The 57,671-nt window shown below is 63.0% G+C and carries 49 protein-coding genes (1 of these 49 running past the window's edge); 26 read left to right on the forward strand and 23 right to left on the reverse strand.

The genetic code is table 11. The annotated features are described in order from the left end of the window. The 9 genes from P3T42_RS00505 to P3T42_RS00545 all read right to left on the reverse strand — a co-directional run. A protein-coding gene (locus P3T42_RS00505) for an HlyD family type I secretion periplasmic adaptor subunit (RefSeq protein WP_429304859.1) crosses the window boundary here: on the reverse strand, positions 1–499 show its 5' portion. Its footprint begins 926 nt before the window's first position; the window shows 499 of its 1,425 coding nt (coding positions 1–499); the start codon lies at positions 497–499; its stop codon lies beyond the left edge, outside the window. Positions 500–501: 2 nt separating this feature from the next. Next, complete coding sequence (locus P3T42_RS00510) at positions 502–2,679, reverse strand: type I secretion system permease/ATPase (protein ID WP_429304860.1); 2,178 nt, start codon at positions 2,677–2,679, stop codon at positions 502–504. Positions 2,680–2,749: 70 nt separating this feature from the next. Further along, positions 2,750–6,322 carry a calcium-binding protein gene (locus tag P3T42_RS00515; protein ID WP_429304861.1) on the reverse strand — a complete coding sequence of 1,191 codons (3,573 nt, stop codon included), beginning with the start codon at positions 6,320–6,322 and terminating at the stop codon, positions 2,750–2,752. Positions 6,323–6,414: 92 nt separating this feature from the next. Then, the gene (locus tag P3T42_RS00520; RefSeq protein ID WP_429304862.1) at positions 6,415–7,101 is read right to left on the reverse strand and encodes a hypothetical protein; all 687 of its coding nucleotides are present in this window, start codon (positions 7,099–7,101) and stop codon (positions 6,415–6,417) included. Positions 7,102–7,356: 255 nt separating this feature from the next. Beyond that, positions 7,357–8,106: a hypothetical protein gene (locus P3T42_RS00525; RefSeq protein ID WP_429304863.1), complete on the reverse strand. Its 750-nt coding sequence runs from the start codon at positions 8,104–8,106 to the stop codon at positions 7,357–7,359. An 85-nt stretch (positions 8,107–8,191) separates the two neighbouring features. Then, on the reverse strand, positions 8,192–8,923 hold the full coding sequence (locus P3T42_RS00530; protein WP_429304864.1) for a hypothetical protein: 732 nt from the start codon (positions 8,921–8,923) through the stop codon (positions 8,192–8,194). 481 nt (positions 8,924–9,404) lie between these two features. Then, positions 9,405–10,961, reverse strand: a complete 1,557-nt coding sequence (locus P3T42_RS00535) for an efflux transporter outer membrane subunit (protein WP_429304865.1) — start codon at positions 10,959–10,961, stop codon at positions 9,405–9,407. Between the two features lie 2 nt (positions 10,962–10,963). Then, positions 10,964–14,098 carry an efflux RND transporter permease subunit gene (locus P3T42_RS00540; RefSeq protein ID WP_074299448.1) on the reverse strand — a complete coding sequence of 1,045 codons (3,135 nt, stop codon included), beginning with the start codon at positions 14,096–14,098 and terminating at the stop codon, positions 10,964–10,966. Then, entirely contained in the window at positions 14,095–15,192 is a 1,098-nt protein-coding gene (locus P3T42_RS00545) for an efflux RND transporter periplasmic adaptor subunit (RefSeq protein WP_429304866.1), read from the reverse strand. Before P3T42_RS00545 ends, P3T42_RS00540 begins: the two co-directional genes overlap by 4 nt. A gap of 263 nt (positions 15,193–15,455) precedes the next feature. Here P3T42_RS00545 and P3T42_RS00550 point away from each other — a divergent pair, with 263 nt between their 5' ends. After that, positions 15,456–16,079: a TetR/AcrR family transcriptional regulator gene (locus P3T42_RS00550; protein WP_429304867.1), complete on the forward strand. Its 624-nt coding sequence runs from the start codon at positions 15,456–15,458 to the stop codon at positions 16,077–16,079. 107 nt (positions 16,080–16,186) lie between these two features. Here P3T42_RS00550 and P3T42_RS00555 read toward each other — a convergent pair whose 3' ends face one another. Next, the gene (locus P3T42_RS00555; RefSeq protein ID WP_074299442.1) at positions 16,187–16,399 is read right to left on the reverse strand and encodes a hypothetical protein; all 213 of its coding nucleotides are present in this window, start codon (positions 16,397–16,399) and stop codon (positions 16,187–16,189) included. A 411-nt stretch (positions 16,400–16,810) separates the two neighbouring features. On the opposite strand from P3T42_RS00555, the gene P3T42_RS00560 reads away from it, so the two are divergent. Both P3T42_RS00560 and P3T42_RS00565 read left to right on the forward strand, forming a co-directional pair. Continuing rightward, positions 16,811–17,917, forward strand: coding sequence for a LysR family transcriptional regulator (locus tag P3T42_RS00560; RefSeq protein ID WP_074299440.1), 1,107 nt, complete (start codon positions 16,811–16,813; stop codon positions 17,915–17,917). 180 nt (positions 17,918–18,097) lie between these two features. Then, entirely contained in the window at positions 18,098–18,547 is a 450-nt protein-coding gene (locus P3T42_RS00565; protein WP_074299438.1) for a GNAT family N-acetyltransferase, read from the forward strand. Between the two features lie 100 nt (positions 18,548–18,647). Here P3T42_RS00565 and P3T42_RS00570 read toward each other — a convergent pair whose 3' ends face one another. The 3 genes from P3T42_RS00570 to P3T42_RS00580 form a co-directional block, all read right to left on the reverse strand. Beyond that, complete coding sequence (locus tag P3T42_RS00570) at positions 18,648–19,418, reverse strand: SDR family oxidoreductase (protein ID WP_074299436.1); 771 nt, start codon at positions 19,416–19,418, stop codon at positions 18,648–18,650. Between the two features lie 85 nt (positions 19,419–19,503). Continuing rightward, a complete protein-coding gene (locus tag P3T42_RS00575) occupies positions 19,504–20,358 on the reverse strand; it encodes an alpha/beta fold hydrolase (RefSeq protein ID WP_429304868.1) in 855 nt (284 codons plus the stop codon). Between the two features lie 24 nt (positions 20,359–20,382). Beyond that, positions 20,383–21,072 carry an alpha/beta fold hydrolase gene (locus tag P3T42_RS00580; protein WP_074299432.1) on the reverse strand — a complete coding sequence of 230 codons (690 nt, stop codon included), beginning with the start codon at positions 21,070–21,072 and terminating at the stop codon, positions 20,383–20,385. A gap of 172 nt (positions 21,073–21,244) precedes the next feature. Here P3T42_RS00580 and P3T42_RS00585 point away from each other — a divergent pair, with 172 nt between their 5' ends. Continuing rightward, positions 21,245–21,877, forward strand: a complete 633-nt coding sequence (locus P3T42_RS00585; protein WP_074299430.1) for a CGNR zinc finger domain-containing protein — start codon at positions 21,245–21,247, stop codon at positions 21,875–21,877. Between the two features lie 31 nt (positions 21,878–21,908). On the opposite strand, the gene P3T42_RS00590 is transcribed toward P3T42_RS00585, so the two are convergent. The 6 genes from P3T42_RS00590 to P3T42_RS00615 all read right to left on the reverse strand — a co-directional run bounded on the left by P3T42_RS00590 (position 21,909) and on the right by P3T42_RS00615 (position 28,141). Further along, positions 21,909–22,139 (reverse strand): DUF2795 domain-containing protein, encoded by a 231-nt coding sequence (locus P3T42_RS00590; protein WP_074299428.1) that lies wholly within the window; start codon positions 22,137–22,139, stop codon positions 21,909–21,911. 112 nt (positions 22,140–22,251) lie between these two features. Then, a complete protein-coding gene (locus P3T42_RS00595; RefSeq protein WP_074299426.1) occupies positions 22,252–22,503 on the reverse strand; it encodes a hypothetical protein in 252 nt (83 codons plus the stop codon). 277 nt (positions 22,504–22,780) lie between these two features. Beyond that, positions 22,781–24,118 carry a C45 family autoproteolytic acyltransferase/hydolase gene (locus P3T42_RS00600; RefSeq protein ID WP_429304869.1) on the reverse strand — a complete coding sequence of 446 codons (1,338 nt, stop codon included), beginning with the start codon at positions 24,116–24,118 and terminating at the stop codon, positions 22,781–22,783. Between the two features lie 150 nt (positions 24,119–24,268). Beyond that, a complete protein-coding gene (locus tag P3T42_RS00605; RefSeq protein ID WP_074299422.1) occupies positions 24,269–26,002 on the reverse strand; it encodes a ClcB-like voltage-gated chloride channel protein in 1,734 nt (577 codons plus the stop codon). Positions 26,003–26,102: 100 nt separating this feature from the next. Next, on the reverse strand, positions 26,103–26,840 hold the full coding sequence (locus P3T42_RS00610) for a glutathione S-transferase (protein ID WP_429304870.1): 738 nt from the start codon (positions 26,838–26,840) through the stop codon (positions 26,103–26,105). 203 nt (positions 26,841–27,043) lie between these two features. After that, positions 27,044–28,141, reverse strand: a complete 1,098-nt coding sequence (locus P3T42_RS00615) for a YeiH family protein (RefSeq protein WP_074301648.1) — start codon at positions 28,139–28,141, stop codon at positions 27,044–27,046. 115 nt (positions 28,142–28,256) lie between these two features. Here P3T42_RS00615 and P3T42_RS00620 point away from each other — a divergent pair, with 115 nt between their 5' ends. The 8 genes from P3T42_RS00620 to P3T42_RS00655 all read left to right on the forward strand — a co-directional run bounded on the left by P3T42_RS00620 (position 28,257) and on the right by P3T42_RS00655 (position 36,137). Then, positions 28,257–29,159, forward strand: a complete 903-nt coding sequence (locus P3T42_RS00620; protein ID WP_074299419.1) for a LysR family transcriptional regulator — start codon at positions 28,257–28,259, stop codon at positions 29,157–29,159. A 160-nt stretch (positions 29,160–29,319) separates the two neighbouring features. After that, on the forward strand, positions 29,320–30,090 hold the full coding sequence (locus P3T42_RS00625) for a sugar phosphate isomerase/epimerase family protein (RefSeq protein ID WP_429304871.1): 771 nt from the start codon (positions 29,320–29,322) through the stop codon (positions 30,088–30,090). A gap of 163 nt (positions 30,091–30,253) precedes the next feature. Beyond that, entirely contained in the window at positions 30,254–31,258 is a 1,005-nt protein-coding gene (locus tag P3T42_RS00630) for a sugar kinase (protein ID WP_429304872.1), read from the forward strand. Between the two features lie 48 nt (positions 31,259–31,306). Further along, positions 31,307–32,590 carry an MFS transporter gene (locus P3T42_RS00635; RefSeq protein ID WP_074299412.1) on the forward strand — a complete coding sequence of 428 codons (1,284 nt, stop codon included), beginning with the start codon at positions 31,307–31,309 and terminating at the stop codon, positions 32,588–32,590. Between the two features lie 4 nt (positions 32,591–32,594). Beyond that, positions 32,595–33,560 carry a 2-hydroxyacid dehydrogenase gene (locus tag P3T42_RS00640; protein WP_429304873.1) on the forward strand — a complete coding sequence of 322 codons (966 nt, stop codon included), beginning with the start codon at positions 32,595–32,597 and terminating at the stop codon, positions 33,558–33,560. Between the two features lie 19 nt (positions 33,561–33,579). Continuing rightward, positions 33,580–34,758 carry a LacI family DNA-binding transcriptional regulator gene (locus P3T42_RS00645; RefSeq protein ID WP_429304874.1) on the forward strand — a complete coding sequence of 393 codons (1,179 nt, stop codon included), beginning with the start codon at positions 33,580–33,582 and terminating at the stop codon, positions 34,756–34,758. A gap of 60 nt (positions 34,759–34,818) precedes the next feature. After that, positions 34,819–35,712, forward strand: a complete 894-nt coding sequence (locus P3T42_RS00650) for a YhfC family intramembrane metalloprotease (protein ID WP_429304875.1) — start codon at positions 34,819–34,821, stop codon at positions 35,710–35,712. Between the two features lie 59 nt (positions 35,713–35,771). Then, the gene (locus P3T42_RS00655) at positions 35,772–36,137 is read left to right on the forward strand and encodes a DUF3022 domain-containing protein (protein WP_429304876.1); all 366 of its coding nucleotides are present in this window, start codon (positions 35,772–35,774) and stop codon (positions 36,135–36,137) included. A 67-nt stretch (positions 36,138–36,204) separates the two neighbouring features. Here P3T42_RS00655 and P3T42_RS00660 read toward each other — a convergent pair whose 3' ends face one another. Then, on the reverse strand, positions 36,205–36,642 hold the full coding sequence (locus P3T42_RS00660) for a PGDYG domain-containing protein (RefSeq protein WP_429304877.1): 438 nt from the start codon (positions 36,640–36,642) through the stop codon (positions 36,205–36,207). A gap of 136 nt (positions 36,643–36,778) precedes the next feature. Then, a complete protein-coding gene (locus P3T42_RS00665; RefSeq protein ID WP_074299399.1) occupies positions 36,779–37,237 on the reverse strand; it encodes a Spy/CpxP family protein refolding chaperone in 459 nt (152 codons plus the stop codon). Positions 37,238–37,434: 197 nt separating this feature from the next. Between P3T42_RS00665 and P3T42_RS00670 the strand changes: the two genes are divergently transcribed. The 3 genes from P3T42_RS00670 (at position 37,435) to P3T42_RS00680 (ending at position 40,190) form a co-directional block, all read left to right on the forward strand. Further along, the gene (locus tag P3T42_RS00670) at positions 37,435–38,319 is read left to right on the forward strand and encodes a LysR family transcriptional regulator (protein WP_074299397.1); all 885 of its coding nucleotides are present in this window, start codon (positions 37,435–37,437) and stop codon (positions 38,317–38,319) included. A 51-nt stretch (positions 38,320–38,370) separates the two neighbouring features. Continuing rightward, entirely contained in the window at positions 38,371–38,835 is a 465-nt protein-coding gene (locus tag P3T42_RS00675; protein ID WP_429304878.1) for an Lrp/AsnC family transcriptional regulator, read from the forward strand. Between the two features lie 257 nt (positions 38,836–39,092). Then, entirely contained in the window at positions 39,093–40,190 is a 1,098-nt protein-coding gene (locus P3T42_RS00680; RefSeq protein WP_074299393.1) for a saccharopine dehydrogenase family protein, read from the forward strand. A 176-nt stretch (positions 40,191–40,366) separates the two neighbouring features. Here the strand turns inward: P3T42_RS00680 and P3T42_RS00685 are convergent, their stop codons facing one another. Both P3T42_RS00685 and cydX read right to left on the reverse strand, forming a co-directional pair. Further along, the gene (locus P3T42_RS00685; protein WP_429304879.1) at positions 40,367–40,948 is read right to left on the reverse strand and encodes an AAA family ATPase; all 582 of its coding nucleotides are present in this window, start codon (positions 40,946–40,948) and stop codon (positions 40,367–40,369) included. Further along, complete coding sequence (gene cydX / locus P3T42_RS00690) at positions 40,945–41,103, reverse strand: cytochrome bd-I oxidase subunit CydX (protein WP_429304880.1); 159 nt, start codon at positions 41,101–41,103, stop codon at positions 40,945–40,947. The genes P3T42_RS00685 and cydX overlap by 4 nt, the downstream gene beginning before the upstream one ends. Before the next feature lie 273 nt (positions 41,104–41,376). Between cydX and P3T42_RS00695 the strand changes: the two genes are divergently transcribed. The 11 genes from P3T42_RS00695 (at position 41,377) to P3T42_RS00745 (ending at position 57,481) form a co-directional block, all read left to right on the forward strand. Then, positions 41,377–41,817, forward strand: a complete 441-nt coding sequence (locus tag P3T42_RS00695; RefSeq protein WP_429304881.1) for a hypothetical protein — start codon at positions 41,377–41,379, stop codon at positions 41,815–41,817. A 175-nt stretch (positions 41,818–41,992) separates the two neighbouring features. Beyond that, entirely contained in the window at positions 41,993–42,970 is a 978-nt protein-coding gene (gene corA / locus P3T42_RS00700) for a magnesium/cobalt transporter CorA (protein WP_074299385.1), read from the forward strand. Between the two features lie 273 nt (positions 42,971–43,243). Continuing rightward, positions 43,244–44,200 (forward strand): sugar ABC transporter substrate-binding protein, encoded by a 957-nt coding sequence (locus P3T42_RS00705; protein WP_429304882.1) that lies wholly within the window; start codon positions 43,244–43,246, stop codon positions 44,198–44,200. Positions 44,201–44,531: 331 nt separating this feature from the next. Next, on the forward strand, positions 44,532–46,127 hold the full coding sequence (locus tag P3T42_RS00710; protein ID WP_429304883.1) for a sugar ABC transporter ATP-binding protein: 1,596 nt from the start codon (positions 44,532–44,534) through the stop codon (positions 46,125–46,127). After that, positions 46,124–47,182, forward strand: coding sequence for an ABC transporter permease (locus tag P3T42_RS00715; protein WP_429304884.1), 1,059 nt, complete (start codon positions 46,124–46,126; stop codon positions 47,180–47,182). Before P3T42_RS00710 ends, P3T42_RS00715 begins: the two co-directional genes overlap by 4 nt. Positions 47,183–47,324: 142 nt before the next feature. Next, complete coding sequence (locus tag P3T42_RS00720) at positions 47,325–48,377, forward strand: LacI family DNA-binding transcriptional regulator (protein WP_074299378.1); 1,053 nt, start codon at positions 47,325–47,327, stop codon at positions 48,375–48,377. 374 nt (positions 48,378–48,751) lie between these two features. After that, entirely contained in the window at positions 48,752–50,554 is a 1,803-nt protein-coding gene (locus P3T42_RS00725) for a methyl-accepting chemotaxis protein (RefSeq protein ID WP_429304885.1), read from the forward strand. Between the two features lie 305 nt (positions 50,555–50,859). Continuing rightward, a complete protein-coding gene (locus tag P3T42_RS00730) occupies positions 50,860–51,621 on the forward strand; it encodes a 2-keto-4-pentenoate hydratase (RefSeq protein WP_074299374.1) in 762 nt (253 codons plus the stop codon). A 768-nt stretch (positions 51,622–52,389) separates the two neighbouring features. Beyond that, the gene (locus tag P3T42_RS00735; protein ID WP_074299372.1) at positions 52,390–54,312 is read left to right on the forward strand and encodes a PrkA family serine protein kinase; all 1,923 of its coding nucleotides are present in this window, start codon (positions 52,390–52,392) and stop codon (positions 54,310–54,312) included. Between the two features lie 179 nt (positions 54,313–54,491). Continuing rightward, entirely contained in the window at positions 54,492–55,763 is a 1,272-nt protein-coding gene (locus tag P3T42_RS00740) for a YeaH/YhbH family protein (protein ID WP_429304886.1), read from the forward strand. Continuing rightward, positions 55,760–57,481, forward strand: a complete 1,722-nt coding sequence (locus P3T42_RS00745) for a SpoVR family protein (protein ID WP_429304887.1) — start codon at positions 55,760–55,762, stop codon at positions 57,479–57,481. The genes P3T42_RS00740 and P3T42_RS00745 overlap by 4 nt, the downstream gene beginning before the upstream one ends. Positions 57,482–57,671 lie beyond the last annotated feature (190 nt).

The following is a 57,671-nucleotide window of genomic DNA, read 5'->3' on the forward strand; positions in this document are numbered from 1 at the left end:
CCGAAACGTGCCCGGTTTTGACCGCATCAAGCAGTGCGGTTGCCCTGGCGGACGCGAGTGCTGCATCGATCCGCGATGAACGGGCCTTGTCCGCGTCAGCTGCTGCCTGCGTCGCGTCCAGAACCAGTAGTGCCTGTCCTGCGCTCACGCGTTGACCGTCATGGACCAGAATCCGGCGCACGACTCCGGTGATTGCCGGCTGGATGATCTTCACGCGCTCATTGGGAACTAGCTTGCCCTTTGCTGTCACGACGATATCAAGGCGGCCAATTGCGCAGATCAGCAGGATCAGCACGGACAGGAGCATCAGAATGCGCATTGTCCAACGAGGCGCAGGGTGAACCGGTGTTTCGACCAGTTCAAGCTGAGCGGGTTGGAAAGCCAATTCGTATCTGAGCTTATCCGGTGCTTCAAGCTGGTCACGCATCGACCACCCGGCTCGCCATATGGTCGCGTATCGACGCATCAGATCGGAGAGTGCGTGTAGACGGTGGCGCATGATCAACTGTTCTGCAGCGAAATGAGGTGTGCGTAATAGCCGCCATGCGCGAGCAGTGCGTCGTGCGTACCGCGCTCTACAATCCGCCCCTTGTCCATTGCGATGATCTGCGTCGCATGCCGCACGGCACTCAGGCGGTGGGCGATGATGATGACAGTTCGTCCGGCGCAGATGGCGCGCATGTTGGTCTGGATCACGCGCTCGGTTTCGAAGTCGAGCGCGCTGGTCGCCTCGTCGAAAATCAGAATACGTGGGTTGGTGAGTAGCGCCCGTGCAATCGCCAGCCGCTGACGCTGGCCGCCGGACAGATTGCCGCCGTGCTCTTCGACCGGCGTGTCATAGGCTTGAGGCAGTTCGCAGATGAAGTCATGCGCGCCGGCCAGTTTTGCGGCCCGCATCACGAGTTCAAGTGGCGTGCCCGGATCCGTCAGCGCAATGTTTTCGCGGATCGAACGGTTAAAGAGGGCGTTCTCCTGCAGCACGACGCCTACCTGCCGGCGCAGCCAGGCCGGATCGGCGAGGGCAAGGTCGATGTCGTCGATGCGCACGGTGCCGTGTTCGGGCAAGTAAAGCCGCTGCAACAGCTTGGTGAGTGTGCTCTTGCCCGAGCCTGAGCGGCCCACGATGCCGATCACCTCACCGGCGCGCACGTCGAGAGATATGTCATCGAGAATCGGTGGACCGTCTGACCGGTAACGGAAACGGATGTGCTCAAACCGGATGTTGCCATTTAGAGCCGGCAGCGCTTGCCGGCTTTGCGGTAGTTCGTTGCGCGTGTTGAGAATGTCGCCCAGTCGCCCCATTGAGATGCCGATTTGCTGGAAATCCTGCCATAGCTGGGCGAGACGCAGGATCGGCGAGGCGACGTGCTGCGACATCATGTTGAACGCCACCAGTTGACCGACGGTCAACCGACCGTCAATGACCAGCTTCGCGCCCAGCAGCAGCGTCGCGAGCGTGACCAGCTTGCCGACAAACTGGATGAGCTGCTGCCCCACATTGCCGAGTGCCGTCACCCGGAAGCCCGATGCGACGTAGGCCGCAAGTTGCGCTTCCCATCGTTTGATGAAGTGCGGCTCAACCGCCATTGCCTTGACCGTTTCGATGCTGGAAACGGTTTCGACCAGAAACGACTGGTTGTCCGCGCCACGTGCGAATTTCTCGTTCAGACGCCGGCGCAGGGCGGGCACAAGCATGGCCGAGATGAGGGCGTAGAGCGGCAACGATGCCACGACGATGAGCGTGAGCCACACGCTGTAGAGGCACATCACCGAGATGAAGACAAACGAGAACACGAGATCGATGACAGCGGTTAGCGCCTGACCCGTCAGGAAGTTACGGATGTTTTCCAGTTCTCGCACGCGCGCGACGGTATCGCCTACGCGTCGCGCCGCGAAATAGGGCAACGGCAGCGCCACCAGATGGCGGAACAGACGTGCGCCCAGTTCCACGTCGATCCGGTTGGTGGTGTGCGAGAACGTGAAATTGCGCAGACCCGTGAGTAGCACTTCGAAGGTAGAACTAACGAAAAGCGCAATGCCTACAACAACGAGCGTGTTATAGGCGCGGTTCACGAGCACCTTGTCCATCACCACCTGAAACATCAGCGGCGAAATCAACCCGAAAATCTGCAGGACCAGCGACACGCCCAGCACTTCGAGCAGTAGTCGCCGGTATTTGATGATCGCAGGAATGAACCACGAAAAATCGAACTTCGCGAGTTCGCCTGCCAGTGAAGCTCGCGACGTGAATAGCAGCATGCGGCCGGTAGTGCGGACGGCCAGCGCGTCGAGCGGCATCACAATAGGAGAGGCGGCCTCCGCTTCGAGAACGAAGACTGTCTCACCGTCGCAGCGAGCGATAATGAAATGTTTGCCATCCCTGTCAAATGCAAGCGCGGGTAAAGGCGTGCGATCAAGCCGGTCGATTCGCAGCGGTACGGACGACGCCTTCAAACCGATCGATCGAGCGCTCAGAACGAGCGCATCACTGTCGAAGCGCTTGTTGCCGCGCGCAGCGGTATGACGTAACTGCGCCGCGTCGATGGCAATGCCATGAAACCGCGCGATCACGACAAGGCACGCTAACGCCGGATCGTGCCCAGGGTTGTCTTGCGAAGTTGGATCAGAAGCGTGGCCCAGTGCGGGTGGCGCCGGTTGGTTGAGTTCAGGAGTGTTCAAGGGATTCTGGGTTTTTGGCATCCGCGACTTTAAAAGTCCGCGGATGCCTGAACAGAGGATGAAGGGCGCGTCAGTACTGGCTGGCCGAGAGCGTTACTTTCGGCTGCTGCTGGATCGTATCCAACGTCTGCGAACTGGCCGCCGGTTGCGCGCCGTAAGATGCCATGCCAGCAATCAGATTGTTGACTTGCCGATCAGCAAGGCCTGCGGTGCCGGTCGCCATCTGAAGCATTTGCTGCCTGTTCCATGCCGTGCCATCTGCGAACTGCACGGTCTGCACGCCGAAGCCGCTGCCGTTCATGAAGGAATCGAGCGTGATCTGGTCGCCCGCGATGCCGTCTGTTAGCACAAGACCGGAATTGCTTGTGCTCTTCACCGTGACCGATGACGCGCTGATTCCCGCGCCCAGTTGCAGCAGGTTATGAGCCGCACTGCTGGAATCGTACTCAGCAATCTCGAGTTTCCCGTAGCCCGCATTGAAGATGAACGTATCGCCGCCACCGCCACCCTGGACGTAATCGTTGCCACCCTTGCCGTCGAATACGTCCGCGCCCGGTGTTCCATACAATTTGTCGTCGCCCGCAGTGCCGGTGGTTGCCATCTGGAGCAGTTGCTGCCTGTTCCAGATGGTGCCGTCGGCAAACTGCACCGCTTGCACGCCCCAGTTGCTGCCGCTCATAAACGAGTCCAGCGTAATCTGGTCGCCGGCGATGCCATCCGTCAGCACCAGGCCGGAATTGCTGGTACTCCTTACCATGACTGATGATGTGCTGATTTCCGCGCCTAGTTGCAGCACGTTGTGGGGTGTCGTGCCTGAATCTGTTTCTGCAATTTCCAGTTTGCCGTAGCCCGCATTGAAGATGAACGTATCGCCACCGCCGCCGCCCGAGACATAATCGTTACCGCCTTTGCCATCGAATACTTCAGCCGCCGAAGTGCCATAGAGCGTGTCGTTGCCCGTGGTGCCCGTAGTGGCCATCTGGATCAGTTGCTGACGCGTCCAGACCGTGTTGTCGGAAAACCGGACGGCTTGCACACCCATTGAGCCAAAGAGCATGGCCGAGTCCAGGGTGATCTGATCGCCCGCGATACCGTCCGTCAGTATCAGGTTGCCGCTGCTCGTCCCCCGCACTGTGACCGATGCCTTCTTGATTCCAGGGGCAAGCTGAAGCACGTTGTAGGGGCTGCTGGTCTTGTCCGACTCGTAAATTTCCAGTTTGCCGTAGCCCGCATTGAAGATGAAGGTGTCGCCACCACCCCCACCCTGGACATAGTCGTTGCCGCCTTTGCCATCGAATACTTCCGCGCCGGCAGTCCCATAGAGCGTGTCATTACCCACTGTTCCACATAGCGCGGCGACCTGGATTAATTGCTGCCTGGTCCATGTCGTGCCATCGGCAAATTGCGCCAACTGAACGCCACCGCCGCTGTCACGCAATTCACCCGTCAGCGTAATCTGGTCGCCAGTGACGCCATCAGTCAGCACCATGTCGCCGTTGCTGAGCACCTTTGCTTTGATCGATGACGGGGCGATCCCGAGACCGAAGCTCAGTGTGTTCTCAGGAGCGCTGGAGTTCGGATCGCTTTCACGAATCTCTACAACACCGTCGCCGGCAGAGAAATGGAAGACATCGTTACCCGGCAATTGCACGCTTGGGTCGTTGCCAGCGTGGCTGCCGATCAGCACACTGACTCCCGGGCCGGCATAGAGGTCGTGATATATGGTGGTGCCGGTTTCCTGGATGTGCCCGAATCCGTCCATGTTGATCTGCAGTCCTGAGACGATGGCGTTCGCAATCGACGCGACCGTGTCGTTCGTTGCAGCCGCAACGAATTTCTCAAACAGCGAGTCGGACATGCCCATGTCGAATCGCGCTGCGTCCGCGACGCGTAACAGCAGATCCCACGAAGCAAGGTTTGTGGCGCTGATTGTGCCGAGGCGCTGGAAGGCTGCGGCCAGCGCTGGTGCGAATGTCGCGGGCGCCTGGACGGTATCCGTGGAGGCGTCGTACCTGAATTCGGGGGCGACGCTAGCGGCAAGAGGGGACTGCAGGACGAGGCGCGCCAACGCCGCGTCGTAGAGATCGTTCCAGCATTGTTGCAGGTAGGCCGCAGCCCTGATTCCAGGGTTCAAGCCATCGCCAGTCGAATTGAATGGCCGACCTAGATACTGTTCTACGAAGCTGAGTTGCCGTGCGTCAATCGAGCCGCCGCGTGAGGTGGGGGCCGCTGAACTCACCTCTGCCCACTGGAAGAGAATGGCCTGTGCAGCCGATTCGATAGCGGAGGGACTTGTGCCGGCCGGTTGCACAACGAAGGCCTGCACCAGACTCTGCAGACTTTGATCGAGCGACATGGCCGAACGCAGGTCACGCAGTTTCCCTGCACCTGCCAGTTGAGGGAGCGTCGCTGCAGTTGCCGTCACGTCGACAGGCGTCAGCGGTTTGGTGTTCATCGTGCTATTGGCGAACCATGCGTCGACGATTTCGCGGGTCGTGCCGTCCGCCAGCGTATAACTGCTGATCGAACTGATCTTGTTGCCCGCGATGGTCTCAGTCACCGCAGTGGCGTTCAGGTTGATCGAGACAATGCCAAGCTGATTAAGGGTGTGGAGTTCGCCCGAATCGGAGGCGCCGTTTCCGTTGGCATCGACCCAGACCCGCAGGCTTGCAAAGGCAGGATCTGATGCGTTGATCACGTTGTCGTGGTTGGCGTCGAGCTTACGCAGGATATCGAAGCCATCGGTCGTTTCATTGCCGAATAGCTGGGTAATGTTTGTGATGTTCTGATCGTTCGGATCGAAACAGAGCAAGCCCATGCCGGCACCGACCCAGCCTGTTTGACGGGCGAAGCCGTCGTTGGCGAGGTCGAAGTAGGGGGCGCTTGTGTTCAGCGGTGTCAGGTTGATTCCCGAACCGGTCAAGTCGAGGACGAGCGGGCTGGTGAAGTCCAATCCGTCATCTGGGTATTTGCCCATCGCGGCGCCGCCTGCGCCTGATTCGGGGCTTTTCCCGCCGGAGCCGGGTGCTCCGGTTTGGGCGGAAGGGGGGGAGATGGTGCCCGGCGATCCAGTGCCCGACTGGGAAGCGATGTCGTTAAGTAGATCGCTGATACTGTTCGCGGCGCTCCTTACTGCATCCACGACCGCATTGGTGCCGGCTAGAGCGAGCAGTCCCGCCGCAGTTGAAAGCGCGATGCCAAGACTTACGACAGGGGCCGCTGCTGCCGATGTGATCGCACCGGACATGGCCAAGGCATCTGCGACCCCGGAGATTACTGATCCAATGGTATTTAGCGCGGTAGCGACACTCTCCGCCACTTTCAGCCCGGCATAGCTTATTGACCCCTGGTCGCCGGACCGCGTCGCGTTTTCGTATTCGGCTAGCGTACCGGACACTGCACGTATCTGTTCGGGAAGATTATTGGCGGCGCTCACTACCGCGCTACTGGTACCAAGGACTGTGCCCAGCGCTCCCAGAGTTTTACTGCCGGTGATGGTTGCCGCACCGCTAACCATTACCGACCCAGCATTAACAACCGTCCCTCTTATATCCCCACTTGCCGCGGTCCCCATCACGCCAATAACCGATGCGCTAGTATCAAACAACGGTGCGAGAAGTTCGGTGATGAAATCGGATTTCATTGTATCGTTATCTTATTTAAAAATGATGGCTGCGTTCAAATATCGTGAGGAAGATCTGCATTTATTGGCATGAAACCAGGACTAAAGGTTGTTCAGATTTTCTGATGTCCGTTGTCCATGGTAAGAAGCAATCTTGCTATGTATCCACGATAAGGTTCGGGCAGAGAGCTGCCTTTTACATAGAGAGTGCGAGCCGTCGCGCATGCAACTTCGTCACTCTCCGTGTTCAAATTGGATAAGCCGGAAACAAATTCCCGGGATTGCGGCTGATCGATCGATTGTGCAATTTTTTTGATACCTTGCAGCATTTCTTCAGTTGAAAGCACGATCGGTGCTGATTTTTCTAGCTCTGCTTCGAGAGCAGATTTGTTGACGAAAAACCACGCCTTCGCTTCCGTGGAGTCGAACGATTCCATTACTGGGTAGGCGTAGCTTTGGAATTCCGAATCTGGCATTTCTCCTTTTATGTACTTGCCGCACATATGTGGATCCAGCGATGCCAGTATTTTATTGACAGAAACCAGTCGTTGCTCCAGCAGGACAGTGGGTAACCGGGCCATCCCTTTGTTTATCATTTGACCAGATAAGCGCAATTTATCACCTGGTGCGATCGCACCAAGTTCGTTGGCCAATTTTTGGTTATCCAATAACCAAAAATGAAATAGCTCCGCTTCGTGGTATATAGGGGAAGATTTTGAAAATGGATTTAGCCAAACTGTAGCATCATTGACCGTAATATCCACGGCTGCGGTCTTGTTGACCTTGGCGGTGCCGGTCATATTATTTTCTATATTATTATTCGATATAAAATGGAAGCCACGGGAGCATATGAATATGGAAGTGGCAAATAAAGTCGATATGCATAGAAAATTGAAATATTTATTCATTTTAGCTATTTCGATAATCTCGTAACCACGTATCATGTCAGAGATTTTTGCTTGTCTAATCGGTGAATTGGTTAATTGTTTCGATTGTCGAACTGGTCGTGCCGTTCATGTCGCCTACTCTTGTTCCCCGATTCGAAATGTTCCTCGTTAAATTTTTTCATTCCCTTCGTCTCCTGTAAGGAGCATCCGCGCCACATAGCCTCGATAAGGCTCAGGCAGGGAATTCCCTCTGGAATAGAGAATCTGTACCGTTTCGCACGCATCTTCATCGCTCGCCGTTTTTAAGTTGGCCATCACGGAAAGGAAAGATTTGGATTGCGGTTCGTACATTGATCTGGAAATTTTCAGTACACCTCGTACTGCGTCTTCCGTTGATAGCACAATAATCGGTGCCCCATTCAGTTGTGCCTCGATAGCCGCTTTGCCGACAGAGAACCAAGCTTTAGCTTCATCGGCATCGAATGAATTCATCCTCGGAGCAGATTGCGCTGTAAATTCCGTAGCGCTAAATCCTCCTTTTATAAGCGTGCTACACGTGTGGATGTTCAGCGACGGCAATATCCTATTTACAGAAGAAAAACGCTGTTCCAGCAGGTCGGTCGATAGACGGGGCATTCCTTTTGCCGCCAGTTGGCCTGATAACATCAGTAGATCTGATGGACGTGCGGTATCGCTGGCAGCAGCCAGTTTCTTGTTATTCAATATCCATTGGCGGTATTGATTAAACTCTCGGTATATCGGCGATGATGCCGAGTATGGATTCATCGATAATACGGGATCATTTGCAATTTCGTCTTGGATGGCGTTCTTCGGATTCGGATGGCGTCCAGGAAAAAATATTATTATGAAAAATAAAATAGAAATTGAACCGAGTAAAAATTTTATCGCTAACTTCATTTAGTACGATTCCTACGTCGTGCGCTCACGTTTCATAGCGGAGCGGTGGTACAGATGCGGCAGATCTTTGCCATTCGGGCATGATTTATATTTTTAGTGAAAATAGCGATCTTGCCAAATAACCTTGATAAGGTTCAGGCAATAAAAGTGTTTGAGAAAAAACCGTTCGCACTGTTGCGCATCTGTTCTCGTCGTTTGCGGTTCGGATATTCTCCAGATTGGAGAGAAAAATTTTTGATCGATAATCGGGAAGCGATGCCGCAAGTTTTAAAATAGCCAGTTGCACATCTTCCTTCGCGACAGAAATAATGGGTAGATTGCGGAGTTGAGCATCGATGGCGGATTGACTTGTCGTAAACCATGTTTTTGCTTCGGTAGCACTCATTGTCTCGATGATCCGAGCGGTATGCGTCGCCAACTGCGAGCCGGAAATCTCCCCCTTCGCTACGTCACTGCAAGTCTTGTTATCCAGAGACCACAAAACTTTATTGATGAGCGGGAGATATCTTTCCAACATCTCAGTGGGCAATCGATCTAGACCCTTTGCTTCGAGTTGACTAGCCAGTTCGAGCTTGGCGAGTTCGTCAGCCCCGTTGGAAAGCTGATCCAGCTCGCTATTCGATTGAATCCACTCATTAAATTCTCTTGCTTCTTTATGAGCAGGCGATGACACGGGATATGGATTTGTCCATACCTTGACATCACTGGCCGTGGCCTTCTCAACATCACGCTTTGGCAGATGCCATCCGTGAAAAAATACGTACGACGAACAAAAGATCAAAGCAGCGCTGAGTAGATATCTCGCTGTGTAACTCATTTATGTCATTCCGATGCTGTACTGGCCGCGTCTCAGAACGGTGAACACGTGCCGGAGCAGCGTATTTCACTCATTCAGGCTATTTTTAACTCAATACGCAATCATCGAGGAAAAATGGGAGGCCGCGCTATCGGAAATTTCTGCACTGACACCGAGAACGGTCAGAAGCGCTGAATAAAGCGGCTGTCAATTGGTACCAGCGCTTGTTAGGCAGGCAAGGGAGGAGGGGGCGTCGATGAGCGGACTGCGACACAGCGCCAATCATGGTGATTGCGTGTGATCAACAAGCTGTACGCGAGGATGAACTACGGACGTGTGCCTGGTCGAGGCACGACTTTTCCTGCGGGGATGGGACTGGTGGGAGGGGCGTTCGAAATTCGGGGTGGCGTTTTCGTCGCGATTCGCGGGACAGTCGTTAGAGGGGACGCCGGGTGATCCATCACGTAGAGGTCGCGCGGCGCCCATGAACCACTCGGAGCCTTCAGCCCGCCGATCCCCCTTGGGACTGCGAACTCGAAACCGGCGGCTGCGCACCTTCCCCAGCCGGAGCCCCCGCCCCCTTGCCACCCGCCGTGCCTGCCTCCTCAACCGGCGGCGTCCCCATCGCCTGAAACAACGCCGCCGTATCGGTCAACCGCGCACCGGTATACCGTATCTCATCGAGCTTCGCATTCCGAAACTGTTGCTCGCTCGAGCGCGCCGCCGATACCGGCACCGCCCCCAGCCGATAACGCGCCGCCGTCTCATCCGAAATACCCTGCGCAGCACGCGCGGCGACATTCGCAGCATCGAGCGCCTGCGCATCGTGTTCGAGCGCCGCCAGCGTATCGGCGACGTTCTGGAACGCGGCGAGCACCGTCTGCTTGTACTGCTCGGTCGTGGCGTCGTACGTCGCCTGCGCCGCGCGCCGTTGCGCGAGCAGCGCGCCGCCATGAAAGATCGGCTGTGACAGCGAACCTGCCACCGCCCAGATCGCGCCCGCACCGGAGAGCGCCACCGGCCAGCTAAAACCGCCTTGTCCCATCGACGCCGTCAGCGACAGGCTCGGGTACATCTGCGCCGTGGCCACGCCCACATCCGCCGCGGCCGCCTTGAGCGCCGCGTCGGCGGCCTGAACATCCGGACGCGCCCGCAGCAACTCCGACGGCACGAGCACCGGCACCTGCTGCGGCACCTGCACCTGCGCCAGGTCGATATCCGGCGGCGCGGCGTCAGGCGTGCGCCCGATCAGGACCGCAAGCGCATGCCGCGTCGTCGCCCACTGTTGCTTCAGACCCGGCAAACTCGCCGACACCGACGCCGCACTTTGTTGCGCGTTCAACAAATCCGCATGCGAGATCGCGCCGAGTGCGTAACGCCGGGCCGCATCGCGCGCGTCTTCGTTCGCCAGCGTCACGAGCCGCTCGGTGGTGTCGATCTGCGCATGCATCGAGGCCGCGGTGATCGCCGCGGTGACGATGTTCGCCGCCAGCGCGCGCCGCGCCGACTCCAGCTGATAAACCTGCACATTGACGCGCGAAGCGAGCGCGGCATTGGCGAGCCGCGAGGCGCCGAACAGGTCGATCGTGTAGTGCGCCTGCAACTGGCCGACGAACGTGTTGTACAGGAACGTATTCGGCCCGAGTTCTGGAACCGCCAGCGCGCGCTGCCGGGCCGGTTGGGCTACGGCATCGACGGTGGGTAGCATCGAACTGCCAATCTGTCCGCGCAACTGCTCGCGCGCGGCGGTGAGACTCTTGTCGGTTGCCGCCAGCGTCGGACTGTTGCGCAGGCCTTCGTCGACGAGCGCATTCAGATCGTCGGACTGGTAAAGACGCCACCATGCCGGCACCGGTTTGGCGCCCGCCACGAACTGCTGGGTGACGCCTTGCGCGGGCACCGTTTCGGTGGGCTGCGGCTCGGCGCCGTAGTGCGCCGGCTGGGGCATCGCCGGCGCATTGCCGTTCGGGCCGAACGAGCAGGCCGCGAGCGCGAGCGCGCCGCTGCCCACGACGAGGGCTCGGGCCTGTCCGATACGTTTGAAGACAGAAGTAGCCATGATCAATTTCCCGAATGCGACGCTTGCGTCGATGAAGCCGGCGGCTCGCGTTCGTCGCCGCGCACCCTGAACGAGGCCGCGTACAGCGCGGGCAGATAGAACAGCGTGAGCACCGTGGCGCTTGTGATGCCGCCCATCAGCGCGGTGGCCATCGGCCCGAAGAAGTTCGAGCGCAACAGCGGAATCAGCGCCAGCACGGCCGCCGCCGCGGTCAGCGTAATCGGCCGGAAACGCCGGACCGTGGCGCCGACGATGGCATCGAAGCGTTTGTGTCCCGCGGCGATGTCCTGCTCGATCTGATCGACCAGAATCACCGAGTTGCGCATGATGATGCCGAACATCGCAATCACGCCGAGCATCGCCACGAAGCCGAACGGCTGGCCGAACAGGAGCAGCGTGGCCACCACCCCGATCAGGCCGAGCGGGGCGGTCAGCACCACCATCAGCACGCGTGCGAAGCTCTGCAACTGGACCATCAGCAGTACCAGCACGGCAATGACCATGATCGGCATCTGCGCGTTGATCGACGTCTGACCTTTGCCGCTTTCCTCCACCGAACCGCCCACTTCGATGCGGTAGCCCACCGGCAGCGTCGCGCGAATCTGGGCAAGCGCCTTGTCGACGCTATTCGTGACGTCGATGCCTTGCGCGTTGCCGATCACGTCCGATTGCACCGTGATGGTCGGTTGGCGGTCGCGTTCCCAGATCACGCCGTATTCGAGGTCGTAGTGCATATGGCCGAGCGTGCCGAGCGGCACCGGACCATTCGGCGTGGGCATGGCCAGCGTGAGGAGTTGGCCGGGATCGACGCGTTCCGTCTTCGGCGCGCGCAGGTCGACGCTGATCAGCTTGTCGCGTTCGCGGTATTGCGTGACCGTGTAGCCGGACAGCGTCATGGCGAGGAAGCTCGACACGTCGTCCGAGGTGACGCCCAACTCGCGCGCCTTCTTCTGGTCGATCTCGAAGCGCACCGAGCGCTCGGCCGGCTCGTCCCAGTCGAACTGGACATTGTCCGTACGATGGTCGGCACGCATCGTCGCCGCGACGCGTTCGGCGATCGAACGCACCGTGGCGATGTCGTCGCCGCTCACGCGGAACTGCACCGGAAAGCCGACCGGCGGCCCGTTTTCGAGGCGCGACAGGCGCGTGCGGATCGCCGGGAACTGGTTGCGCAATTCCGGTTCGAGCCATTGCGCGAGCTTCTCGCGGTCCTTGACCGATTTCGCGGTGATCACGAACTGCGCGAAATTCGGCTGCTGCAATTGCTGGTCCAGCGGCAGATAGAAACGGGGCGCACCCTGGCCCACGAAGTCCACCGTATGATCGATTTCCGGGCGGCCCACCAGCGCTTTTTCGAGCCGCTGGGACTCGCGCAGCGTGGCTTCGAACGAGGCGCCTTCCGGCAACCTGACGTCGACCAGCAACTCCGGACGGTCCGAACTCGGGAAGAACTGCTGCGGGACCAGCGTGAAGCCCATCAGCGCGACCACGAACAGCACGACGGTGATCGTCAGTACGACGAAGCGCCGCTCGATGCACCAGGTGATCCAGCCGCGCAGCCGCTTGTAGAAGCGGGTGTCGTAGATGTCGTGTTCGTAGTCGTGCGCTTCATGATCCTGGCGCTTGCGCTCCGGCAACAGGTGATAGCCGAGCAGCGGAATCAGCACCACGGCGGCGAGCCACGATGCGATCAACGCGATGGCCGACACCTCGAAGATGGAGCGGGTGTATTCGCCGGTACTCGACTTCGCCAGCGCGATCGGCAGGAAGCCCGATACGGTGACGAGTGTGCCGGTCAGCATCGGAAACGCGGTGCTGGTGTACGCGAACGCGGCGGCGCGGGTGCGGTTCCAGCCCTGTTCGAGCTTCACCGACATCATCTCGACGGCGATAATCGCATCGTCCACCAGCAGCCCGAGCGCGAGCACGAGCGTGCCGAGCGAGACCTTGTGCAAGCCGATATCGAACAGGTACATGCACAGCGCCGTGACCGCGAGCACGATCGGAATGGAGATCACGACCACCATCCCGGTGCGCACACCCAGCGACACGAGACTCACCACCAGTACGATCGCAATCGCTTCGGCCACCGCCTCCAGAAAGTCGTCGACCGACTTCGCGACGGCATCCGGCATGCTCGAGACTTCGACGAGCTTGAGGCCGGCCGGCAGATACGAGCGCAGCACGGCCGACTGCTTGTCGAGCGCCTTGCCGAGCTGGATCACGTCGCCGCCGGGCTGCATGGTCACGCCGATGCCGAGCACGGCCTTGCCGCCGTAGCGCATCTGCGTGGAGACCGGATCGTCATAGCCGCGTTTGATGGTGGCGATGTCGCCGAGGCGAAACGAGCGGTTGTTGATGCGGATCAGCGTATCGGCGAGCGCGTTGACGTCCTTGAACTGGCCGGTCGGGCGCACGAACACGCGGTCGTCCAGCGTAGTCAGGGTGCCGGCCGGCGAGACGTCGTTCTGCGAATTGATGGCCTGCGCAATCTGTTGCGGCGACACGTTCAGACGCGTGAGCTGCGTATTGGCGATCTCGATGTAGATGTGCTGGTCGGGGTCGCCGAAGTAATCGACCTTGGCGACGCCCGGCACGCGCAGCAGCACAGTGCGCAATTCGTCCGCGTAGTCGTGCAGTTGCGCGGCGGAAAAGCCGTCGCCTTCGAGCGTGTAGATATTGGTGTAGACGTCGCCGAACTCGTCGTTGAAGAACGGTCCCTGGATGCCTTGCGGCAGGGAGGTGGCGATGTCGCCCACCTTCTTGCGCACCTGGTACCAGGTTTCCGGCACGTCCTTGACGGGCGCGGAGTCCTTCATCGAGAAGAACATCAGCGATTCGCCGGGGCGCGAATAGCTGCGCACGAAGTCGATATACGGCGTTTCCTGCAGCTTGCGGCCGATGCGGTCGGTGACCTGTTCCTGCACCTGGCGGGCGGTGGCGCCGGGCCAGAAGGTGCGGATCACCATCACGCGGAACGTGAACGGCGGATCTTCCGATTGGGCGAGCTTCGTGTAAGCGAGGATCCCGAAGGCCGTGGCCAGCGCAATCAGGAACACCACCAGCGCCTGGTGACGCAGCGCCCACGCGGACAGGTTGAAGCGTCCCTCTTCATGTTCATGCGTAGTTGTACTCATGAAGCGAAGTCCTCGGGATGCAGGGGGGCGATCGGGTGGACTTTCTCGCCGGCGGTCACCGTGTGCACGCCTTGCAGCACGACGCGCTCGCCGTCCTTCAGGCCGTCGGAGATGGCGACGGTGCGTTCGTCATACCGTGCGACCTGCACGCGGCGCAGTTCCAGTACGTCGTCGCCGTCGTGTACGACCCATACGGCCGGGTTGGTGCCGTCGTGGAACAGCGCGGTGGCGGGCAGCGTGAACGACGCGGCGGGCTGCGCAGCGCTGTTGCCTGCGGTGAGCGCCACGTCCGCCGTCATGCCGAGCCGCACATCCGGGCCGGGCTCGAGCAGCGTGAGGTTCGCGCGATAGGTGCGGCTTTGCGGATCGGCGGCGGGCGAGAGCTCGCGCACGCGGGCGTTGAAGGTGCGGCCGGGCAGCGCCGACATCGTGACCTTGGCGGTCTGGCCGACAGCGAGCGCGGCGAGCGTGCTTTCCGGCACATCCACCACGACGTCGACGTCACCGCTCCACGCGAGGTTGTAGACCGCTTGTCCGGCCGAGACGTTTTGCCCGGTCTGCGCCTGTTCGGCCGTGATCACGCCGGCGTGATCCGCGGGCAGGTCGGTGTACTGCAGCTGGTTCTTCTGCAGTGCGGCTTGTTGTGCCGCCTGATCGCGCTGGGCCAGTGCCGAGGCATACGCATTGGTGGTCTGTTCGAGCTGCGCCGCCGAAATCAGGTTTTCATGCGCCTGCGCCTGGTCGCGATCCAGCTGCTGCCTGGCATACACGAGGCTGTGCTGCGCGGCGTCGAGTTGCGCCTGCGCGCTGGCGGCGCTCTTCTGCGCATCCGCCGGGTCGAGGCGGGCCACGACTTCGCCGAGCTTCACCGTGTCGCCGAGCCGGACGTGCCGCTCGATGATCTTGCCGGCAATCCGGAACGACAGCGGCGTCGAGTAACGCGCTTCTACTTCGCCCGGCAACGAGGCCGACAGCGGGCTGCCGTCGGCATGCGCGGCGGCGACAACCACCGGACGTGGCGCAGGCGCTGACGCCTGCTGCTGATGGCATGCGCCCAGCATGACGAGGCCGGCCAGCGCGAGGGCGTAGGCCATGCGGCGTGTGGGGGTGGAACGGCGATGCGGATGAGAGTGCGTGCGCATCGCAGGTGATGCGCTACAACCGGGACGATTCACAATTACCCCAATCAGGAGACAGCGAACGAACACGGCAAGCCACAGCGGCTAGCCAGCGAAGGCACGTTTGAAACGACGCGAGCAATACCCTGTTGCTTCAAATGATGCTGTGCATTCTAATACACACCTGTATCTGAGTGTATAGTCGTATTTGAATTCTTTCCGGTGGTAAACTCGCCTGCATGAAACGCCAACGACTCACACGCGAACAGAGCAAAGACCAGACGCGCCTGCGCCTGCTCGACGCCGCGCAAGCTATTTTTATGAAGAAAGGGTTCGTCGCCACGAGTGTCGAAGACATCGCCGAGGCGGCCGGTTATACGCGCGGGGCGTTCTATTCGAACTTCCGCAGCAAGCCCGAGCTGTTCCTCGAACTGCTCAGGCGCGACCATGAGGAAATGCAGGCGGATCTGGATAGCATCTTCGAAGAAGGTGCGACGCGCGAATCCATGGAGGCGCGCGTGCTGACGTACTACAGCAATATGCACCGCGAGAACAAGTGCTTCCTGCTATGGGCGGAGGCGAAGCTGCTGGCCGCGCGCGACGGCCGTTTCAGGCTGAAATTCAACGCGTTCATGCACGAGAAGCTGCAGCAACTGAGCGAATATATTCGCGAGTTTTCAGCGCGCGCAGGCACGCCGTTGCCGCTGCCGGCCGAAACGCTGGCGTTGGGGCTGATGGGACTGTGCGACGGCGTGCAGTACTTCTACACGGTCGACCCGCAAAACGTCTCGAGCGATACCGCGGAGGCGGTGCTGGCGGGATTCTTCGCGCGGGTGGTGTTCGGGCGCGACGCGGGGCTGTGAGGCGGGTTGTGCAGCGGAGCAGTGCGGTGGCGCAGTGAAGCAGCGCAGTGAAGCAGAGCAATGAGGCGGGCGATTCAGCCCGCGCTCAACCCCGGCTCAACTCGCGCTCAATCAACCGGCAGATTCGCACAGGCGTCCGTCACGGGCGACGCGCAGATGAGCGAATACTCGCCGCTCCATTGCAGGGCGGTCTTGCCGGCGTGCAGGACCTGGCGGACGTCGGGGCTGGTTTCGTAGGCGATGAAGGCGGAGCAGGCGACTGCAGACAACACGACCAGTGAAAACGCGATTCTTTCAATAACCTGAAAACGATGTGGCATGGCGATATCTTCCTTTCGCCCTCCATGATACCGGAGATTAGGGTTTTCACCTAGTCGCCCGGGCATCGAATCGCACCCGCCGGGCGCGTATTTTTTGTCCTGCACGAACAATCCGGCATGTTGGCTTCGCGCCCCGAACAGCGCGCAACTCCGTTTAATTCCACCTGCATCGCCTACCTGACCGTTTTGCCATCTTCAGGTCAGGGTTGGGCCATGAGTGATCGATACAATCGAACGCGTTGGGCAAGCCTTGGTGCGAGCGACTCGCAGCGTGGTTCTCACGCACATGGTCCGTCGTCGAGGTGCGATGTCACCCGCTTGTAGTCATCGGCTTGCGTAGTCGCCGACGCTCCGTTTACGCGCTGCGTCGGCGTTCGTTGGCTTGGCTTTAATAGCGGCAGGAGTGGCCTCATGAATCATTTGCAGTCGATGCGAGTTTTCGTCAAAGTGGCCGAACTCGGGAGCTTCGCCCGTACTGCCGGCACGATGGGTATCTCTACCGCCGTCGTGACCCGTCACGTGGCCGACCTCGAAGAGCGTCTCGGCACCCGTCTGCTCAACCGGACGACCCGCAGCCAGTCGCTGACCGAGTCGGGCCGGGTTTATCTCGAACGCGTGCGGCCGATCCTCGACGATCTCGAAGGGGTCGAGCAGATGGTGGTGGCGCGCAATCACGAACCCGTCGGCACCTTGCGCATCGTCGCGCCTGTGGTGTTCGGCCTGCATAATTTCGCGCCGGTGCTGCAGTCGTACGCCGAGCGTTATCCGAACGTCATCCCCGATGTCACGCTGGTGGATCGCCATGTCGATCTGGTCGAAGAAGGCTTCGATGTGGGCGTGCTGATCGCGCGGCAGATGCGCAGCGCGAGCATCGTCACGCGGCGCCTGACCACCGGTCACATGACCGTGTGCGCGACGCCCGCCTATTTGCAGAAGCACGGCGTGCCGACCCGGCCCGAACAGTTGCAGGATCACCCGAGCCTGTCGCTGCCGTCCGAATACGGCGGCGACGAACGCGTCTTCACGAGCCTCGACGGCAGCGGCGACGTGCGGATGCGGCCCACCAACGCGATCGTGGCGAACAACACCGAAATGCTGCGCCAGTTCGCGCTGCTCGGCATGGGCGTTGCCATCCTGCCGAGCTACCTGATTGGCCGCGACCTCGAGCGTGGCCGGCTGGTGCGTCTGTTGGGCGGTTATCGCCTGCCGCAGGTCGAGGTGACCATTGCGTATCCGAGCCGTCATCATCTGCCGGCCAAGGTGCGGACCTTTATCGATCATCTGGTCGAGCATTTCAGCCAGATGTCGAGCAACGTGCCGGACGAGTTCGCAGGCTCGCAGGATGCGGTGTCGCTCACGGCGCAAGCAAGGCGCGCCGTGGCGGACGCCCAGGCAGCGGCGCTGGACTTCGACGAGCGCGAAGAAGAAGCCTCGCTGCCGCGCGGCACGACGGCTGCGGCGGCCTCGCGCAAGCCGTCCCGGCCGACGCGCATGACCGAGCAGGCGTCGCCGGTTTAAGCCCGGCGGTGGCGAAACGCGATCACGGCGTCAGGGAGAGATGAAGGCTCGCGGGGTCGACTCAACGACCTTGAGCGTGTGGCAGCAGTCAGGCGATACTGGCGGATCGGCGGGGTGCGTACAGGCGCATCCCGCCTCTCCGCGGCACGCCCGCACACGCTATCCGGGGAGCATGACGAGTTGAACGTGACCTTTGCCCACACCACCGGCGACGACGTCGAAACGCTGGTGCAGATTCGTATTGAAGCGATGCGCGAGAGCCTCGAACGGATTGGCCGCTTCGATCCGACGCGTGCCCGCGAGCGTTTCCTCGCGTCGTTCGACGCAGCGTATTGCCGCTTCATCCTCGTCGACGGCGCAAAGGCCGGTTTTGTGCTGATCAGGCCCGAGACGGATCATCTGCAGCTCGATCATCTGTATATCGTTCCGGCTTACCAGGGAAAGGGCGTAGGCGCCGCGGTGCTCGACGCCGTGCTCGCCGATGCCGACGCGCAGGCATTGCCGGTCCGATTGGGGGCGCTGCGCGATAGCGACTCGAATCGCTTTTATCAGCGCCATGGCTTCGTGAAAACCGGCGAGGGCGAGTGGGACATTTACTACACGCGTGAGCCTCGGGCGCGGGCTGCCTGAGCGTTGTTGCCACCCGCGCGCGCGCTCGCGCAAAACCCGCTGCCATCAACGCGGCGACACGCCAGCGCCGTGATTTGCGCACCGCGCAACCGCTCGCCACTCAAACCGATTTCACTTCGCCGCCATCCATTCGCAACGTCGAGCCCGTCATCCAGCGCGCTACAGGCGACACCACGAACGCCATCAACTCGGCAATCTCTTCAGGCGTGCCGTAACGCGCGATTCCCGCTTCAACCGGAAACTTTGCCGTCGCCTCTTCAACGCTCATGTTGTGCAGCGGCGCCCAATGTTCCAGGTAGGAGCGTCGCCGGCCGGTCATCACGGGGCCTGGCAGCACGCTGTTGACCTGCACGCCGTCGGCGATGCCGCGATCCGAGAAGGCTTTGGCGAGTGCCACGATCGCTGCGTTGATCGTGCCCACGGCCGCGTACGGCGCCTTTGGAAACAGTGCGGAATTGCCGGACATCAGCACCACCGATCCCGAACTTTCCTTCAGCGACGGCCATGCCGCGATCGTCAGCCGGCGCGCGCCATGCAGCTTGAGCGCGAGACCGCGATCCCATTGCTCGTCGGTCATCTCGAGCACGTCGATCTGCGGCACGGCGCCTGCAATGTTGAGCAACGCGTCGATACGCCCGAACGTTGCAAGCGTCTCGTCCACCACTTGCTGCGCGGCCTCGGGTTCGGAGAGATCGAGGTCGAGAACAAGCGTCTGTGCGCCGGCCTTTTTCACTTCGACGGCCGTCTCTTCGAGATTCGCGCGGTTACGTGCGACGAGCACGATCGAGTCAAAATCCCGCGCCAGCCGGATAGCGGTCGACCGACCGATACCCTGGCTCGCGCCCGTGACGATTGCGACTTTGCTGGACATGTTGCTGCTCCTGGATGAGTGAATCAAGCGTGGTTCGATAAACCATGACGGTCGTTCCGCCAGTCGATGCCGACCGGCAGAAACCTCAGCGAACAAGAAACTCCGAAATCGCCGCCGCGATCTCCGTAGCGTGCGTCTCCAGCGCGAAGTGACCGGTATCGAAGAAGCGCACGACGGCGCCCGGGATGTCGCGCTTGAACGCTTCGGCGCCCGCGGGCAGAAAGAACGGATCGTGCTGCCCCCATACGGCAAGCAACGGCGGCTGATGAGTGCGGAAGTACTGCTGGAACGCGGGGTATAGCGCGACGTTGTTTCGATAGTCGCGGAACAGGTCGAGCTGTACCTCGTCCGCACCCGGGCGGCTCAGATAGAAGTCGTCGAGCGAGTAGCCGTCCGGCGAAACCGACGCCGCGTCAGGCACACCATACGTGTACTGCCACACGGTCGTCTCATGCGTGAGCAGCGCGCGCAGCGCCTCGCGATTGGCGGGCGACGCGTCTTGCCAGTACGCGCGGATCGGATTCCAGCCGTCGCTCAGGCCTTCTTCATAGGCGTTGCCGTTCTGCGAAACGATCGCCGTGATCCGCTCGGGATGGCTGACGGCAAGCCGGAAACCGGTTGGCGCACCGTAGTCGAAGACGTAGACCGCAAAGCGGTCGAAGCCGATCACCTCGGTGAAACGCTCGATGACATGAGCGATGTTGTCGAACGTGTACGCAAAACTGTCGCGGCTCGGCATGTCGGACTGGCCGAAGCCGGGCAGATCCGGTGCGACGATGTGGAAACGCTCGGCCAGCTCTGGAATCAGGTCCCGAAACATATGGCTCGAACTCGGGAAGCCGTGCAGAAGCAGCAGCTTGGGGGCACCCGGGCGGCCGGCTTCGCGATAGAACACCTTGAAGCCGTCGACGTCGGCATGGCGATACGTAATCGAAGTCATGATTTTCTCCACAGAGGAATAGGGTCAGGCAACCGACTGCAGCGCTTCGACAATGACCTGCGTCACCACGTCAGGCGCCGTCACGAGCGGTGTGTGGTCGACCGGGTGCGAGCGCACGTGCGCCTTCATGCGATCCGCCATGAAATGCTGGGTGACGGGGTTGATCATGCGGTCCTGCTCCGCGACGAGGTACCAGCTCGGACGGTCCTTCCACAGCGGACGCCCGACCGCCTCGCCGATGCACGCCACCGCAATCGGACGCTGCACCGCGGCGAGCACGGCCAGCTCCTGCGACGTCGCCTCCTGCGCAAACGCCCGGCCGAACGCTTCTTGCGGCAGCCAGATGAAGCCATGTCCATCCGGCGCGAGTTGCGGCGCCTGCGGATGCGCTTCGCCGCGGTAGAACACCTCGCCCACCGTTTCACCCTCGTCGGGAGCGAGCGCGGCGACGTACACCAATGCCGCGACCTGTTCCGACCGGGTCGCGCCGATCACGCCGCCGGCATAGGCATGACCGGCCAGCACCACCGGACCTTCGATCCGCTCGAGTACGCGGTCGAGCGCGGCCACGTCGTCGCTCAACGAGGTGAGCGGCAACGGAGCCGCAACCGCATTGATCCCTTGTTCCTGCAGACGCTCGATCACCTTGCTCCAGCTCGATCCGTCCGCCCATGCACCGTGGACCAGCACGGCGCTCACCTTGCCAAACGACATGTCCCGCTCCTTTCAAGATAGTGGCTGCTGCCTGTCATGTGCCATCTACTGCATCGCACTAAGTAACCTCTTTGTTGATGTTTTAAAGGTTACTAACTCCATGTGTAACTTGTCAAGAGCATTTTTAGTGGTTACGATGTCTTCATCGATATGGCAGATTGATCACAAGAAAATGGACTACCGTCAGATTCCCGCGATATTCGTGGCCGATGCGCCGGGCCTCGATTTCCTCAACTCGATTGCGACACCGGTGGACGAAGAAGTCGACTGGATCGGCGATGGAGAAGGCCTGCTGTCCTGGCTGGAGCAGGCCGGCATGGTGCCGCCGGCGGCGCTTGCAGCACTGCGCGCGCAGTCCACGCCGGCTGAGCTCGACGCCGTAGCGCAACAGGCGCGCGCGCTGCGCGAGTGGTTCAGGGGATTTGTGCGGACGAGGAAGGGACGGCCGCTGGCCGCCGTGGATGTGGGTGAGCTCGCGCCCTTGAATGAACTCCTTGCGCGCGACGATCGCTATGAAGAAATCGTCGCCGATGTCACGGCTGGGGTGTCGCGATTCGAATTGCGCGCGCAGCGGCGCTGGAAGTCGGCGGAGTCATTGCTGTTGCCCATCGCCGAGGCGCTGGCGAGACTGGTCTGCGACGAAGATTTCACCCAGGTGAAGGCCTGTGAAGGTCCCCGCTGCACCTTGCTGTTTGCCGATCACACGCGGGGCCACGCGCGCCGCTGGTGCAGCATGGCGATTTGCGGCAACCGCGCGAAGGTCGCGGCGCACCGCAAACGGCTCAAGGAACAGGAAGCGCACTGAGGCGACGTGGGCGGGAGCCCGGCATCGACGCTCAGATACCGAGGCCGGGTCCGAAATTGCCGGCGAGCAGCGGCGTGATGGCGGCGATGTCCGCGTAATCCTGCTCGGGCAAGCCGTCGAACATCGCCAGGACTTCATTGCTGGCGCCGGCCTCGCGGGCGAGGTCGACGAGGCCGTCCTTGTTGATCGGAAACTTCACTTCCTGCAGTAGATCGGCGATCTGCAGATTGATTGCTTCGCCAGGGATAGCCGAGCCGGCCATGCACGCGCTCCTTGATGGGGGGAAGATGATGCGGTTGCGTGGCCGGATGCGCTCATGCGGGGGTGAGGCGGGAGTAAAACTGCGGGAGTCAAGCCGCAGGAGTCAACCGGGATCAGGTTTGCAGGTGTTCGTTTTGCGCTGTGAGTCCGCGTTCCAGATGCCGCGATTTGGGCAGCGCGATATGTTCCCACTGCTGCGGACGGTTCTCGTCCGTGACATCGACGCCGGGCGCCGCCGGTGCAACCGGCGCGGCGTTGGCGCGTTCGGCGACGGGATTGGCGGTGCTGTCGAGTGCGGTATGAACCGGCGCTGCGAAGCACGAAGCCGACAGCGTCACCATGGCCAACAGTGTCGAGGTTTTCATCGCCCGACCTCCTTTCCTGATGCAGCGCAGAGGCTGCAGCAAGCGCCGTGCCATTCCTGCGGCCGCAGGGGAGGCGCGCGCTTCGCGCAGCCGCGCTCGCGGCGCGCTGCACTTCTTCCATCTTAGACGGCAAATCTTGCAACCGCTGTACAAAACCGAGCGGGGCCGCGAGAGGGAATCCGTCTGCGGTCCATCATGGCAGAAAAAAAGTTTTCGCGTTGCGAACCACTACACGGACGACCACGTGGACGGCGGGGCCGGGCGAACCGCGCGGACTTCAACGCAGCGCCGCAAAGCGCGTCCATGGCCACGACGGCCGGTCGCGCATGTAGCCGTTGAGCCAGTTCCACTGTGGATGACGTTTCATGAACGCCTGCGCATCGAACGGCCGGCCGCACGGATGGCCCCAGCGCGCGCTGAAGGCCATCTCGCGCGCCATCTCGCTGTCCGCCACCTTGCCGTCGTTGGCGCCCCACGGGTTGAACGGCCCCTGATCCGAGCCGCCGAAGCGCGCATCGTCCAGTTCCAGGTGGCCGCAGATTGTGCGCGAACAGGGATTGTCGCGGCGGTTCAGATAGACGTCGTGATGGTCGGCAATCATCTCTTTCGCCAGCTCGACGTCGATCTTGCCGCGATGCAGCTCCGCGAGCTGCATGAAGCGCAGCCGTCGTGCGCCGTTCTTGCGCACGTCCGTGTAATCCTCGCCTTCGCCGACGCACTCCTGGTTGCGGATCTTCAGATCGGTCGCGGTGTTGTAGCCGCTGTAGAAACCGTCTTTCGTGCTCTCGAAGCCGGAATAGTGCAGCCCGAGTTCGTAGCGGGCAATCTCGCCGGTTTTCGCGTCGCCGAGCAGCCAGCTATTCGCATAGCCGCCGTTGTTGGCCATCGCAAACATCTCGCACCATTCGCCGATGCTGTTCGCGTACTGCGTCGCGCGCCGGGAGCGGTAGAACTCCGGCGCGCCGGCCGGGTTGTAGCCGGCGAAGTTCGAAATGGTGGTTTCGGTCACCATCAGGCCGGCGGCGGTGAGCCAGAAATCGGTGAGGCTGGAGATGCAGCCGGGCAGACCCTGCATCAGGATGCGATGACCGGATTCCGGCACGATGTCGAACACGACGTTGAACGCATCGCCCGCCGCATAGCGGTCCCATGAGTTGTGTGCCATGACGATGCGGCCGTCGCAGGTCGCGTGGCCCGTGGCGATGAAGGCGCTGCAATGGTGGCCGCGCCGGCCGCGCCACGGTTTGACGCCAAGCCGCGGCTGCTGGGCGGCCACGTGGCTCGGCCACCAGCTTTGCAGCAGATCCATGTAACCGTTCCATGCCAGCACCTCGGCAAACGGCAGCTTGGCGCCGTCGGCGATACCCTGGATTTCGTCGGCGAATTCACTGTCGAGCTGCGGCGCGAACTGGCTGACGGCGGCGTTGACGAAGGTGTCGAAGTCTTCGCCGGTGTCCCATTTGGCGAGGTAGCGCGCGGTGTGGATGGCGTTCTGGATTTCGCTCGCGAGCAACTGGCCGTGCTGTTCTCCGCGATCGTACGGCTCGCCCTCGATATGCACGAAAATCCAGCCCGCCTGATCGCGGCGCATCGCATCGAAGGAGGGGTCGCTCATCGTCGCTCCCGGTCGAAGGCGCGGGCGTCGGGGGCGCCCGTCGCGGCGTTTCAACCGCGCCGCGCAAGGCGGCGTGCTGCCTGATTCATTGTAGAAGGTGTGCCGCGCTTTGCCACGGCGCACCCAGCGCGCCCAGCGCGCCCAGCCCGCTCAGCGCGTGGGGTTCATGCGGAAATAGGCGTCGAGCAGCGAGGTCTTGTAGACGACCCCGGCGAGGGTGGGATGCGCGACGCTCTCGATCACCGGCAGCCGCTCGCCCTGGAAAGCCATGAAGTGCTGCAGCGCCACGCCGAGCGACATGTCGGGCGTCAGCACGTCGAAGTGCGGCTGCAGGTAATCGGCGGCGGTTTTGCTGGCGGTGTCGCGCTTTTCCAGCAGGTCGGAGGTGATGTCCTTCAGCGCGACGACGCCGAGGAACGCGCCGGCTTCGTCTGCGACATAGAGGTACTTCACCGGATACTCGAGGAACACCCGCGTCATCTCCTGGACGGTGGCGTGCGGCTGCACCACGGTCTCGGCAGGGCGAATCAGCTCGCGCATCTGGGTGGCGCGCAGACGCACGCGTTCCTGTTCCTCGCGATTGCGGTGCAGGGTGATCTCGTACATCGAGGTCTTGCCGATGGCGCGCGCCACGAAATACGCCACCACGCACGACAGCATCAGCGGCAACACGACCTGATAGCTGAGCGTCATTTCGAAGATCATCAGGATCGCCATCAACGGCGCCTGGGTGGCGCCGGCGAGGAAGGCGCCCATGCCGACCATCGCGTACGCGTAGGGCGCCGAGGTGGCATGCGGCCACAGCGCATGCATGCCCTGGCCGAACAGCGAGCCGACCACCGCGCCGACGAATAGCGTCGGCGTGAAAATCCCGCCCACGGCGCCCGAGCCGGCAGTGGCGGCGGTCGCGACCAGCTTGAACACCAGCACGAAGACGAGCGCGGTCCACGTCCACGGCGAGTGAAGGATGGAGTTGACGACGCTATAGCCGTTGCCCCACACCTCGGGCGACCACACCGACAGAATGCCGACTACGAGCCCACCCAGCGCGAGCCTCACCGGCAGCGGCAAGGGCAGCTTGCGAAAGCCCGCCTTCGATACATCCAGCATGCGCAGAAACTGCGGAGCCGCCGCGCCGCACAGCACGCCCAGCGCGACGAACAGCAGCACTTCGAGACCCGCCACCGGTGGAAACGCCGGCATCTCGTAAGGCGGCCGGTAACTGGTGAATTCGCGCATGGTGATGTTGGCGACCACCGCGGCGACCACGACGGGACCGAAGCTTTCCATCGCAATCGAGCCGAGCACGATCTCGGTCACGAAGAACGCGCCGGCGATCGGCGCGCTATACGCCGAGGTGATCCCGGCGGCCGCGCCGCACGCCACCAGCAGACGCAGGCGCGCCGGGTCGAAGTGGACCCAGCGGCCGATCAGCGATGCGGCGAGCGCCGCCAGTTGCACCATCGGACCTTCGCGGCCGATCGAGCCGCCGCTCGCAATCGTGAACAGCGACGACACGCTGCGCCAGAAACTCAGCCGCACCGGCACGACGCCGTCGCCGATCGCGACGGCTTCCATGTAGTCGGTGTGGGTGTTCTTGTCGGCATGGCGCCGCGCGATCAGCAACAGGAAGCCGGCGATCAGCCCGCCGGCCGCCGGCAGCCAGATGCGCTCCATCCACGGCATGCGCCGCGCCATTTCGACGAAGCTGCCCGAGTCGCCGGAGATCGCCAGTTGCAGCAGCGAGATGGCCGCGCGGAAGGCGATGGTCGCGAGCGCGCCCGCGACCCCGACCACCACCGACCAGACCAGCATCGTATGGGCTTCCGACAGTCGAAACAGTTTTTGCGCACGGGTGCGCAGCTTCAGCAGGAATGAAAGCACGACGGCAGCAGGGTAGGTAAGGAATGGAGAGCAACCGCGCGCAAGAATAGCATTGCGCCGCGCCCGTGGGACAGACAAGCAAGGCGCAGCGCGGGCGTTTTCACCGGGCAGTCTTGTCGAGTTCCGGGTAGTGTCGGAAGATCCCTGATTCGTTGTAGGCCAGGCGCCGCTCTGAAGTCAGATACGCGGCGATGTTCGGACGTGCGGCCACGGCGTCGTGCAACGCGGCAAGCAGCGGGTAGTGCTCGCCGAAGTGCCTGGTTGCACGCGGAAACGCATAGTGCAGGCCGTCGATCAACTGGAACATCGACAGGTCGACGTAGGTCAGCTTGTCGCCGACCAGATGCGCGTCGCTCTGGTAGTTCTGCGTGATCACGCGCTCGAAGTAGTGCATGAATTTGGGGATCCGGTTGTCGATGAAATCGTGGGCGCGGACCTTCGCGGCGTCCTTCTGGTCCTCGTAGTAGAGGCCCGAGGCGAGCGGGTGATGGGTGTCGTGAACCTCGGTGACGACGTCGGCGATCGTCAGTTGCAGACCGTTGGCGACGTAGCGCAGGCCTTCGTCGGCGGGTGCGAGGCCGAGCTTCGGGCCGAGGTAGAACAGGATGTTGGCGGTCTGCGAGATCAGCAGATTGCCGTCGCGCAGGAACGGTGGCGCGAACGGCGGGCAGGCTTCGCGCTTGCTGTTCAGCAGGGCCAGCATGGCGCCGGTGCCGAGGCCCTGGGCTTCATTGCCGCGCGCCACTTCGATGTAGTCGGCGCGCGCTTCCTCGAGGGCGAGCCGCACGAATTCGCCGCGGCCCTGCAAACTGTCCCAATAGTAGAGTTCATAGCTCATCGATCGATCCTTTTTCGGTTGATTTCGCTGCTTCCGGCTGACCCATCCCGACTGCCTGCACGGTCAGTATGCCGTGCGGGCGCGTCGCGTTGTGCACAGACATGCGCAAAGCCCCGCACACGGCGGGGCTCGCAGCAAGGGGCGGTCCCTGGCTGGGCGGGTGAGCCCGGGCAGATCAACCGGCATGCATCAACCCGGACGCATCAACCCAGCAAGCGCTGCACCGCCCAGGTGATGCCCAAACCGCCGCCGATCAGCCACACATACAGGATCAGCCCGGTGGTCAGCGCCCGCGGACCGGCCTCGCGAATCTGCGAAATGCGGGTTTCGATACCGAGCGCGGTCATGGCCATGGTCAGTGCGAAGGTGTCGAGTGTGTTGAGCGTTTGCGTGGCCGCTTCGGGCAACACGTGCAGCGAATTCACCACCACGAAACCGAGGAAGCCGAGCGCGAACCAGGGAATCGCCAGCTTGCGCGGCGTATGCGGGGCGGCGCCTGGCGTGCCGTTTTGCGAGCCCGCGGCACCGCCGCGCGCCGGCCGGTTGATCCACACGCCGATCACGAGCAGCACCGGCACCAGCAGCATCACGCGCGTCATCTTGACGATGGTGGCGATGTGCTCCGCCTCCGGGCTGACGTTGCTGGCCGCGCCGACCACCTGAGCCACTTCGTGGATCGTGCCGCCGAAAAACAGGCCCGCGCCGATCGTATCCAGATGCAGCCAGCCGGCCTTGAACAGAATCGGGTAGAGGAACATCGACAGGGTGCCGAACAGCACCACGCTGCCGACCGCCATGGCGCTCTTGTGCGGCTTCGATTGCAGCGTCGATTCGAAGGCGAGGACGGCCGCCGCGCCGCAGATCGCACTGCCGGCGGCGGTGAGCAAGGCCGTATCGCGATCGAGCTTCATCAGCTTCATGCCGGCCCAGGTGCCGATGACGAGCGTGCTGACCACCACCAGCACCGATTCGGCCAGTCCCGGCAAGCCGACCTGGGCGATTTCCTGCAGGCTGACGCGCAGGCCGAAGAACGCCACGGCGATGCGCAACAGCTTGCGCGCCGAGAAGTTGACGCCGGCCGCCCAGCTCGCGGGCATGCCGTCGCGCAGCGCGTTGCCATACAGCGCACCGGCGACGATGCCGACGATCAAAGGGCTGAGGCCGAGGCCGGCGATAGCGGGCACGGCCGCGATGCGGGTCACGGCGGCGGCGAACAGGGCGACGAACAGGATGCCGTTGAGCTGTCCGCGGGTGGTGGAGACGGCGTGCTGGGGCGCGGCGTGAAGTTGGGCGGTGGACATGATCTTCGCCTGCAAGGCGGTTCTGATGGGATGGGCTAATCCTAATTTAGATATATCGATATGAAAAATCGTCATTTATGACCTAAACTATCTGCTGAACCGATATTTGTGCCCCATGACCCCTGATCAGCTTATAACCTTCGCCGCCGTCGCCGAGCATCGCAACATCAGCCGGGCCGCGGTCGCCTTGCACCTGTCGCAACCGGCGGTGTCGGGGCAATTGCGCCAGTTGCAGGACGAGTTCGGCGAGCCGCTGTATCAGCGCGACGGCCGCGGCGTGCGGCTGACCCCCGCGGGCGAGCAGCTCGCCAGTTATGCGACGCGACTGCGCGACACCTGGCGGCAGGCCCACGCCTACCGCGATGCGCTGCGCGGACTCGAGAGCGGCACGCTGCGGGTCGGCGCGAGCACCACGCCCGCCAGCTATCTGCTGCCGTACCTGATTGCGGGGTTTCACCGCCGCTATCCGGACGTGACGCTGCATACGACGGACGGCAATACGGCCGATATCGTCGGCGCGCTGGCTTCGCTCGATATCGCGATGGTCGAAGGGCCGGTGGGCGTGGATCTGCCACCGGATACGGCCGTGCAGCCGTGGCGGGAGGATGAGATCGTGGCGATCATGCCGCGCAGCCATCCGCTTGCGCAGACGGTGGAGGCGGGCGCGGCGGCTGGCCGGGTCGAACTGGCGGCGCTCGGCGATCATCCTTTGGTGCTGCGCGAGGCCGGGTCGGGCGTGCGTCAGATGGTCGAGCGGGCGTTCGCGCGCGCCGGCGTGCCAATGCGCGTCGCGCTCGAGATTGCCGGGGTCGAAGGGGTGAAGGAGGCGGTGCGCGCGGGCATGGGGATCGGCTTCGTGTCGGCGATGTCGATGCGCCACGAGAGCGGCGCGCTGTGCCTGTTCTCGCTCAGTCCGGAGCCGTTGACGCGGCGTTTCTCGATCCTGATTCCACATGCGAGCGCGCCGTCGCGGGTGGTCGAGCGGTTTCTGGCATTGACGGCGGGCGACGCGGACTGATGTCTCGCAGCCAAAGCCGCTTCAGGGATTTCCACTATGGCGCGGCGGGCTACTCGAAGCGCATTATCCAGCCATCGAAGCGCGTCGGCGCTTTTTTTAAACAATTAAATGGAACCGGTTCCATTGGTCGGGAAGCGGGACAACGAAAGGTGATTTCGACATGTCCGAAGTAGTGATCGTCGCGAGTGCTTTCGGTGCGGACGCCATCCGGCGCGACGGCCATGAGGCGTGGCTGGAGATGGTGGCGCGCTCGGGCGCGACGGCGTTCGAGGTGCGGCGCGAGCTGTTTGCGTCTGAGGCGCAGGCCGGTTTGCCGGCCTTGCGCACGCTGGGCGAAGCGATCGCTGCGCACGGCATGTGGTCGGTTTACTCGACGCCCGCAACCCTCTACACGGCAGTGGGCGAGCTCGATGAAGCCGCGCTGCGGCTCGCACTCGATGAAGCAGCAGCGCTCGGCGCGCGTTTCGTCAAGCTGCAACTGGGCGGGTTTGGCAGCGATGCCCACGCCAACGGCGCAACAATCGCCGCCTGCGTGCGTGGATCCACCGCGCGTCTGGTGATCGAAAACGGGCAGTTGCGCGAAGGCGGCCTGATCGCGCAGTTCGCGGGCCTGTTCGAGGCTTTGGAACGCGAGGGCTGCGCGGCTGCGCTCGGCATGACCTTCGATATCGGCAACTGGCAGTGGCCAGGCGTTGCGCCACGCGATGCCGCCCGGCAGCTTGCCGCGCATGTCGAATACATCCACTGCAAGGCCGTGGTGGGCGAGGGCGCGCGGCGCTTTGCGGCGGCTCCGGCGGCTGACGATCCGCTGTGCGCCGACGTGCTGCAACTGCTGCCGCGCGAGGTGCCGCGCGGCATCGAATTCCCGTTCGATCCGAGTCGCGTTGCCGCGGACGCCGCGCACTACGTGGCATGGCTGGCCGCGGCCTAGCGACTTGTCGACGAGCGCCGGACAACCAAGTCGTCCGCGACCAAACGCGAACCGAACGCCAACCAGACGCCAACCAGACGCCAACCAGACGCCAACCAGACGCCAACCAGACGCGAGCCGGACGAACCGGCAGCATCATGAACCCGCTTGATCAGGAGAGCAGATGAATCCGACACTCGATGTCATCACCTACGGCGAGGCCATGGCGATGTTCGTCGCCGCCGAAACAGGACCGCTCGCCGGCGTCGGGCAATTCACGAAGCGCGTCGCCGGCGCCGATCTGAATGTGGCGATCGGCCTCGCGCGGCTCGGCTTCAAGGTGGGCTGGATGAGCCGGGTCGGCAACGATTCGTTCGGCCAGTTCGTGCGCGAAACACTGAACCGCGAAGGGATCGACCAGCAGCGCGTCGTTACCGACGAGCGCTATCCCACCGGTTTTCAGCTCAAGTCGAAAAACGACGACGGCAGCGACCCGGCGGTCGAGTACTTCCGCAAAGGCTCGGCGGCGAGCCATCTGTCGCCGGACGACTACGCGTCGTCCTACGTGTTGCCGGCGCGGCATCTGCATCTGACCGGCGTTGCGCCGGCGATTTCCGCCTCGTCGCGCGAACTGGCTTTCCTGCTGGCGCGCGAAATGCGGGCAGCGGGCAAAACGATCTCGTTCGATCCGAACCTGCGCCCGACGCTCTGGCCTTCGCGGGCGGCGATGGTCGAAGGTCTGAACGCGCTGGCCGAACTGGCGGACTGGGTGCTGCCGGGCATCGGCGAAGGCGAGATTCTCACCGGCTATACGAAGCCTGAAGATATCGCGCGCTTCTATCTGGAGCGCGGCGCGCGTGGCGTGATCGTCAAGCTCGGCGCCCGTGGTGCGTATTTCCGTACGGCGGACGACGCGGGCGTGGTCGCCGCGCAGCCGGTCGCGAAGGTGGTCGACACGGTGGGGGCCGGCGATGGTTTTGCGGTCGGCGTCGTCAGTGCGCTGCTCGAAGGGCGGACCTTGCCGGAAGCGGTGGCGCGCGGCAATCGTATCGGCGCGCTGGCGATCCAGGTGATCGGCGACTCCGAAGGCCTGCCGACCCGCGCCGAACTCGATGCATTGGAACACGCCGACGCTTGCGCGTCCGGCGTAGCAGGGGTTCATGGAAAGATGCCGGAGACGCTGGCGTAGATAGCCACCCTCTTGCTTGAGACTGGAATGGGACTGGAGGAGACAACCATGACCTCATCGCTTGCGATTCGCCGCTGGTGGACGATCATGCCGATCGTATTCATCACCTACAGCCTCGCGTACCTCGACCGCGCGAACTTCGGCTTCGCGGCCGCGGCCGGGATCAATCAGGATCTCGGCATCAGCAAGGGCCTCGCGTCGCTGATCGGCGCGCTGTTCTTTCTCGGTTATTTCTTCTTCCAGATTCCCGGCGCGATCTACGCGGAACGCCGCAGCGTCAAGAAGCTGGTGTTCTGGAGCCTGATCCTGTGGGGCGGCTGCGCATCGCTGACGGGCATCGTCAGCAATATTCCGTCGCTGATGGTGATCCGCTTCCTGCTCGGCGTGGTCGAAGCGGCCGTGATGCCGGCCATGCTCGTCTTTATCAGCAACTGGTTCACCAAACGCGAGCGCTCGCGCGCCAATACCTTCCTGATTCTCGGCAACCCGGTGACGGTCCTGTGGATGTCGGTGGTGTCGGGCTATCTGGTGCATTCGTTCGGCTGGCGCCACATGTTCATCGCCGAAGGTGCGCCCGCCATCCTCTGGGCCGTCTGCTGGTGGTTCATCGTGCAGGACAAGCCGGCTCAGGTGTCGTGGCTCACGCAGCAGCAAAAGGACGACCTCGCCGAGACGCTGCGCGCCGAACAGGCCACCATCAAACCGGTGCGCAACTATGGCGAAGCCTTCCGTTCGGCAGCGGTGATCAAACTCTGCGCGCAGTATTTCTGCTGGAGCATTGGCGTGTACGGATTCGTGCTGTGGCTGCCTTCCATCCTGAAGAACAGTTCGACGCTCGGCATGGTGGAAACCGGCTGGCTCTCGGCGCTGCCGTATCTCGCCGCGACGCTCGCGATGCTGGCGGCGTCGTGGGCATCGGATAAACTGAATCGTCGCAAGGTCTTTGTCTGGCCGTTTCTGCTGATCGGCGCGGTGGCGTTTGCCGCCTCCTATGCAATCGGCCCGACGCATTTCTGGATCTCGTATGCGCTGCTGGTCGTCGCCGGCGCGGCGATGTACGCGCCCTACGGACCGTTCTTCGCGATCGTGCCGGAACTGCTGCCGAAGAACGTCGCCGGCGGTGCGATGGCCCTGATCAACGGCATGGGCGCGCTGGGCTCGTTCGTCGGCTCGTATGTGGTCGGCTATCTGAACGGAGCAACCGGCTCGCCCGCTGCATCGTATGGTTTCATGAGCGCGGCGCTGGTCGCCGCGGTGATTCTGACGCTGGCTGTGAAGCCGCAACCGTCGGCCTCGGCCAGGCTCGTCGCTACTCCATTGCAAGGAAAATAAGCTGATGAAAAAGATTGTCGCCTACAAGCCGCTGCCCGACGATGTGCTCGCGTATCTGCACAAGCACGTCGAGGTCGTACAGGCCGATGCCGCGCAACATGACGCGTTCGTCGCGGCGCTCAGGGACGCGGACGGCGCGATCGGCGCCAGCGTGAAGATCACGCCCGCCATGCTCGACGGCGCGACGAAGCTCAAGGCGTTGTCCACCATCTCGGTGGGCTTCGACAATTTCGACGTGCCCGATCTCACGCAGCGCGGCATCGTGCTCGCGCATACGCCGGACGTGCTGACAGAATCGACGGCGGACACGGTGTTCTCGCTGATTCTCGCCACGGCGCGGCGGGTGGTCGAACTGGCCGATTGGGTGAAGGCCGGACAATGGCAGGGCAGCGTCGGTCCGGCGCAATTCGGCGTCGAGGTGCAGGGCAAGACGCTCGGCATCGTCGGGCTGGGGCGGATTGGCGGCGCGGTGGCGCGGCGTGCCGCGCTCGGTTTCAACATGCAGGTGCTCTACACCAACCGTAGCCCGAACCCGCAGGCGGAACACGCCTACGGTGCGCGCCGCGTCGAGCTCGCCGAGTTGCTGGCGAGCGCCGATTTCGTCTGCCTGCAGGTGCCGCTCACGCCCGAGACGCAGCATCTGATCGGCGCGGCCGAACTGCGTGCGATGAAGAAGAGCGCGATCCTGATCAACGCCTCGCGCGGCGCGACGGTCGACGAAGCGGCGCTGATCGAAGCGTTGCGGAACGGCACGATCCACGCCGCCGGTCTCGACGTGTTCGAAACCGAACCGCTGCCGGTCGACTCGCCGCTGCTGTCGTTGCCCAACGTGGTGGCGCTGCCGCACATCGGCTCGGCGACCCACGAGACGCGCCATGCGATGGCGTTGAACGCAGCCGAGAACCTGGTGGCCGCGCTCGACGGAACGCTGACGCGCAACGTCGTGAACCGCGACGTCCTGCGCAAGTAAAAATGAAAGTGAGCCCGCCGTGACCAACCCGCACAACGTCGCCCCGCGCCGCGCCACCATCACCGACGTGGCGCGCGAAGCCGGCACCGGCAAGACCAGCATTTCGCGCTATCTGAACGGCGAGTTGAGCGTGTTGTCGCCGGAACTGCGCGCACGCATCGAGGCGGCAATCGAGCGGCTCGACTATCAGCCCAATCAGATGGCGCGCGGTCTGAAGCGCGGCCGCAACCGGCTGATCGGCATGCTGGTCGCGGACCTGACCAACCCGTATTCGGTCGAAGTGCTGCAGGGCGTCGAAGCGGCTTGTCAGGCGCTCGGCTACATGCCGCTGATCTGCCATGCGGCCAACGAAGTGGAGATGGAGCGCCGCTATCTGCAACTGCTGACCACCTACCGGGTGGAAGGCGTGATCGTCAATGCGCTTGGCGTGCGCGAAGAAACCTTGCGGCCGGTGGGCGAGGGCGGCATTCCGGCGGTGCTGGTGGACCGGATGGTGGACGGACTGGTCGCCGATATGGTCGGGCTCGACAATACGGCGGCGGTCGAACTGGCCACGCATCATCTGCTCGAGCGCGGTTTCGACGATATCTGGTTCGTCGTGCAGCCGTTCGAGCGGGTCAGTTCGCGCCGCTTGCGCGAAGCGGCGTTTCGTGCGGCGATCGGCGGCCAGGCGCGCGCTCGCGGCCATACGGTGGTGCTGGAACTGGGCGATGCGGCGGCGCTCGAACAGACGCTCGCCGAACTGGATCGCGCGGTGGATGCGGCTTTCGAGGTGTCGCCCGGTGTGACGCTTCACCTCGCAGCGGGCGCGGCTCCGGACGTGACGCCTGGTGTGAGCGTCGATCTCGCACACGGTACCCGGTCCGACGCGAATCCGAGCCTTGTCCCCGGCGCCGCGCAAGCGACCGGCACGCGGCGTGTCGCGCTGTTCGCGGCCAATGCCCCGGTCGCGCTCTGTCTCGCCCGGCATCTGAATGCGCGTCATGGCGCACGCTGGCAGGAGCGCATCGCGCTCCTCTCCGTCGACGACCCCGAATGGGCCGAATTCGCCGGCATCACGACGATCCGTCAGCCAACCTATCAGATCGGCTACCGCGCGGTGGAGTTTCTCCACGAGCGTATCGACGGGGTGGAGTCGGCTGCTCGCGACTGCCTGCTGCCCGGCGAATTGATCGTGCGCGCGTCAACTTCGCGCTGATCTGCGATCATTCGGGCTGCGGCGCGCAGCGGGTGCGCGCCGGTCATCGCAAGGAAACCCATGGTCGTTGCACCCCTCACGCTTACCTGTCTCGCCCTCGCGACGCTGTTCGTCGCCCTTTTACCGATTGTGCTGTTCCGGCGCCTGCGCCGTCCCTTAGGCCTGAACGGCCGCGATACGATCGCGGGCATCGCCGTGTTTGCGCTGTGCGCCATGGTGATCGAACGCGCGGTGAACGGCTTCGTGCTGCATCAGAACGAGACCACCGCCGCGTGGCTGTCGCATCCGCTGAACTTCGTCATCTACGGTGCGTTGATTGCCGGCGTTTGCCAGGAGGTGGGGCGTTTCGTCGCGATGCGCCTGATGTGGCGACGGGCGACAGCGAGTCCTACGAGTGCCACGCCGCCCGGCATGGTGGCCGGCAAGACGGCGAGCAGGATAGTCCGCAAAGCGCCCCCCACCTCGACCGGCGACAGCACCGCGCTCGGCTACGGCATCGGCCATGGCGGCGCCGAGGCATGGATTGTCGGCGTGCTGGTTGAGATACAGTGGATCGTGTTTGCCGTGGTGGAAAACCGCGGCCAGCTCGATAGCTATCTGGACAACGTCCCGGTCGACTCGATGATGCGTATCCACCTGATTCTCGCCACCTTGTCGCCGCAGATGGCGGGCATTTTCGTGCTGGAGCGGGTGGCGTCGCTGGTGCTGCAGATCGGCTTGTCAGTGTTGATGTGGCGCGGCATACGAGCCGGCTGGCGCGGGATTCTGCCGTTGGCGATCGTGGCGCATGCGCTCGTCGAAGGACCCGCCGCGCTGTTTCAGGCCAAGCTCGTGCCGCTCTACGCGGTGGACGGCCTGTATGCGCTGCTGGCGCTGATCGTGGCCGGCGTGCTGGTCAGGATGTTCCGTCGCGAGGCGCAAGCGACCCAGGCCCGGACCCCCACCCGGGCCTGAAGCGGACCTGAGCACGCAGCACAAACCCTCTGGCGATTTTCAACTTTCGGTCCATCAAAATGGAAGCCTACCAATACGACTGCGCGAGCCCCGACTTCGAAGAGCTGGCGCGAGTCATCAGCGACCTGTTTCCCGAGCAGACGCAATTCATCCAGCGTGCGGCCGAGGATGGCACGCCGACCCTGGCGGTGCACTGGGTGGCGATGCGCTTCGGCGCGGCGGCACGCCGCATTACGGTGACGGTGGTGATGACGCCCGCAGTGCTGGCGCGTTACCGGGCAATGCCGGCGCGGCAGCGCGGGCGCAGCTTTGCGGTGTTGCGCGCCTATGTCGAAGCGACCATCGGCTCGCTGGAAGAGCAGTACGCGAACGGCGAGGCGGTGCCGCGCGAAGTCACGATCGAACTCGACGAACAGTTCGCGTGAATTCGCGGCAAAGCCGGGGCGGCGGCTTGCCGCCCTGGGGCGCTGTTGACTTGCGCACCGCGCAACCTCATTCCACCGTTCGATACACCTTGGCAAAGCGCGCCGCCTGCACGACGCCATAGTCGCCCGGCGCGTATTGCATGACCCAGTCGCCGGCCGTGCCTCGCAGCACGTCGCCGCCGGCCGCGGAGCGCGCCAGCGAGAACGGCTCGGTCATCTGCCGCGCCAGCACGACCGCCGGACGGTTCCGGTAGGGGCCTGGTTCGCCGTGGATGAGCGCGGCTTCGGCGGGGACGTACTTCGCATCGAAGCGATCGCGCGACACCACCCAGCGGTCGCCGGTCGAGCCTGTCACCAGCGCATCGCGCGGCGCATAGCGATTCGGGCCTTCGAGGCTCATCAGTTCGCCAGCGCCGGCGGCGAATTCGACCAGCACGGTTTCATCCTTGACGACACGTTGAGCGGCCGCGTCGGAACGCAGGTCGAGGTTCTTGAGTTCGATCATGAAGCGGGGTGCCGATAAGGTAAGAGCCGAATAATGCGAGAAGCATAAAGCACAACGCCTGCCGGTGAGGGCAGGCGTTGGAGGGAGCTTACCGGAAGCGTCCGGATCTCGCAGGGGAGCTCACCGCTTCACTGTCTTACTGCGGCGCCTTACCGTGCTTCTTGCCGCCGTTATGCGGTCCTTGATGGAAGGTCTGATCGGCCAGCTTCTTCTGGTCCGGCGAGAGGCTGCTGTAGAGCGGCTCGAACGCATCGACCAGCTTCTTCATGCCGTCGGCATGCGCCTGGGCGATGGTTGCGTATTGCTTCATGTCGTCGAGTGCCGACTGGGCGCCCGCATCCTGACGCTGTTTGAACAGTGCGCCCATGGTCTCGCCGTTGCTGCGCATGACGTCTGCGAAAGCGTTCCACTGCGGTTCCTGCGCCGGGGTGATCTTGAGCTGCGAGTGCAGATAGGCAATGCGGTCTTCGACGTTGCGTTCGTGCTTGCCCGCTGCTGCGGACGCTGCGGCAGGCGCCGAGGCCGGTGCGGCGGTCTGTGCGAAGGCGCCGCTCATGGCGAGCGTGGAAGCCAGGATTACCAGTGCTTTTTTCATCGAAACTCCTGATGTTCGTTCGTATTCGGATACAGCGCAAATAGCGCGTGGTCGAGGCGCGGGTCATGCAGATGGCGTCTTGCCTGTCGGCCGGTCCGAATGCCCGCTTTGCCAAGCTCGCTATTAGTATCACGATATCCCTACAATGCGTCTACGTTGCGACAAACGCTTACAACCGAAACGAACAGGAAACGCGGGTGGACAAACTGGTCAGCATGGAGATCTTCGTGGCCGTGGTCGAGGCAGGCAGCCTGACGGCCGCAGCGGAGCGCTTCGATATTTCGTCGGCAATGGTTGGTAAACATATTCGCTCGCTGGAGACGCGGCTCGCCACCCGGCTGCTGACGCGGACGACGCGCCGTCAAAGTCTGACGGAGATTGGTCGTCAGTACTACGAGCAGTGTCGGCGCATTCTGCTTGATGTGAAGGAGGCCGAGTCGCTTGCGGAGGCGATGACCGCGGCGCCACGCGGCGTGCTGAAAGTGACGGTGCCGCTGACCTATGGCGTCGAAGTGTTCGCGCCGGCGATGACCGACTACCTGAACGCATGGCCGGACGTGAGTCTCGAACTCGATCTGTCGAACCGGGTGATCGATCTCGTCGAAGAGAGTTTCGATGCGGCCGTGCGGATCGGCAGGCTGGCGGATTCAAGCTTTGTCGCGCGGCCGCTGAAACCTTACCGGATGCGGGCGTGTGCGTCCCCCGAGTATCTGGCGCGAGCCGGCACGCCGCGCACGCCGGCCGATCTGGCGCAGCACGAGTGCCTCGGTTTTTTGCATTGGGGCCGCGAGGGCGTATGGCGCCTGAACGGCGACGCGCAAGGCGAGAGTCCGTTACGGGCCGGCCGGTTTCGCGCGAACAACGGGCAGGCGCTCAAGGTGGCGGCGTTGCGCGGCTTCGGTCTGGTGTTGCAGCCGGAGGCGTTGCTCGCGAAAGAGATTGCCCGCGGCGAGCTGGTGTCGGTGCTCGAGGACTATCTGCCGCCGGGCGCGCCCGTGCATCTGATCTACCCGCGCGACCGCCGCGCCACGCCGAAGCTGACGAGCTTCATTGACTTCGTGATCGAACGGTTTGGGGCGTGATGGGATAATCCGCTGCACGCTGTTCAACCTTTTGAAAAAAGATTGCCTTCGATGAGACCACCGCGCCTCGATCAACTCGACGACCTCGACCGCAACCTCGTTGCGCTGCTGCAGGTCAATGCGCGCGAAAGCGTGGCCGACCTTGCGCGCCAACTCGGCGTAGCGCGCACGACGGTGATCGCGCGCATTGCGCGGCTCGAACGCACCAACGTCATTGCCGGCTACAGCGTGCGACTTGGCCAGGATGTGCTCGATGCGAGCATCTATGCTTATGTGGGCATCATCATTGCGCCGAAGCATGGACCGGATGTGCAGAAGCGCCTCGGCAAGATGCCCGAGGTGCAGTTGCTGTGCGCGGTGAGCGGCGAGTTCGATTACGTCGCATGGCTGCGCGCGGATTCGCCGGACAGGCTCAATGACCTGCTCGATCAGATCGGCACGCTGGAGGGCGTCGAGAGAACCACGACGTCGATCATTCTGGCGCGCAAGATCGATCGGGGGATGATTGGGGGGTGAGGGGAGAGGCGGGCAGAAGTCGCTATTGCCGCTCACTTTCACCCCGCCGTTTACACCGCTTTTATGCATTTTCGACGATTTGACGTCTGGCATCGTCATATCGTCGAAATAGCTGGTCATAGCGCAGCACTTTGCGCCTATAAACTGTTTTTGCTTCTCCCTAAACTGTGTCGCAAGGGTTCAGCCTTCAGCAATGCGCAGCGCCAGGCGCCGCGCACTTCCGAAGCTGCAGACATACACAGAACAAGGAGAAGCATATGAAAGTTGCCATCGTTGGCGCAGGTTTGATCGGTCACACCATCGCTCATATGCTGCGCGAAACCGGGGACTACGAAGTCGTCGCGTTCGACCGCGATCAGGCGGCGCTCGACAAGCTCGCCGAGCAAGGCATCCCGACCCGCCGCGTGGACTCCGCCGACGCCGCCGCGCTGCGCGCCGCCGTCCAAGGTTTCGACGCGCTGGTCAATGCGCTGCCGTACTACCTGGCCGTGAACGTCGCGACCGCGGCCAAGGGCGCCGGGGTTCATTACTTCGACCTGACCGAAGACGTGCGCGCCACCACCGCGATCCGCGCGATCGCCGACGAATCCGATCACGCGTTCATGCCGCAATGCGGTCTGGCGCCGGGCTTTATCGGCATCGCCGCGCATGAACTGGCGAACCGCTTCACGGAAATCCGCGACGTCAAGATGCGCGTCGGCGCGCTGCCGGAATTCCCGACCAATGCGCTGAAGTACAACCTGACGTGGAGCGTCGACGGCCTGATCAACGAATACTGCCAGCCGTGCGAAGCAATCCGCGATAGTCGTACGCAATGGGTGCAGCCGCTCGAAGGGCTCGAGCACTTCTCGCTCGACGGCACCGAATATGAAGCCTTCAACACCTCCGGCGGCCTCGGCACGTTGTGCGAGACCCTGGCAGGCCGCGTCGAAACGCTCGACTACAAATCGGTTCGCTATCCGGGCCATCGCGAACTGATGAAGTTCCTGCTGGAGGACCTGCGCCTCGCGACCGATCGCGACAACCTCAAGGCGATCATGCGCCGTTCGGTGCCGTCGACCGCGCAGGACGTCGTGCTCGTCTTCATCACCGTGACGGGGATGCGCGACGGTCAACTGGTGGAGGAAGTATTCACGCGCAAGATCTTCGCGAAGACGGTCTGCGGTGTGCCGATGAGCGCAATCCAGATCACCACGGCAGGCGCCATGTGCGCCGTGCTGGATCTGTTCCGCGAGAAGAAGTTGCCGCAGCGCGGGTTCGTGCGTCAGGAGCAGGTGTCGCTGCGCGATTTCCTCGCGAACCGCTTCGGTCAGTTGTATGAAGGGCAGTCGCTCGACGCGATGGCGACGGTTTGAGCCGTGCGCTCACGAGTCTGTCCGAGGGCCGTGAGGGAGTAGTCGGCAGGAGGCAGGAAGGAACGGCCCCGTAGAGGGCTGTCAGGGCGCCCCCGTTTATCGGGGGCGCCCTGTTTTTGCAGTTGCAGTTGTGCGCCTAAGCCGGCGGTGCCGGTGGCGGCCGGTCCACAACGCTGCTACGCACCCACGATCCGCGCCAGCAGCGCATCGTAGTCCTGCGTATCCGGCGCGGTATTGTCGAACTTCAACAGGCCCACGCTGCTTTCGGCACTGGGCACGAAACGGCGTTGCCGGTATTCGTCCCAATGAGCGAGCTTGTAGGCATCGTTCGGATCGCCTCGTTCGAGGATCCGTTGACGCGCCGTCTCTTCCGACGTGCTCACCCAGACCACGCGAATCTCGACATCGTCACCCACACCCAGCCACGCCCGATCGAACAGTTTGCGCTCGCGCACTTCACGCGAGAGCGGCGCGACGACCAGCGCCCCGATGCCGAGTGCGAGGTTGTCCCGCGCGGTATCGATCAGGCCGCGGTACTCCGGGTCGCGCAGATGCTGAAGGAAGAGGGGGCTGTCGCGGTCGTTGGGATCGCTGGTCAGCAGTCCCATCGCGGCGGCGCTGTAGCCGCCGTATAGCGTGTCTTTGTCGAGCAGGCAGAACGCGCTGCCGGCTGCCGTCATCAACGGGGCGATCAGCCGTCTGGCGAGAGTGGTCTTGCCCGTGCCTGCATGTCCGCAGATAAAAACCAGGTACGTCACAAATGCTTGTCTCCGCTCGCGACAACCGGGCTGGCAGCCGGGTCGTTCGGCACCGCGTCACGGCTGAACGTGCCGCTCGCTTCGAGCCACATCACGTTGATGATCCCAAAGCCGAGCGCCACGCCGATACCGAGAATCCAGCTGAAGTACCACATTGCAGTCTCCTTGATCGAAGTCGGGGATACTCGATGCAGCGTGCATCGGCTCGTGGGTGAAGCCAGGCAGCGGTGGTGCGATGTGTGCGTGAGTCTGCGTGGCCGGCGAGCGGCGGGCCGCGCCTATGTCACGATCATGAACAAGTTGCAGGTCGCGCGCAAGTGGGCGAGGGGTAGGCCATTCGGCCAGGCTGGCGGATTGGCGGGGCGTTGCTATGATGGCAAAACACTGGCTCCATCGCACGCCACATCCATAAAAAGGGGAGACGCACCATGCCGAAGCATCTGCTGGTCACCTGGAGAGCCGCAGTGCTGGCCGTGGTGCTCGCCTGCCTTGCCGCCTGCGCCTCGGAACCGGCCGAGCCGGTGGCGTTCAAGCCGGTGCCGGCGGAGCGCATCGTCAAGGCGGGCTACACCCAGCCGGGCGACGGGCTCGTCGCCGTGGACGTGCGGCGCGAACGCTCGCGCGACCTGGTCGTCCGCTTTCGCGATGCGCTCGTGTACGTGGACGGCGAGCAGGTCACCGACCTGTTGAACGGCGAGCACGTCGTCTTCTACCTGAGTCCCGGCGCGCACCGCATCGCGGTCTCGACGCAGTTCGATCCGATTGTGGAAATGCGCTTCGTGGTGACGGCCGACACCCGCTACACGAGCCGCGCATCGGCCAGCTTCAACGCCGATCACCGCATCGAGCTGCACCGGGTAGCACAATAAACTTTCCCGTTGCACGCGGCTGCGTTCCGCCGCAGTGACAATTCGCGGACATCCGTGACACACAAAACCGCTAACATGGCGGCTGTCATGTGTTCAAACGCGCAGGCACGCTGTCGCGGTCAGGCACCACCGCGACGGCGCGCCAATCCGCGCTGTCTTCAAGGTAATCCACATCATGCTGATCAATTGCGCGGCCTACCAGGATGGCCGCAAACTCGCCGACATCCCGATCGAAGACATCAGCGAATACGTTGCGCGGCCCGAGTGCTTCGTCTGGGTCGCGCTCAAGGACGCGAGTCCGGAAGAACTCGCCGTGATGACAGAAGAGTTCGGCCTGCACGAGCTGGCTGTCGAAGACGCGCTGCTGGGCCATCAGCGCCCGAAGATCGAGGAGTACGGCGAGTCGCTGTTCGCGGTCATGCACACGGTCGAGATGGACGACGATCACGAACTGCTGATCGGCGAGGTCGACGTCTTCGTCGGCGCGAACTACGTGCTCTCCGTGCGTCACCGCACCCGCTTCGGCTTTAGCGACGTGCGCGCGCGCTGCGAGCGCGAGCCGAAGCTGCTCAAGGAAGGCGCGGGCTTTGTGCTGTATGCGCTCGCGGACGATATCGTCGATCGCTATTTCCCGATTCTCGAGGCGCTCGGCGCCGAAATCGAGGAGGTCGAAGACCGGATCTTCGTCAAGAACGACCTGCGCGCGTCGCGCGCGATCATCGAGGACCTGTATTCGCTCAAGCGCCGGCTCGTGAGCCTGCAGCATCACGTCGCGCCCTTGCAGGAAGCGATCAGCAAGTTGGGCGGCGGCCGCGTTCCGCAGGTGTGCTCAGGGATGGAAGCCTACTTTCGCGACATCTACGACCATCTCGAACGCATCGTGCGGACCATCGACGGCCGCCGGGAAATGATCGTCACGGCGATCCAGGTCGACCTCGGCATGATCTCGCTGGCCGAGAGCGAGGTGACCAAGCGCCTCGGCTCCTTCGCCGCCCTGTTCGCCGTGCCGACGATGATCGCCGGCATCTACGGCATGAACTTTCAGACCATCCCCGAACTGCACTACAAGTACGGCTATCCGGCCTGCCTCGCCGTGATGTTCACGGTCGACCTGTTCCTGTGGTGGCGCTTCCGCAAGGCCGGCTGGCTCTAATTCACTACCCATCGCCACGCATAACCTCAAGCCCGCCCGGTGTTCTGCTTGCATCCTGCGCAATATCGGTCCAGCATTAACGGCCCGCCGCCGGCAAAGCTTGCAGGCGGCGGCAAACCAGCAGCGACGGCACGCAACGGACCAGCCGCCTGTGCAGTGCAACAGTGCAACTCGTTGACACCGGCAACTGGCTGCCTTGAGAATGGGCCTCGCAAACGTTTGCGCGAAGTTAAAAACACGGCTCATACCGAGCCCATAAACCTGGAGATGTGCATGGACCACCGCATTCGCCGCCGCGTCCTGGCGGCCGCTGTTGCTTTGACTGCTTCTGCCGCGCTGCCTTTTTCGCCGGCTTACGCGCAGGCTGCGAAGAAGCCGAAAGTGGCGCTCGTCATGAAGTCGCTCGCCAATGAGTTCTTCCTTACCATGGAAAACGGCGCGAAGGACTATCAGAAACACAACGCCAACGAGTTCGACCTGATCACCAACGGCATCAAGAACGAGACGGACACGGCGGCCCAGATCCAGATCGTCGAGCAGATGATCGTCTCGAAGGTCGATGTGATCGTGCTGGCGCCGGCCGATTCGAAGGCGCTGGTGCCGGTGGTCAAGAAAGCGGTCGATGCCGGCATCATCGTGGTGAACATCGACAACCAGCTCGATCCGGACGTGCTCAAGTCGAAGGACCTGAACGTGCCGTTCGTCGGCCCCAACAACGCCAAGGGCGCGCAGAAGGTTGGCGACTACCTGGCGAAGAAGCTGAAGGCAGGCGACGAAGTCGCCATCGTCGAAGGCGTGTCGACCACCACCAACGCGCAGCAACGCACCGCCGGCTTCAAGGCGGCCATGCAGCAGGTCGGCGCGAAGATCGACTCGGTGCAGTCGGGCGAGTGGGAAATCGACAAGGGCAACGCGGTCGCTTCGGCGATGCTCAACGAATATCCGAACCTGAAGGCGCTGCTGTGCGGCAACGACAACATGGCTATCGGCGCAGTCTCGGCCGTGCGCGCGGCCGGCAAGCAGGGCAAGGTCTACGTGGTCGGCTATGACGACATCGACGCCATCAAGCCGATGCTGAAGGACGGCCGCGTGCTCGCCACCGCCGATCAATACGCGGCCAAGCAGGCCGTGTTCGGCATCGATACGGCGCTCAAGGCCTTGAGCGAGCACAAGAAGCAATCCGAATTGTCCGGCGTGGTGGAAACGCCGGTCGATCTGGTCACGAAATAAGCTGAGCTCAGCTTAAGACAGGCAGGGCGCGCGCTCGCGCAGCAGTCCGGCGCGCTCGCGCCTTGCGGTTTGGACGGGACGCCCGGGCCGCCCGGACGGGCCGTTCGGACCACCGGCTTGCGTCAATTCAATAAACGCTCAAGAAAGCCGCGCTGCCGCCGTTATTCCAGAGATAAGCGTCATGTCGGCGGACGCGGCGGGACGGGGTGCGCTGGAAGCCCAGCGCATGACCTGCCTTGAGCCGGCATGACACGTGGTCGCCCGACACGGGCTTCAGCCGGCGGTCGTCCGTCTGAAGCTCATGCGAGGCCGCCCCGGAACCAGGATCGCGATGGAATCGACCGCTCACGACGCACTGCCCGCCGTATTGTCCGTGACGGGGATTGGCAAGACCTATGCCGAACCCGTGCTCGCCGACGTTGCACTTTCGCTCTTTGCCGGCGAGGCGTTGGCGCTGACGGGCGAAAACGGCGCAGGCAAGAGCACCTTGTCGAAGATCGTCGGCGGGCTCGTGGCGCCGAGCGCCGGCACCATGCGTCTGGCCGATGCGCCGTATGCGCCGGCCAGTCGCACCGAAGCCGAGGCGCTCGGCGTGCGCATGGTGATGCAGGAACTGAATCTGCTGCCCACCTTGTCGGTGGCCGAAAACCTGTTTTTGAACCGCCTGCCGCAGGCCGGCGCGCTGCGTTTCGGCTGGATCGACCGGCGCCGCCTGCGCGAAGACGCGCGCGCTGCGATGGCGCAGGTCGGGCTCGAAGCGATCGACCCGGACACGCTGGTCGGCGAGCTGGGCATCGGCCATCAGCAGATGGTCGAGATCGCCCGCAACCTGATCGGCGACTGCCGCGTGCTGATCCTCGACGAGCCGACCGCGATGCTGACCGCCCGCGAAGTCGATCTGCTGTTCGAGCAGATCGAGCGGCTCAAGTCGCGCGGCGTGGCGCTGGTCTATATCTCGCACCGGCTCGAGGAGCTGGCGAGGGTGGCCGAGCGGGTCGCCGTGCTGCGCGACGGCCGGCTGGTCAAGGTCGAGGCCATGAACGCGCTGACCAGCGACCAGATCGTCACGCTGATGGTGGGGCGCGAGCTGGGCGAGCGGATCGACCTGGGCGTGCGCAACATCGGCGCGCCGCTTCTGAAGGTCGAAGGCCTTACGCGCGGCACGGTGGTGAACGACGTGTCCTTCGAAGTGCGCGCGGGCGAGATCTTCGGCGTGAGCGGTCTGATCGGCGCGGGCCGCACCGAGCTGATGCGGCTCATCTTCGGCGCCGACCTGAAAGACAGCGGCACGGTGTCGCTGGCGGCCACGCCGGGCGCCGCACCGACGCCGGTGCAGATCGCCTCGCCGACCGACGCCGTGCGCCTCGGCATCGCGCTCATCACCGAGGACCGCAAGGGCGAAGGATTGTTGCTGCCGCAACCGATCGCGGCCAATGTTTCGCTCGGCAATATCGGCAGCGTGGCGCGTCATGGCGTGGTCGACGCGAAGCGCGAAAACGCGCTGGCGCAAAAGCAGATCGAAGCCATGCGGATCCGCAGTTCGGGGCCGGGGCAGATTGTCGGCGAGCTGTCGGGCGGCAACCAGCAGAAGGTCGTGATCGGCCGCTGGCTCGCGCGCGATTGCCGCGTGCTGTTATTCGACGAACCGACGCGCGGCATCGACGTCGGCGCGAAGTTCGATATCTATGGCTTGATGGGCGCGCTGGCTCGCGAGGGCCGCGCGCTGGTCGTGGTGTCGAGCGACCTGCGCGAGCTGATGCTGATCTGCGACCGCATCGGCGTGATGTCGGCCGGGCGCATGACGGGCCTGTTCGAACGCGCCGGCTGGACGCAGGACGCCTTGCTGGCCGCGGCCTTTGCCGGCTACCGCGCCCGCGAGACGCTGCTGCACGCCGTCGACACCAACGAAGCAGGGAGTCTGTCATGACGAAGCGACCGGTCCCGCCGGGCGGCAATCAGGGCAGCGCCCAGGTCAACCCGGGCGCGGCGGGCGCAGCGCCGGTGGCCGATCCGTCCGCGCCGCTCGCGAGCGGCAAGCCGGCGGGCACGCGCCTTGGATTTTCGAACTACCTCGGTCTGGCAGGTGCGCTGCTGGCGATGATCGTGCTGTTTTCGCTGCTCAGCTCGCACTTTCTGACCTACGACACGTTCAGCACGATTGCCAACCAGATTCCCGACCTGGTCGTGATGGCGGTGGGCATGACCTTCGTGCTGATCATCGCCGGGATCGACCTGTCGGTCGGCTCGGTGCTGGCGCTGGGCGCGTCGGTGGTCAGCGTGGCGGCCCTGAAGTGGCACTGGGCGCCGCTGCCGGCAGCCGTCCTCGGAATGGCAGCGGCCGCGCTGACCGGCACGGTGACCGGCGGGATCACGGTGGGTTGGCGGATTCCGTCGTTCATCGTTTCGCTCGGCGTGCTGGAAGCGGCGCGCGGCCTTGCGTACCAGATGACGAACTCGCGCACCGCCTATATCGGCGACGCCTTCGACGTGCTGTCGAACCCGATTGCCTTCGGCATTTCGCCGGCCTTCCTGATCGCGGTGGCGGTGATGGTGGTCGCGCATCTGGTGCTCACGCGCACGGTGTTCGGCCGTTACCTCGTGGGGATCGGCACGAACGAGGAAGCGGTGCGGCTCGCGGGCGTCAATCCGCGCCCGTACAAGGTGATCGTGTTTGCGCTGATGGGGGCGCTCGCCGGGCTCGCGGCGCTGTTCCAGATTTCGCGGCTCGAAGCCGCCGACCCGAATGCGGGCGACGGCATCGAACTGCAGGTGATCGCGGCGGTCGTAATCGGCGGTACGAGTCTGATGGGCGGCAGGGGTTCGGTGATCAGCACCTTCTTCGGGGTGTTGATCATCTCGGTGCTGGCGGCGGGGCTCGCGCAGATCGGCGCGAACGAACCCACCAAACGCATCATCACCGGCGCGGTGATCGTGGTGGCGGTGGTGCTGGATACCTATCGCAGCCGCCGCAAGCGGGTCTAGGCGGGGTGTGCCGGCGTGGCAGCAGGCAAGCGGGGAAGGCAGTGCGTGGATAGAGCAGGTTGGATCTGTCATTGATGCAAACGCCCGGTACGGTGCAGGTCGCACCCGCTGACGGGAAAAACAGGCAGGAGAGCAACAGGTTATGGCGACCATCAAGGATGTAGCGGCCGTGGCAGGCGTGTCGTTCACGACGGTTTCACACGTCGTGAACAACTCGCGGCCAGTGTCGGCCGATGTGCGCGCAAAAGTCGAACATGCGATCCGTCAACTCCACTATGTGCCGTCGGCGGTCGCCCGGTCGCTGAAGGCGCGCGCGACCGCGACGATCGGACTGGTGGTGCCCAACAGCACGAACCCGTATTTCGCGGAGCTGGCGCGCGGTATCGAGGACGGTTGCGCGCGCAACGGTTACTGCGTGTTCTTCTGCAATTCCGACGACGATCCCGCCAAGCAGCGTAACTATTTGCGGGTGCTGCAGGAAAAGCGCATCGACGGACTGATCGTGGCCTCGGCCGGCGACGACGCCGTGCTCGCCCAGGCGCTGGCCGACGCGCGCGAGCCGCTGGTGGTGGTCGACCGCAATATCGAGGGACTCTCGGCGGATCTGGTGCAGATCGACCATGAAAAGGGCGCTTACCTGGCTACGCGCCATCTGCTCGAACTCGGCCACGTGAAGATTGGTTGCATTACCGGGCCGGTTGCCACGGCCGTCAGCGCGATGCGGGTGCACGGCTTTATCCGCGCGATGGCGGAGCGCGGCATCGAAATTGCGCCGGGCGGGATTGTCGAAAGCGATTTTTCGGGCACCGGCGGCTATCGCGCGGCGAGCCAGTTGTTCGAGACGGTGATGCCGTCGGCGATCTTCGCCGGCAACGACATGATGGGCATCGGCGCCTTGCGCGCCGCTGCGGAGCGCGGCATCAACGTGCCGCGCGACTGCTCGGTGATCGGTTTCGACGATATCGAACTGGGGCGTTTCACCTATCCGGCTCTCTCGACGGTGGGGCAGTCGGTACGCGCGCTCGGCGAGATGGCGGCTCAGACCCTGATCGAGCGGATCACCGGCACCGCCGCCGGCACGGCCGGCGCACCGGCGCGCCGGCGGGTGGTCGCGCCGCGGCTGATCGTGCGCGAATCGACGGCGGCATGGGCGGGCGCCGGGGCCGGGGCGGGCCGCCACGGCATAGCGGTGTAAAGGTGTGAGCACGGGTTGCCGCGGCCCGGCTGGCGGTTTGCGGCAGAAGCGCCGGCGCAAAGTCAGCTCTTACGCGGCCGCGCAGCCTTGCCCGGCCGCCTGACCCTCCATCCGGGGGCGCGTTGAACCCGACGCGCCATCCCCGCAAGCCTCCCCAGGAAGCTTCCCCACGCCGCCTCATTCGCCCCCGCCGGCTTCGTTGTAATTCATACAAACTTTCCCCGCCATATTCCTCAGACCATATAAAAACTTTAAGTATGGGATCTCAGTGCCGTAAACGCCTGTTAGAGCGCCGATTCTTTAAAGCGCCGGACAGATCGAGGTAGCACTTCGCGCCACGCTCACCCTCCACTGGATACGTCACAGGAATAAGCATGTTGAACAAGGGCATCACCATCAAGGCACGAATTGGTCTGACGATGGCTTTTCTCGCCGCGTTGCTGCTGGCCATCGGGATTCTCGGTCTGACGGGCATGAGCCGCTCGAACGACGCCCATCACGAGACGTTCAGCAACGAGATGCCGAGCGCCGTCGATATCGGCAACGCCGAGCTCTACGCGGCGCGCGAGCGTCTCGCGCTCGATCGTGCGGCGTTCCTGTTCGGGACCCCGGAAGTGGCGGCGACGGTCGAGCGGGCGCGCGCCATGCGCACCATCTCGGACGCCTGGTGGAAGAAATATTCCGATCTGCCGCGCGGCGCGGAGGAAGACCACCTCGCCCAGGATGTATCGGCCAAACGCGACACGCTGCATCAGTCGTTGGACGGGTTTGCCGCAATCGTGGCCGGGTCCGACCAGTCGAAGGTCGTCGCCGCCGCGAAGGACCTGCAAGTCAAATACAACGATCTGTCGGCCGCCGACGACGCCCTGCGCAAGTCCCAGTTCACCCAGGCGCAGGCAGGCTTCGACGTTGCCCAGAGCAACTTCGAGACGTTTCGCCTGATCAGCATCGTCGCGGTGATCGTCGGGCTGGTGGCGGCGCTGTTTTCGTATCTGACGCTCAGCCGCTCGATCGGCCGGCCGCTTGGCGAGGCGCTCGAGCATTTCGACGCGATCGCCGCCGGCGACCTGCGCCGCCCGGTGATCGTGACCTCGCGCGACGAAATGGGCCAACTGCTCGAAGGCATCGCGAAGATGCAGCGCAGCCTCACCGAGACCGTGCGTTCGGTGCGCGGCGGCAGCGAATCGATTGCCACGGCGACACGCCAGATCGCCGCGGGCAACATCGATCTGTCCTCGCGCACGGAAGAGCAGGCCTCGGCGCTGCAGGAAACCGCGTCGAGCATGGATGAACTGACCGGCACCGTGAAGCAGAATGCCGACAACGCCCGCCAGGCGAGTTCGCTGGCGGCCAACGCCTCGGAGATTGCCAACAAGGGCAGCGCGGTGGTGAGCCAGGTGGTCGGCACGATGGGCGACATCAACCAGAGTTCCGCGAAGATCGCCGACATTATTTCGATTATTGAAGGCATTGCCTTCCAGACCAACATTCTGGCGCTTAATGCGGCGGTCGAAGCCGCCCGCGCCGGCGAAGAGGGCCGCGGCTTCGCGGTGGTGGCCGGTGAGGTGCGCAGCCTTGCGCAACGCTCGTCGGCTGCGGCGAAGGAAATCAAGGAGCTGATCGACACCTCGGTGGAGCGGGTGCAATCCGGCTCGGCGCTGGTCGACCAGGCGGGCCGCACGATGACCGAGATCATCGGCGCGGTGCAGCGCGTCACGGACATCATGGGCGAAATCGCCGCGGCCTCCGAGGAGCAGAGCAGCGGCATCGAACAGGTGGCGCGCGCCGTCACGCAGATGGACGAAGTGACGCAGCAGAACGCGGCGCTGGTGGAAGAGGCGGCTGCGGCGGCGCAATCGCTCGAAGATCAGGCCGGCAAGCTGCGCACCGCCGTGGCGGTGTTCCAGCTCGAAGAGGGGGCGTTCAAGGCGCCCGCCGCTCCGATCGCGCATCGCCCGGCTGCGAAGCCTGCAGTGCGTAAGGCGGCTGCGGCTGCGGCGCCGCGGGCTCGGGTAGCGGCGGCAGCGCCGGCTGCGACGCCGACAGCCGCTTCCGCTGCAAGCGCGTCAGGTGCGGCCGGCACCGCTAGTGCACCGGCGCCGGCCAAAGGCCCCTCGCCGGGCAAAGCCCCGGCGCCCGCTGCGGCCGGCGGCGACAACGACTGGGAAACGTTCTGAGCGGCGTTTGCTTGAGCGAACCCGGCGTAACGGGCAACTTGAGACTGACCGGCGAAGACCACGGTTGCGTACGCAACCGTGGTCTTTTTTCATTGTCAGCGTAGTAAGCGACCCGGTACGACTCGCGATCCGGTACATTGACGGGCGCGACTACGCTTGTCTCCGGGTAGCCTCGGCGGGTGACTGGATCCGGCGCGGCAGGTTGCGCCGCGCTTCGCCTGCCTGGAACGCTGCGCCGTGCGGCAGCGCCCGGCTCCGCTCATGCCATTCCGCACCATTCAATGCGCCAGCCAGAAAGGACCGACATGACGCCACACGACCTCGCGCAACGCCTCGTTGACGCGCGCAGGCAGCACCGCCTGATCGACGCCCCGCCGCCCGACAGCCTGCCGCCCGACGCCGCCACCGCCTACGCGATCCAGCAGGCGGTCATCGCCGGGCTCGGCCAGTCGACCGGCGCGTGGAAAATCGGCGCGAAGGCGCCGGGTGGGGCGGCCTCGGGGGCGCCTATTCCGGCTTCGCAGGTGTTCGGGTCGCCCGCGCGCATCGCCCACGGCGGGTTTTTCCGCGTCCTGCTGGAACTGGAGATTGCGTTCCGCTTCAGCGAGGCGATCGAGCCGCGCGGCGAGGCCTATGCGCGCGACGAGGTGCTCGCGCGGGTCGGCGTGGTGCTGCCGGCTATCGAGATCGTCGATAGCCGCTTCAGCGAGTGGCCCAATATCGCCCCGCTCGCGCAACTGGCCGACGCGCAGAACAACGGCGCGCTGATCGCCGGACATCCGGTGGCCTACTCGGGATTCGCGCGCACGTTCGATTTCGTCTCGCCGGAACTGGAATTGACATTCGACGGCACGTCGCTGGTGCCGGAAGCATCCGGCAATCCGGTCGGCGATCCGCGCGAACTGCTGGTGTGGTTCGTCAACCATTGCGCCGCCATGGGCATTACGATCGAACCGGAATGGACCATTACCACCGGTTCCTATGTGGGCGCGCACCGGGTCGACCGGGCGGGCATCGTACATGGCCATATCGACGGGCTGGGCGAAGTCGAGATCGAGTTGACCTGATACACGGGGCCGGGCGCCAGCCCGGTCGCGTCGTCCATTCATCAAGCATGCCGGCAGACCGTGCCGGCACCTCAAGCGATGCGCGCCCGGCCACCTTGTCGCCGGCGGCGCATCCAAGCCTTCTCCCTACCCGTATACACCTATGCAAGCCGGCGCGCGAGCCGCCGACATCCCGTTATGAAAGTGGCCGACCATGAGCGCGTTGTGGATATCGCGCGTCATGGTCGGACACCGTACGTTTGCGTGCAATGGAGGGTGAACGAAACGTGCGCTGCATGGACGAACCAATCGGGTGCTGTGCGCAAGCCAGGCTGCCCAACATGTAACACAGCGCGAAACGTGTGCACGAAAACCTTGCGCTGCGCGTTGAGGAAAAAAGCGCAGGTACAACGAACGACATGCAGGTGTAGCGCGAAGTAATTCGGCGGCAGAGAATAGGGCAGACAACGAGGCTTGCGCAGTCGACGCGTTTGAATCTGCGCGAGCAACGTTGCAATGACAGCGCGGCTTTGCGCCGCTGCCGGGACGCAAGACGTTTCATGCAAGATAGCAGTAGGGATGGCTGCAATCCTGGGCAATCCGGTCGAAGATTGTAGGTGACCGAATCTGTGTTTCCAAGTGAGGATTGTAGGGAGGGCAACACGGCACGATTTTCATCACGTAGTCCGTGAAAAAAAATTTAAAAGGGTTTAGGATGAATTCGAGCGATGTCGTTTCCGATTAGCGCGCCGCGCACGACATCGGTCTAGACTTTGGCGAGGAGGTAGCATGGATATCTACAGCAGTTTCGCGACCCGCTTCGAGAAAACGCGAGAAGATGAGCTCTCGCTCGAGGAGTATCTCGCGCTCTGCAAAGACAATCCCGCCGCGTACGCTACAGCTGGCGAACGCATGTTGACGGCAATCGGAGAACCCGAACAGATCGACACTCGCAACGATCCGCGCACCTCGCGTATCTTCGCGAACAAGGTCATCAAGGTATACCCCGCATTCCGTGAGTTCTACGGAATGGAAGACGTGATCGAGCAGGTGGTCGCGTACTTCCGGCACTCGGCCCAGGGGCTCGAAGAAAAGAAGCAGATCCTGTATTTGCTTGGCCCGGTTGGCGGCGGCAAATCGTCGATCGCCGAACGTCTGAAGCAACTCATGGAACGCGTGCCGTTCTATGCGATCAAGGGCTCGCCCGTGAACGAGTCGCCGCTCGGTCTGTTCGACTACGACGAAGACGGTCCGATCCTTGAAGAGCAGTACGGCATTCCACGCCGCTATCTGAAGAGCATCCTCAGCCCGTGGGCCGTCAAACGGCTGCACGAGTACAACGGCGACATCCGCAAGTTTCGCGTGGTGCGCCGCTATCCTTCCATCCTGCGGCAAATCGGTATTGCCAAGACGGAACCCGGTGACGAAAACAATCAGGACATTTCGTCGCTGGTGGGTAAGGTGGATATCCGCAAGCTCGAGCAATACGCCCAGGACGACGCCGACGCGTACAGCTACTCCGGTGGCCTGTGTCTCGCGAACCAGGGCCTGCTCGAATTCGTCGAAATGTTCAAGGCGCCGATCAAGGTCTTGCACCCGCTACTGACCGCCACACAGGAAGGCAACTTCAAAGGCACGGAAGGCTTCGGTGCGATCCCGTTCGACGGCGTGATTCTGGCTCACTCGAACGAGTCGGAGTGGAAGGCATTCCGCAATAACCGCAACAATGAGGCACTGCTCGACCGGATTTTCGTTGTAAAGGTCCCGTATTGCCTGCGTTACGGCGAAGAGATCAAGATCTACGAGAAGCTGCTGCGCAATTCTTCGCTGGCCAATGCGGTGTGTGCGCCCGGCACGCTGAAGATGATGGCGCAGATGTCGGTGTTGACGCGTTTGCAGGAGCCGGAGAATTCGAGTCTCTTCTCGAAGATGCAGGTGTATGACGGGGAAAATCTCAAGGACACCGATCCGAAGGCCAAGTCGTATCAGGAGTACCGCGACTTCGCCGGCGTCGATGAAGGCATGACCGGCGTGTCGACCCGCTTCGCGTTCAAGATCCTTTCGCGCGTGTTCAACTTCGATTCAACCGAGGTCGCGGCGAACCCGGTGCATCTGATGTACGTGCTCGAACAGCAGATCGAACGCGAGCAGTTCCCACCGGAAACCGAGCAGAAGTACCTGTCCTTCATCAAGGACGTGCTTGCGTCGCGCTACGCGGAATTCATCGGCAAGGAGATTCAGACTGCCTATCTGGAATCCTATTCGGAGTACGGACAAAACATCTTCGATCGTTACGTCACGTATGCCGACTTCTGGATCCAGGACCAGGAGTTCCGCGACCACGACACCGGCGAGAGTTTCGACCGCGCGTCGCTGAATGCGGAACTGGAGAAGATCGAGAAGCCCGCTGGCATCAGCAATCCAAAGGACTTCCGCAACGAGATCGTCAACTTCGTTCTGCGCGCGCGAGCGGCAAACGCAGGCAAGAACCCGGCGTGGATCAGCTACGAGAAGCTGCGCGTCGTGATCGAAAAGAAGATGTTCTCGAACACGGAAGAACTTTTGCCGGTGATTTCGTTCAATGCCAAAGGATCGGCGGAGGAGCAGCGCAAGCACGAAGACTTCGTCAACCGGATGGTCGCGAAAGGCTACACGCCCAAGCAGGTGCGGCTGTTGTGCGACTGGTATCTGCGCGTGCGCAAGTCATCGTGATTGCCTCATGAGACGAAGAGCGTGCCGCCCGCGCAGGAATGCGCGGGCACCTTGCGAGGCGCAAGTTGCATGGACATAGCGTTGCAGTTGCAGCGTGCGTCTCGCGCACCCGAATGAGTGCTGCATGGGATGGGAGTCAGCGTTGAAGCGCTCACTCCCGTCGACATGGGAGACCGGATGTGCTTCATCAAATCATCGACCGCAGGCTAGCTGGCAAGAACAAGAGTATTGCAAACCGCGAACGCTTTTTGCGTCGTGTCAAAGGCTATATCCGTCGTGCCGTCTCGGAAGCGGTGCGCGATCGCAGCATCAAGGACATTCAGGATACCCAGAGCATCACCATTCCGCGCAAGGACATTGCGGAACCGTCGTTCCGCCATGGCCCCGGCGGCAAGCGTGAGATGGTGCATCCCGGCAACGCCGACTACATCCGCGGCGACAAGATTCCGCGTCCCCAGGGCGGGGGTGGCGGAGGCGGCGGCAACCAGGCCAGCAACGAAGGCGAAGGTCAGGACGACTTCGTATTCGAGCTGAGTCGCGAAGAGTTCATGCAGTACTTCTTCGACGACCTCGAATTGCCGCGTCTGGTCAAAACCCATCTGCTGGCCGTGCCCACCTGGAAAAGCATTCGTGCGGGCTGGGCGGCGGAAGGCACACCTAATAACATCGACGTGGTCCGTTCGCTGCGCAGCGCGCTCGGCCGGCGCATTGCGCTCGGCGCGCCGCTCGTCAACGAGTTGCATGAGCTCGAACGGCAGCTCGAAGAGATGAAGGCGGACCCCGACGATCGCCGCGACGACATCAAGGCGCTCGAAGAGGAAATCCATCATCTGCGCGGGCGCATCTGGCGCATTCCCTTCATCGATCCGTTCGATCTGCGTTACGTGAACCGCGTCAAGCAGCCGACACCGTCCAGTCAGGCCGTGATGTTTTGCCTGATGGACGTCTCGGGTTCGATGGACGAGCAGCGCAAGGATCTCGCCAAGCGCTTCTTCATCCTGTTGTACCTGTTCCTCAAGCGCAATTACGAGCGCATCGAGGTGGTGTTCATTCGCCATCACACGCGTGCCGAGGAGGTCGACGAAGACACCTTTTTCCATTCCACCGAAAGCGGCGGCACGGTGGTGTCGAGCGCGCTGGAGCTGATGAAGAAGGTCCAGGAGGAGCGGTATTCGCCGACTGAATGGAACATTTACGGCGCCCAGGCCTCGGACGGCGACAACTGGACCGACGATTCGCCGAAGTGCCGCAAGATCCTTTCGGATGACATTCTCGAGAAGGTGCGCTATTTTGCGTATATTCAGGTAACGCCCGAAGAACAGAACCTGTGGCTCGAATATGCGCAGCTTGCGCTGTCGCAGCCGCACATGGCGATGAAGAAGGTCGAAACGGCCGCCGACATCTACCCTGTGTTCCGGGAGTTGTTTGAAAAGCAGGTGGCGTCATCATGAGCACCAAACATCTGCACAATGAGGCGCGCGGCTATCAGCCGGAGCGCAAAAAAGGCGTGCCGAAGCAAGCGATCGGGCATGCCGAAGCCGCGGCGGCCGATCCAGGCGCCGTCGATGCGGGAGCAGGTCTCGATGGCGCTGCTGCAGCACGGGGACACACCGGAACGCCCACTGTGGGGCAAAGGGAAGTCCGTATGAACGTAGCCGATAGACGGCCTTTGCCGTGCCCGTCCGACTGGACCTTCGAACTGATCGAGGAATACGACACCCACATTGCCCATGTTGCAGAGCAATATGAGCTCGACGTCTATCCGATCCAGCTCGAACTCATCAGCGCTGAACAGATGATGGATGCGTACGCGTCCGTCGGCATGCCGGTCAACTACCGGCACTGGTCGTTCGGCAAACACTTCCTGTCTACCGAGAAAAGCTACCGTCGCGGCCAGATGGGGCTGGCGTACGAAATCGTCATCAATTCGAACCCCTGCATCGCGTATCTGATGGAAGAGAACACGATGACGATGCAGGCCCTCGTCATCGCGCACGCGGCCTACGGCCACAACTCATTCTTCAAGGGCAACTATCTGTTCAAGCTGTGGACGGATGCGCACGCGATCATCGATTACCTCGTCTACGCCAAGAACTACATTGCGGAGTGCGAGGAGCGCTTTGGCCTGGACCGGGTCGAGGAACTGCTGGACTCCTGCCATGCGCTGCAGAATTACGGCGTGGACCGCTACAAACGGCCGCAAAAGCTGTCGCTGCAGAAGGAGTCGGCGGCGCGGCGCGAGCGGGAAGCGTATCTGCAGTCGCAGGTGAACGAGCTGTGGCGCACGCTGCCGAACAAACACACGCCGGAACCCGAGGAAACCGACGACCGCTATCCGCCCGAGCCGCAGGAAAACCTGCTGTATTTCGCCGAGAAGAATGCGCCGTTGCTGGAGCCGTGGGAGCGTGAAGTCATTCGCATCGTGCGCAAGATCGGCCAGTATTTTTATCCACAGCGCCAGACCCAGGTGATGAACGAAGGCTGGGCGACGTTCTGGCACTACACGCTGCTCAACACGCTGTACAACCAGGGCAAGCTGGAAGACGGCTTCATGATGGAGTTTCTCCATTCGCACAGCAACGTGGTGTATCAGCCACCGGTCACCAAGCCGTATTACAGCGGGATCAATCCGTACGCGCTGGGCTTTTCGATGATGAGCGACATTCGCCGCATCTGCGAAAACCCGACTGAGGAGGATCGCAAGTGGTTCCCGGAACTGGCCGGTAGCCCGTGGTTGCCGGCGCTGCATTACGCAATGCGCAATTTCAAGGACGAAAGCTTTGTGGCGCAGTATCTGTCACCGCACCTGATCCGTGAAATGCGGCTCTTCTCGGTGCTGGACGATGACATGCGCGATGCGCTGGAAGTCTCCGCGATCCACGACGACAGCGGCTATCAGTACGTGCGCCAGGCCTTGTCACGGCAGTACGACATGCATCATCGCGAGCCGAACATCCAGGTCTGGTCGGTGAACACGCGCGGCGACCGGAGCCTGACGCTGCGGCACTTCATGAGCGACAACCGTCATCTGTCGGGAGACAGCGACGAGGTGCTCAAGCATATGGCGCGGCTGTGGCAGTTCGACGTGTATCTGGAAAGCGTCGACGAAAACGGTACGGTCAGGAAGCGCTATGAGTGCAGGTATGTACCGCCTGCGGTGAGGGTTTGAGCCGTACGCCGACGTCAGCGCAGTAAGCGGGCGCCGTCGCTCGCAGAGGCCAAGCGGAGAGGGGCAAAAAAACGCCCAGTCAGGGAGCTGGGCAAAGTCACCAGAAATCTGGCGACGGAGGATTTCGGTATTGGCAAACAGGCCCGCGCGTACGGCTAGCGCGGGCCTGTTTCGTTTGTGCGGCTCGCGA

This window comes from Paraburkholderia sp. GAS38 (genome assembly GCF_050434965.1).
GTDB classification, from domain to species: domain Bacteria; phylum Pseudomonadota; class Gammaproteobacteria; order Burkholderiales; family Burkholderiaceae; genus Paraburkholderia; species Paraburkholderia phenazinium_A.

Bases quoted from the DNA above. Each gene is read 5' to 3' on its own strand.
- P3T42_RS00515 (WP_429304861.1), bottom strand. From the start codon at position 6,322: ATGAAATCCGATTTCATCACCGAACTTCTCGCACCGTTGTTTGATACT.
- P3T42_RS00520 (WP_429304862.1), bottom strand. From the start codon at position 7,101: ATGACCGGCACCGCCAAGGTCAACAAGACCGCAGCCGTGGATATTACG.
- P3T42_RS00525 (WP_429304863.1), bottom strand. From the start codon at position 8,106: ATGAAGTTAGCGATAAAATTTTTACTCGGTTCAATTTCTATTTTATTT.
- P3T42_RS00530 (WP_429304864.1), bottom strand. From the start codon at position 8,923: ATGAGTTACACAGCGAGATATCTACTCAGCGCTGCTTTGATCTTTTGT.
- P3T42_RS00535 (WP_429304865.1), bottom strand. From the start codon at position 10,961: ATGGCTACTTCTGTCTTCAAACGTATCGGACAGGCCCGAGCCCTCGTC.
- P3T42_RS00540 (WP_074299448.1), bottom strand. From the start codon at position 14,098: ATGAGTACAACTACGCATGAACATGAAGAGGGACGCTTCAACCTGTCC.
- P3T42_RS00545 (WP_429304866.1), bottom strand. From the start codon at position 15,192: ATGGCCTACGCCCTCGCGCTGGCCGGCCTCGTCATGCTGGGCGCATGC.
- P3T42_RS00550 (WP_429304867.1), top strand. From the start codon at position 15,456: ATGAAACGCCAACGACTCACACGCGAACAGAGCAAAGACCAGACGCGC.
- P3T42_RS00555 (WP_074299442.1), bottom strand. From the start codon at position 16,399: ATGCCACATCGTTTTCAGGTTATTGAAAGAATCGCGTTTTCACTGGTC.
- P3T42_RS00560 (WP_074299440.1), top strand. From the start codon at position 16,811: ATGAATCATTTGCAGTCGATGCGAGTTTTCGTCAAAGTGGCCGAACTC.
- P3T42_RS00570 (WP_074299436.1), bottom strand. From the start codon at position 19,418: ATGTCCAGCAAAGTCGCAATCGTCACGGGCGCGAGCCAGGGTATCGGT.
- P3T42_RS00575 (WP_429304868.1), bottom strand. From the start codon at position 20,358: ATGACTTCGATTACGTATCGCCATGCCGACGTCGACGGCTTCAAGGTG.
- P3T42_RS00580 (WP_074299432.1), bottom strand. From the start codon at position 21,072: ATGTCGTTTGGCAAGGTGAGCGCCGTGCTGGTCCACGGTGCATGGGCG.
- P3T42_RS00585 (WP_074299430.1), top strand. From the start codon at position 21,245: ATGGACTACCGTCAGATTCCCGCGATATTCGTGGCCGATGCGCCGGGC.
- P3T42_RS00590 (WP_074299428.1), bottom strand. From the start codon at position 22,139: ATGGCCGGCTCGGCTATCCCTGGCGAAGCAATCAATCTGCAGATCGCC.
- P3T42_RS00595 (WP_074299426.1), bottom strand. From the start codon at position 22,503: ATGAAAACCTCGACACTGTTGGCCATGGTGACGCTGTCGGCTTCGTGC.
- P3T42_RS00600 (WP_429304869.1), bottom strand. From the start codon at position 24,118: ATGAGCGACCCCTCCTTCGATGCGATGCGCCGCGATCAGGCGGGCTGG.
- P3T42_RS00610 (WP_429304870.1), bottom strand. From the start codon at position 26,840: ATGAGCTATGAACTCTACTATTGGGACAGTTTGCAGGGCCGCGGCGAA.
- P3T42_RS00615 (WP_074301648.1), bottom strand. From the start codon at position 28,141: ATGTCCACCGCCCAACTTCACGCCGCGCCCCAGCACGCCGTCTCCACC.
- P3T42_RS00620 (WP_074299419.1), top strand. From the start codon at position 28,257: ATGACCCCTGATCAGCTTATAACCTTCGCCGCCGTCGCCGAGCATCGC.
- P3T42_RS00625 (WP_429304871.1), top strand. From the start codon at position 29,320: ATGTCCGAAGTAGTGATCGTCGCGAGTGCTTTCGGTGCGGACGCCATC.
- P3T42_RS00630 (WP_429304872.1), top strand. From the start codon at position 30,254: ATGAATCCGACACTCGATGTCATCACCTACGGCGAGGCCATGGCGATG.
- P3T42_RS00635 (WP_074299412.1), top strand. From the start codon at position 31,307: ATGACCTCATCGCTTGCGATTCGCCGCTGGTGGACGATCATGCCGATC.
- P3T42_RS00640 (WP_429304873.1), top strand. From the start codon at position 32,595: ATGAAAAAGATTGTCGCCTACAAGCCGCTGCCCGACGATGTGCTCGCG.
- P3T42_RS00650 (WP_429304875.1), top strand. From the start codon at position 34,819: ATGGTCGTTGCACCCCTCACGCTTACCTGTCTCGCCCTCGCGACGCTG.
- P3T42_RS00655 (WP_429304876.1), top strand. From the start codon at position 35,772: ATGGAAGCCTACCAATACGACTGCGCGAGCCCCGACTTCGAAGAGCTG.
- P3T42_RS00660 (WP_429304877.1), bottom strand. From the start codon at position 36,642: ATGATCGAACTCAAGAACCTCGACCTGCGTTCCGACGCGGCCGCTCAA.
- P3T42_RS00665 (WP_074299399.1), bottom strand. From the start codon at position 37,237: ATGAAAAAAGCACTGGTAATCCTGGCTTCCACGCTCGCCATGAGCGGC.
- P3T42_RS00675 (WP_429304878.1), top strand. From the start codon at position 38,371: ATGAGACCACCGCGCCTCGATCAACTCGACGACCTCGACCGCAACCTC.
- P3T42_RS00680 (WP_074299393.1), top strand. From the start codon at position 39,093: ATGAAAGTTGCCATCGTTGGCGCAGGTTTGATCGGTCACACCATCGCT.
- cydX (WP_429304880.1), bottom strand. From the start codon at position 41,103: ATGTGGTACTTCAGCTGGATTCTCGGTATCGGCGTGGCGCTCGGCTTT.
- P3T42_RS00695 (WP_429304881.1), top strand. From the start codon at position 41,377: ATGCCGAAGCATCTGCTGGTCACCTGGAGAGCCGCAGTGCTGGCCGTG.
- corA (WP_074299385.1), top strand. From the start codon at position 41,993: ATGCTGATCAATTGCGCGGCCTACCAGGATGGCCGCAAACTCGCCGAC.
- P3T42_RS00705 (WP_429304882.1), top strand. From the start codon at position 43,244: ATGGACCACCGCATTCGCCGCCGCGTCCTGGCGGCCGCTGTTGCTTTG.
- P3T42_RS00710 (WP_429304883.1), top strand. From the start codon at position 44,532: ATGGAATCGACCGCTCACGACGCACTGCCCGCCGTATTGTCCGTGACG.
- P3T42_RS00715 (WP_429304884.1), top strand. From the start codon at position 46,124: ATGACGAAGCGACCGGTCCCGCCGGGCGGCAATCAGGGCAGCGCCCAG.
- P3T42_RS00720 (WP_074299378.1), top strand. From the start codon at position 47,325: ATGGCGACCATCAAGGATGTAGCGGCCGTGGCAGGCGTGTCGTTCACG.
- P3T42_RS00725 (WP_429304885.1), top strand. From the start codon at position 48,752: ATGTTGAACAAGGGCATCACCATCAAGGCACGAATTGGTCTGACGATG.
- P3T42_RS00730 (WP_074299374.1), top strand. From the start codon at position 50,860: ATGACGCCACACGACCTCGCGCAACGCCTCGTTGACGCGCGCAGGCAG.
- P3T42_RS00735 (WP_074299372.1), top strand. From the start codon at position 52,390: ATGGATATCTACAGCAGTTTCGCGACCCGCTTCGAGAAAACGCGAGAA.
- P3T42_RS00745 (WP_429304887.1), top strand. From the start codon at position 55,760: ATGAGCACCAAACATCTGCACAATGAGGCGCGCGGCTATCAGCCGGAG.